This is a genomic window from Vibrio sp. SSH13-20, from assembly GCF_040104475.1.
Taxonomy (GTDB): domain Bacteria; phylum Pseudomonadota; class Gammaproteobacteria; order Enterobacterales; family Vibrionaceae; genus Vibrio; species Vibrio harveyi.
Genome location: NZ_JBECOU010000004.1, coordinates 518,123 through 574,515, shown reverse-complemented (window position 1 = coordinate 574,515; position 56,393 = coordinate 518,123). Strand labels below are relative to the sequence as shown.

Below are 56,393 nucleotides of genomic sequence, written 5' to 3'. Positions count from 1 at the left end.
AGAATGAACCAGGCATCGTCAGTAAATCACTCAGCAGAAAAGAGCAAAAAAGTGCGAGGAAGTGGGTGTTGGACGGTTTTGAGTAAAGTGAGAAGTAGATAACCTCCACGAGTCTGCTTCCAGTGTTAGACTAAAACCACTCTCTTTCGCTTTGTGAAATACGATGCCATCTCGCCCAAAAACCTTTTATGAACAAGAAATCGATCGCGTGTACAGCGAGATGCCGTTGAGCCCAAAACAGTACCTCCTGATCAGGCAGTCCAAGGCATTTATGGAAAAGCATCACTCAGAAAACATCGAGCTAAACGACTTAGCCAAAGCGGCTTTTATGTCACGCTTTCACTATGTGCGGATTTTCAAACAGATGTATGGTGTCACGCCGCGAAGCTATTTAAGGGATATGCGGATTAAAAAAACCAAAGTGCTGCTCAAGGAAGGTCACTCGATTACGGATACTTGTTTTCAGGTTGGCTATGAGAGCTTAACCACGTTTTCGAGTGTCTTTAGAAAGAGCACAGGTTACTCCCCCAAAGCGTTTCAAAAAATGTATAAAAGCAATCTAGAATAAGTTTTTGAGCCAAGCTTTCGCTATCTTTTACTTATTCCAAAACAGTAAAGGTGAATACCCGGGATCAGAATTTCCCTAACCAGCGTTCCTGTTAACGATCAAGATAGAGCTCTCGATTTCTATACCAATATCCTTGGTTTCATTAAAAAAGCAGAAGTACCAATTGGTGAGCACAAATGGCTAACAGTGGTCTCTCCACAAGAGCAATCTGGCGTGGAATTATTGTTAGAACCGATGGCATTTGGTCCAGCAAAAGTATACCAAGACGCGTTGAAAGAAGCCGGAATCCCATGGACGTCGTTTGCGGTCGATGACCTGAATAAAGAATATGCAAGATTAACTGAGCTTGGCGTGCAGTTCTCAATTGAGCCACGAGAAGCAGGCACGGTCATGATTGCGGTACTTGACGATACCTGTGGTAACTACATCCAATTGATGCAAGAGCTTTAAAAACGGCTCATGAGCGGATAGAAAGAACAGAGGTTATCAGGTAAGCAACAAAATCTGAGACCTCTTGTTTGTATAAAGCCCTACCGAAAAAGTGTGATTACACCAAGCAAAGATATGAAAGTGATCGTGTATTCGATATCCAACTCGATTAGCATGGATTTTTTAACATCCTGTCACATTTATAGAACCTATGTTTGGATTAAAACGAATCAAATCAGAAAATGAGCTGCTAAAGCAAGAATTAGCAGACCTCAAACAGAAGTACCAAACTGACGTTGCCGCTCTGGAAAATCAGCTCCAAGAGGCTCAGCAGCTTGTTCGCTCCGCTCAACAGGAACACCACAATAGTGATGAGTTGATGTCGAGCAGTTTGAAAGGTGGAGATATGCTCCAAACCATTCGAACAGAGATGGTGGAGAGTGCGCAATCTATGGCGCATGAAAACCAAGAACTGCAACAACTAGATGAAATGTTTAAGCAGACTCATCAAGCTCTTGCTCGTCTTGATAATCGAGCCGTGAAGATCAGTACGCAAGCCTCACAAAGCATTGAATCGGTTCAAATATTAGATAAAACTGCCACTTCTATTTCCCTTCTTGTATCGACTATTCAAGAGATTTCTGACCAAACGAATTTGTTGGCATTAAATGCAGCGATTGAAGCAGCACGAGCCGGTGAAGCAGGCCGCGGATTTGCCGTGGTAGCAGATGAGGTAAGAAACCTTGCCGGCAAAGCCAGCGAAGCCAGTGAGCAGATTGATTCTTTGGTGAACCAAGTACTAACGCAAGTGAACGCGATTAAAACCTCGATTGATGAAAACCAAACTTGTGCTGAGGAAGTGTCTGCCTCTTCTGCGCAGATTGGTTCTATTGTCAACGAAGTGGTCGTGAAATCGGAACACATGCAACAGGTGATCCATATTGCTTCCACACGCGCTTTCTTGGATACGGTCAAACTCGACCACGCCATTTGGAAGAACAATATCTACCGTCTCCTACAAAAAGGCGCGTTTGGTGAAACCGTTAATAGCCACTCTGAGTGTCGCTTGGGTCAGTGGTACTACCGTGGCGATGGCAAGGCTTACAGCCACTTAAGAAGCTATGCATTGCTTGAAGAACCACACAAAGGCGTGCATGACGGTGGACGTGAAGCAATGAGCCAAGCCAAATCTGGCAACATGGCAGGCATGGTGACTGCAATTAACGCCATGGAAGACGCCAGCGAACAAGTCGTAGTACAAATCGATCGCCTAATGGATGAAATCATCGCGAGTTAAAGGCACCTCAATTGCTCTTGGCTAGAACACAAAAGGGATGGTGAATACCATCCCTTTTTTGTTCTTCAATTTACCCAGTAACCTCAAGGTGTTTGAATACTGTTACTACATGGTCAGTATAATTTTGCCTTGCAGCGTGACTGTCTCATCTTCTATCAGCTCAAAAGCACGCTGGAACTGTCCTAACGGAAGGTAGCAATCCACATCGAGTTGTATTTGGTGTTCCATAAAGTGTTCTAGCATCTCGGCAAAGACTTGTTTGCGAACGGTCTTACCAACCGACTCTTCCCAATAGCGCAAAAAGAACGTACTGAAGTCGATATTGTTTTGCTTCATACAAGCGAAGAAAGCTGGCTCATAAGGGGTGAGTGAAAGCGTTCCATAATTGATGTATGTTCCCGAATTACGCACAATTTGGATGAGTTCTGTACCCAACTTGCCGCCAATGGCATCGAATGCAACATTGGGTTGAGGTAACTCTCGGGCATCAATTTGAGATTGCAGATCTTGCTTACTATCTAGCACTGCAATGGAGTCGTATGGATAACGCTCTGGCGCGGAGCTTATCGCAATCAAAGTAAATCCACGCGAGTGCGACAACTGAGCGAAGATCTTACCAATCGCAGAATTGCCTGCGTTGATGATCGCCACGTCATCTTTACTTAACTTGGCAACGTGAGTGGTGATCACCCAAGCCGTCAGGGCATTGATATACAACTGGCAAGCGTAGCCATTCTCAAGCTCTTCCGGCACTGCAAAGACATTCTCCTCAGGCGCATCGACATAGCTTTGCCAAGCCCCACTCTGTGCCACCAGCACCTTTTGCCCAATTTGAAATTCGGTTTGATGCGGATCGTTTATCTCAACCACTCGCCCAACCGCTTCAAACCCAGGCACTCGCGGCGGTACGTGGGTACGACGATACTGCCCTACTCCCTGAATCGACAATCGGTCACTTGGATTAATGTTTGTGGCTTCGATTTGCACGCGCACTTTGCCCAAAGCGAGTGGCTCTAGCTCAACATGCTCCAACACCAACGATTCACTTGGCGAGCCAAAGCTCAGTTGATTAACGCGAGTGTTTGTCTTGGTCGAGTTGGTCTTAGTTAAGCTCATCTTGATACCACTGAATTGCTAGAGAGAATATGGCGCGCCATAGCGAAACGGGTATATAACGTTTTCTCGGCGCGCACGTCAAATTGGATAAGAGCTTAAACGGGCTGACTCAGCATAAACACCACCACTAAAGCGAGGCTGCTGCCCATGCATCGGTTTACCCACACCACCTTTTGTGGTGACTGAATAAAGCGGTTTAATACGGTGCCAAAGTACGCCCAAGCAAACATCCCCAGCACACCGGTTCCTACCATTACGCTGATAATGATCACTACCTGAGTCAGGTAATCATTGTTTGGTGAGATAAATTGAGAGAACACCGTCAGCGACGCGACCCAACTTTTCGGATTAAGAATTTGCACCCAAACGCCAGATAAAAAGCCAGACTTTTTCGCATTCAAATCGTTGTCGAGTTCCATTGTGGCAATCGACCATGCGAGATACAGCAGGTAGACCGCACCAATCCACTTCAACGCTGTGTACAAATCTGGGTAAAGGGTAAACAAACTGACAAGCCCCACACTTGCACCAACCAACATGATGATCACCCCGACTGCATTGCCCAATACAAACGGCACGGTCGCAGAAAACCCATATCGGCTTGAAATACCTAACAGCGCGACGTTACCTGCTCCCGGCGTTAAAGAAATAGAAACGGCAAACAACAAAAATGCCGCTAGCAATTGAGCACTCATGCACTCTCTCCCAAAAAGTAATCAACGAATATGGGAAACAGTTTAACGATTTGGGTAGAAAGAAAATTGCTATCTGCGCTACGATAAAAGTCAATTTGAGCAGACTATTTCTAAAACAATTATGAAAAAGAAAGAATCCACCAACTTTGAATTAGATAGTACTGATTTCGCCATCCTTGACCATATTCAGAAAGATGGTCGCATGAGCAATTCTAAGCTTGCCGAGACCGTCAACCTGAGTGAAACACCCTGCTGGCGACGCTGGAAGAAAATGGAAGAGGAAGGTTACATTGAGGGTTACGCTGCAAAGCTAAACCGTAAAAAACTCGGTTTCCAAGTTTCTGGTTTTACTCTGGTTACCCTCGGCAGTCATGAGGTAGAAAACACCACGCCTTTTGAAGACTTTGTCGCAGAAACCGATTGGATCTTAATGTGTCACTGCATTGCAGGCAGCGCGGATTACATGGTGCAAGTGGTGGCGAGAGATTTAGACGAATACTTTGACCGCATCAGTGCTATTCGCCGCGTGAAAGGCATCAGCGCCATTCAATCTAACGTCTCCGTTAAGGAAATCAAGAGTACTTTCCAGTTGCCACTATAGTAGTGTGATGGTGGAGACTGATGTTGTGGGCAAGATTGGACTCGCTATCCCCGTCGCCCATTAACACGAAACTGCTGTGGGGTGACATCAAAATAGGCTTTAAACGCTTTGATGTAAGAAGAGTCATTTTGATACCCCACTTGATCGGCAATGCTTTGGATGGATAGTTCTTCATCTAGCAAAGAGAGTGAATAAATCAGCCGAATTTGTTGTCGCCAAAGTTGGAACGAGGTGTTGAACTCTTTGGAGAACAAGCGCGACAAAGTTCGCTCGGATGCGCCGACTGTCTCTCCCCACTGTTTGAGTGACCAATCCAATGCTGGCGTGTCGGTCAGCGCTTCGAATATCAGCTTTAAGCGCCTGTCTTCTGGCAGCAGTAACTGAAAGGTCTGCACGTTATCTTTCATGATTTGATCGTGCAGCACGCCTAGCAATCGTGAGACTTCCTCATCACTAACGAACCCTTCGCATTGGCGGCGTATTTCCTGTAACAACTCATTCAGAAACGGAGTAAGTGTGATGGTTCGAACTTGATGCTCGTATTCAATGCCAAACTCAGGGTTCAGGTAGATACCGACAAATGTCGTATGGCTTAGCGCGATGGATTCATGTTGAATACCCGCAGGTACAAACAGCGCAGAGGTATGGGGCACAAGGTGTTGATAATGATCGGTTTTGGTTTGTAATAACCCTTTGATAGGGAAGATGACTTGATGCCACGTGTGTTGGTGCAACGCATCAATGTAACCTTTGGGCATGTCGATGGTCTTAACCAAAGCTGGTGAGTGGGGATTGGCAACCATCATCTCATTGGAGGTCATAACACCGGAGTGAGAATCGATTTGGCGGGTTGGCATCATTAACTGTCCTTACATCCCTACTCTGACACAAGTTCACTAGGCTATCATGCTCGGCAAAGTGAATGAAGCCGTGAGGTGCGACGTATGCGATATCAAGTTGAAATATCCAAAGAAAACCAACTCTTATTCAAAGTCGATATTGATAACATCAACCAAGACAAGTGCAAAGCATCGCTTGAAACCGTGTTAACCAAGTTTCCTAAAGCGGAAGGTTATCAACGTCATGTGTTGGTTTCAGATAGCGAAACACGTTACTTAAAAAGTACAGAAAAGCGCATTGAAGTACTGGCAGCGATTCCGGTGTTCAAATCATTGGGTGAGCGATAACGTGATTTTGTCTCACGCCGTTTGGCAAATCAGTTTTAGCGATAAGGAAAGAATATGAAGAAGTTAGGCGTAGTTAACAGCATATTAGCAGGTAAAACCGTTGCCTTTGCACATGGTGCGAAAAGTGCGATTAACAAACAGGTTCTACCTCAGCGTCAGCACGCAACAGAACTGGGTTTTACCAACGACGAACAAGGCGATCCGCGCTTTCATGGTGGGATTCAAAAAGCCCTTCATATTTACCCAAGCGAGCACTATCCGGTTTGGCAGCAAGAGCTGGGCGATAAAGCGATTTTCCAATCAGCTGGGGCGTTCGGTGAGAACTTAAGCTCAAGTGGCGTAACAGAAGCGTCCATTTGCTTGAAAGATAAAATCCGCATCGGCTCAACCTTATTGGAAGTGTCACAAGGGCGTATGCCTTGTTGGAAACTCAACGTCCGCTTCGAGCAAAACGACATGGCGAGAAGACTCCAAGATACGCTTCGAACAGGCTGGTACTTCAGAGTGTTGCAAGAAGGCGATATCGGTGCAGGTGACGAGATTATTCTGTGCGAAAGACCTTACCCAGACTGGTCATTGGCTCGCATCATGGGCGCAGTATTTACTGGTTGCCTAGATAAAACAGAGCTAAGCCAGCTAGCGGAACTTCCATTGGTTGAATCTTGGAGCAAGCTTGTTGAACGCCGCTTAGAAACTGGTGAAGTCGAAGATTGGGAGATGCGTTTGGTTGGTCCGACTGCGGGTTAATTCCCGTTTTGACTCCCTGAGAGAACAAAGCGTATCCCTTCCGATATCCGCCCCACAACCAATTCAGTGGGGCTTTTGCTTTTTAGCCGTTCAAAACCGTAAATCTGTATTTAAGCTGGAACTTAGCTATTAACAAAGGTTAATGAATCCCGTACAAATACTCTTTATGTTGTACCCAAAATAATACAAGGGGAAGCATGATGCTCGAATGGAGAATTAAGAAATTCGCAGATCTGTCTGTTCAAGAGCTTTACGATTTTTTGCAGCAAAGAGTCAATATTTTCATCGTAGACATGAACACGCCATACAGCGATTTGGATGGTAAGGATAACCATCCCGACACCTACCACGTGATGGGGTATGATAACGAACGTCTGGTGGCTTATAGTCGTATTATGCCTCCGAAACTCGGATATCCCGTTGACGTTTTACCCTTGCTGAACTCTGATGCCAATGACGTGTGTATTGGTCGCGTTATCGTTGCAGAGGACTACAGAGGGAAAAACATCGGTAACCAATTGATGCAAGTGAGTTTCGGTGCCACAAGAAAGATCTACCCGACCGACAGCATTTTTATATCCGCACAAGCGCACTTGAAAGACTACTACGGCAAGTTCGGCTTCGATGTTGTCACCGATAGCTACTTGGAAGACGGATGCACTATGTTGGGTCTTAGACACATTCCGAAAGTTATCTGCTCAGCATAAAACCATTCATCATCCTATACGTTCACTTATAACGCTATTAGGCGTTTTATCTCAAAGCCAAAACCGTCATCACTTTGCTCTGTATCGTGTATTGAAACAAAGCAAAGGAGAAAGGCAATGAGCGGACAGTTAGTAAGATTGGTTTTAAGATGGATGCATATATTGTGTGCGCTGTTGGTAGGTGCAGCGCTTTATTCACCGCTGAAGGCAAATGAAATGTTCATGACGTTAACGTTATTTGTACTTGTTCCCGTCGTTGCTATCACAGGCGTTATGATGTGGAAGCAAGGGAAAGTCATGAAGTACCTTCACCGCAAACCCAGTTAAATCATCTCAACGGCGATAGAGATCATCTATACCAATATCTCAACCATGCCTTCACAGCGGGCATGGTTCTACTTCTTAGCGTTTTTTTTAGGCGAAACCATACATTTCTTAAAGTCATCATTACACTTCCATACGCTCTGCTGATAGAGGGTTACAATTTTATTTTGTACAGTGTTCAAAACCAAACAACTGGGACAGAACAATGAACAAAACAATTATTGCATTATTAACGTTGACGGCTGCAGGCACGGCAACAGCGGGTGATACTTACATTCGTAACGGTAACATCTACAACAACGAAGGTGGCTGGATGGTCGAAGCTGGCGTAGTACAAGCGAGCGATCTTTTCAAAGACCAAAAACACAACACTGCGCCAGTTCTAAACGGTGGCTACCATGGTGAAGACTTCAACGCTGATTTAGGCGGTATTAACTACCGTTTCCTAGGTGACAACGATGAACTACTGAACATGAGTGCTTACGTGGTAGGTAGCGGTGTACCTCGTGATAGCGATGTAGCGAAAAGCCTAAAAGGTACGAAACGACGTGATATCGCGATCGATCTAGGTTTGAACGCAGATTTCAGACTTGATCCAAACAACGTGATCTCAACTTACCTACAACATGATGTATCAGGTGCTTACAAAGGCTTCCAAGGCGGTGCTACTTACTTCCATATCATGAATATCGGTAATGTTGATTTCGTACCATTTGCGAGCGTGTCTTACCAAAGCAAAGATTACGTTGATTACTACTTCGGTGTAACAGACAAAGAAGCACGTGCAAACCGCAAAGCATACAAAGGCGATGCAACCGTAAACTACGGTTTAGGTTACAAACTGGTAGTGCCAATCACTGAGCACTGGCAAATCAGCCAAGTATCACAATACACTCGTCTAGGTAGTGGCATCAGCGATTCTTCTATCGTAGACAGTGCAAACCAATGGGCAGTAGGCGCGACAGTTTCTTACAACTTCTAAGCACTACCCCTATTTAGACACACACTCCATTTAATTAAAAAGCCATCATTACGATGGCTTTTTTTTATTTGGTTTTGCTCATTTAGCTTTAGGCGCTTGACGTTTCGGCTTACCTTGAAACTGCTTAATGCTCTTTTTGGCATTGGTTCGGCGATTGGCTTTTTTATCACGTGGGGCGCGCTTGCTTTCGCCTGTTGATGGCTTATCCGTTACAGGGAAACCTTCAAGGTCTTGCGTTGGCAATTCACGTTGCGTCAAGTTACGGATCGCTGTAAGCGCTTCGGTTTCTCCATGGCAGACCAGCGACATTGCGACACCTTGCTCGCCAGCACGCGCTGTGCGCCCAACTCGGTGAACGTATGTTTCCGCATGCATTGGCAATTCAAAGTTAATTACTACTGGTAGTTGCTCGATGTGAATACCGCGAGCTAATAGATCGGTAGCGATCAACACCTGTGTTTGCCCGGACTTAAACTGCGCCAACGCTTCTTCTCGCTCTGCTTGGCTCTTATTACCGTGCAGCGCATTGGTTGTAATTCCAGCTTTGTTCAATTTCTTCGCCAAACCATCAGCGTTCTCTTTCGCGCCAATAAATACCAATACCTGCGCCCATGCATTTTGCTTGATCAGTTCAACCAACGCTTTGGTTTTGCTGCCTTTGTTGACGAGATACAGCGTTTCGGCAATAGCTTGATTGGTGCTGTTTTCTTGATGCGCTGCTACCTGTTTTGGTGCGTGCATGAGTTGCTTGGCTTTGCCCTTCAACTCATCAGAAAACGTTGCTGAGAACATCGCGGTTTGACGCTGGTTTGAAATCTGCCCTGCAATATTTTGCACGTCTGGCCAAAAGCCCATATCCAGCAAACGATCCGCTTCATCCAACACTAGATAATGGATATTACTCAGGACCAAACCGTTGTTCACCAGATCAACTAAACGACCGGTTGTCGCCACAAGAATGTGGGGATTTGACGCAAGTGCTTGTAGTTGCTGCTCTTTATCAACGCCACCACACAAACACACTGCGTTAAGACCAATAGATTGACCAACTTGGTTAATCGCCTCGCTCACTTGTGTCGCCAGTTCACGTGTAGGTACTAGAATCAGCGCTTTTTGCTCTGGATTTACACTTAGCTTTTCCAACAAAGGCAAACCATACGCAAGGGTTTTACCACTGCCTGTATTTGCCAATGCCAACACATCTTTACCACTGAGTAGCTCAGGAATAGCCAAAGCCTGAATATCAGTTGGCTTCTTAAAGTCTTTTGGCAGTGCGTGAATCAGCTCAGAACTCAAAGAGAGAGTAGAAAATGGCATTAGCTTAACCTTGTGCTTTTGATTGAAGAGGCAGTAAAAGATGCGGTAAATCGCAGGCGCGGACTTTACCACAATCTAGGAGACGAACAATCCAATTTTAGAAGAGGAAGTCTGCGAACGTCGTTGGTTTTTAATACCTCAAACCAAAACAGTGATTAGATTGCCGCTTGGTAGGTACCACGAATAGGGTAATCATTTTCTGGGTTACGGATAAACGCCAACCCTGAGAGCAAGACTTCTAGGTCAGGTCGAGCGAATGGACCGTTGGAAATATCGACTAACTGAACTTGTCCTTTACTGTTCACCACAAACAAACCTGGCTCTGCAAAGAGATGGTCTGTCTCTTTTTCTGAGCGAGGCTCCGAGATATACAAACCTAGCGTTTGCATCTGCTCTACTGTCAAACCATAAGCCACTGGGAACGTGACGGTCAGTTGCTCCTTATGCTGCTCTAGCTGTGCTTGGCTATCTGCGGACACCGCTACGATATCCATCCCGAGTTGTAAGAATCGCGCTTTTAGTGTCTCTAGTTGGTTGAGATAGCGAGTACACAAAGGGCAATGTTTACCACGGTAAACCACCACTAAACGCCAATCGACATTCTCTGAAGGCTTACCTAGCACGATTGTATCGCCATTTAACGTTGGTAGAGTGATAGAGGGAAACAAATCACCTGCGGTAAATTTCGTCGTTGTCATTATTCAGTCCTATTTACTTCACATTGTTCACGGTAAAGCGGGCGCGACACAGGTTGGAGTGGAGGGCATTGCTGCCCTCACATGTCGCGCCCTAATCAAGAGACCGGAGTTATCATCGAATGTATTCGTTACATTTGTCAGAATTAATACGTTCAATAACCACAACTTTTAAAAATGTGAACGCAGAGCCAAAACTCTGCGCTTTTACATTGTAAATCGAGCGGATATTTTAGCTTTATGCCACTTCAGCACTATACATTTGAGCCATGTGAAGGCATTGCGGTTCTGGTGAGAAATCAACGATACCTCCTCGCCCAGCTTCAACATTACAGTACTCAACTAACAAGGCTTTGAGCTTAACTCGACCGCGCTGAATTCGGCTTTTCGTCGCAGAAAGCGAAAGCCCCAACTGATCCGCTACCATTTGTTGAGGCAAACCATCGAGTTCAGACAAAATCATGGCTTGGCGATATTTCTCTGGTAGGCACTCAAACATTGGGCGCAAACAATGCCCCATGGTTTGTAGATTCTCCAGCTCTATCGGCATTTCCTCTTCAATCTGATTGTCTATCAGCTCTTCATAACTTTGCTGCGTACGATAGTGATCCATGATCGCGTTGTGCGTGATGCGATATAACCAACTTTTAATTTTGCTTCGCGCTTCTAACTGGTCGATCTTTTGACTCGCCTTGATGTACACCTCTTGCAAAATGTCATCGGCTAAATCTGGATCACTGGTCTGTTTGACAATGTAGTTTTTGAGCTGCTCTTTGTGCGTCAACCACTCTGCTAACATACGACGGTCTCTATACATAAAAATATAATTCGATATTAATCGAAATATAAACCGTATGGCAAGTATGACATAGACCGCTAAGACTCAGACTCAACCGCGCCATCTGCTAGCGCTTTGATACCTTTAGTGATGGTTTGTGTCATCGTTTTATTCTCCTACCACTTCACTTATTTACGTTTATCGACAGCGGCTTTAAGCAACTCAAACGAGGTTTGAATTTGCTCTAAAGAACAAGCGAAGTTCATGCGGTAGTAGTTTTCATTGGGTTCACCAAACCAAGTACCTGGCGTTAGCGCCATTTTGGCTTCTTCTGTCAGCAAGGCTTTTAACTGAGAAGGTTCCAATTCTAAACCAGAAAAATCCAACCAAATTTGGTTGGTTCCTTGTGGCGGGAACGCTTTCACCAGTGGCAAGTTGTGCTCAATAAACTCAATAATCCAGTTACGATTGTTTTGCGTGTAGGCATAAAAACCTTCAAACCACTCTTTACCTTGTTGGTAAGCCGCAATCGTCGCGTAAGTGGTAAACGCATTGCCATGATCGATAGACAGTGAAGCCGACGTCGCTTTGATTTTCTCGAAAAGTGCTTGGTTATCGCTGTAAATATAACCGTTAGAGATGCTGTTCAAACCAAAATTTTTCGCCGGCGAGCCAATGATCGTCAGGCTGTTTTCATAACCTAATGAAGTCATACTGGTAAAGGTGGAACCTTCAAACACAATGTCGGCATGCACTTCATCGCTGATGATCATCACCTTGTATTTCTCAGCTAACGCCACCATGCGCTCTAGTTCTGCTTTCGTCCAAACACGCCCCACTGGGTTATGAGGGTTGCACAGCAAAATCATTTGCACTTCACCACTTTTCAACTGATTTTCAAGCAGCTCAAAGTCCATCACGTAGTAGTCGTTTTCAATTTTCATTGTGTTGCCCACAACAGTACGACCCGCAGATTCAATTAAACGTCGGAATTGATGATAAACCGGTGTCTCGATCAGAACGCCCTCACCTTCTTTGGTGAACTCGCGAATCAGTAGCGCAATCGCACTCAGTACGCCCGGCACTTGAACAAAGTTATCAATGCTAAGCTCAAGACCATGCAAATCCTTATTCCAATCAGCAATGGACTGAAAAACCATCTTGCTATCAAACTCGTATGAGAAGGTTTCACGGCTGACAAGTTGCTGCATCGCTTGCGAAATAGGTGATGCAATAGGAAAGTCCATATCGGCAATCCAATACGGTACGACTTGGTCTGTTCCGTACACTTGGTTGAGCATTTGGCTATCGTGCTTGATGAATTTATCTTTAATGTCTGAACGCGTTGGTTGCGGCTTGAACATGGAATTCTCCGGTCAAAATAGTTGTGTCTAATAAGACGACATCGCAAAGAAAAAGACGCAGATTATTTGCAACTCTTCATTATAAAAGTGACTTTCGATCACTTTTTACGCTAAGAATCATAGTGTTAAAGAGCAAAAATTCACAATAAATAACTGTGGTTAATCAAAATCCCATGAGAAGCCAACACTAACATCGCCATCGTCGTTCGACTGCATGCGGGTTTTAATGTTGCTGTTTGGAAAATGCGTGATGTAGCACTCGACGTTTTTCTTTTTGTTCGCATCGGCAAGAGATGTGAATTGCTCTTCTGTCCCTCGCGTACATTTATCATCGGTAAAAGCGTCATGTTTTGGCGTTGTATCCAGCGCGTATGGAGAACTCTCCCATGTATTGCTCTCTTCGAGATTGTAGTCTTTGGCCAAATCATCCAAAAAAATACCCTCAGCTAAGCTAGGAGCAGATACCGTTAGCAACATCGTTGTTAAAAAAATCGCCTTATTCATTCCCCGTACCTTTATTCATCAATTTTATAAATCCACTTGGCAACATTAAATACTCGCATTAAGAAAAGCAATAAAAAATTATCGTAAAACGATAAGTTTTTATTGCGATATTATTTTTAACTGATTAGGATGAGCGAAAATTAAATCTGATATGAGGTTTGTCATGTCTCAACATTCCATAAGCAACTTTAGTCGTAAGCTACTTATCCTATTTTGGTTTTCTATGATCTTCACAGTTGTGCTCAATACCGTCTTTTGGTTTGGGGCAACTATGTTTGATGCGGAGTGGTTTCACGCCACCTTTCCTATTGAAGTGGCGCTCCCTCTTTCCGTTACGCGTTCTATAATTGGCTACTTCCCAAGCATGATCTCAACACTACTGACAGTGGCCTTACTGTGGCAGCTCATCGTCCTTTTCCGTTTGTATGAGAAAGGGCAGATTTTTGAACGCCAAAATACGGAGTGTTTTAAGAAACTCAGCTACTTACTGATCGCAACACCGTTTATTGAAGTCACGATGGACGTGCTTCTTAGCTTGGCTTTGTCGTACAATGACGGGAATTGGAATGTGTCAGCGGAAGTAGACGACAGCGACATTACTATGATGGTCATCGGTTTTATTGTCCGAGTCATCGCTGTAGTGATGGATAGAGCAGTCGAGCTACAAGAAGAAAGTGAGCTGACAATTTAAGTGAATGGTATATGGCGATTGTAATCAACTTGGATGTAATGCTGGCAAAACGGAAGATGCGCTCTAATGAACTAGCGAAGCTCATTGGTATTACTGAACAAAACTTATCGGTACTCAAAAATGGTCGTGCTAAGGCGGTTAAGTTAGCCACTTTGGAAGCCATATGTACGCATTTAAATTGCCAACCAGGTGATATTTTAGAGTTTGTGCCGGATGACGACGATTAACACCCTTCATCCCTAATCAGCTTAAATAAAAACCGAAGCATTACGCTTCGGTTTTTTGCTTTTATTAATATGGTTTGATGACACTCTCTGGTGTGCTTAATAAATTCAATTACTTAGTGTAGAAAGCGCGTTTTAGTGCCATCTCTAGACCACGCACTTCCGCAAGACCTTTCAAGCGACCGATGGCTGAGTAGCCTGGGTTGGTCTTCTTCTTCAAATCATCCAGCATTTGGTGACCATGGTCAGGACGCATAGGAATTAAACGGTGATCGCCCACTTCTGCGCGGCGTTGTTCTTCATCCAAAATTGCCATCACCACATTGTACATATCCACATCGCCATCAAGGTGCGCCGCTTCGTGGAATGTCATCGGGTTGCTTTCTTCACGTTTGGTTGAACGCAAGTGAGTGAAGTAAACACGGTCACCGTGCTTTTTAATCATTTTCACTAGGTCGTTGTCACCACGAACACCGTAAGAGCCGGTACACATGGTTAAACCATTCATTTTGCTTGGTACTTTTTCAGTCAACCAATCAATATCTTCGATGGTTGACACAATGCGTGGCAGGCCAAGAATTGGGCGCGGTGGATCGTCTGGGTGTACCGCCAATTTCAAACCATGCGCTTCACACACTGGCATGAGTTCTGCCAAGAAGTGCGCCATGTGCTCACGGAGTTTGTCTTTGCTGATGCCCGAGTAACGGTCCAATTGTGCTTGGAACTCTTCTAGCGTGTAACCTTCTTCTGCGCCCGGCAAACCAGCAATGATGTTGCTTGTCAGCTGTTGAATTTGATCCGCCGTCATGTTGTTGAAGTATTCAAGGGCTTGCGCTTGCTCAGCTTCGGTATAATCCGCTTCTGCGCCCGGACGCTTAAGAATATGCAGCTCAAATGCCGCAAAAGCGATTTGGTCAAAACGTAGCGCTTTAGAGCCATCCGGCATTTCAAATTCGAGGTCTGTACGTGTCCAGTCGAGTACTGGCATAAAGTTGTAGCAGACCGTATCTACGCCGCACTCAGCAAGATTACGCAGCGTTTGTTTATAGTTGTCGATCCATTGTTGGAAGTTGCCCGTCTGAGTTTTGATTTCTTCGTGAACAGGAACACTTTCAACCACCGACCACGTTAAGCCTTTCTCTTCGATGATGGCTTTACGTTTTAAAATCTCTTCTTTAGACCACACTTCACCATTTGGAATGTGATGCAAGGCATTCACAATGCCTGTTGCGCCTGCTTGACGAATATCGTCTAGCGACACAGGGTCATTCGGACCGTACCAACGCCAAGTTTGTTCCATGACACTCACCTTTTTTAAGACGCACTCAGCCCGCTCGAATTTATCAAGCTAAGTGCACAACGACTTCTTAATATGCAGCCACGATAATGCAGCTGCGCTGACTAGAGCCGACCGAAGCCGGCAATGTGGTTAACCGTTTTCAGCGCCCTGCAGAACAACAGGGTTGGAACTGAATAAGTAACCATCAAAATTCGGGTCATCGATGTCAGACAGCTCCAACAGGCGCTGTTTAACGTTTTCAAGGTGTTGCCACATGGCATTTTTTGCAGCGATTGGATCTTTACGCTGCAATGCGGCAAGGATTTTGGCGTGATCGTCTAACCACTCTTCACGGTAGTCTTGACCAGCAATGTGAGAATGAAGTTTATTCCACATTGGGCTGCTCTCACGTCGCTCCCAAGATTGCTTCAGCATGTCCACCAGCACAGAGTTTTGAGTTGCCTCTGCAATGCACATATGAAACTTCTCATCACCGTTACAATCTGCGGTACCGCTGGCGAGTTCTTCTCGTTCTAACTCAAGGGCTGCACGCATTTTCACGATGTCGCCTGGCGTTACTTGCATCGCTGCAAATTCCGCAATGTTACTTTCAAGTAACTGGCGAGCTTGGAGCATTTCAAACGGACCGGCATCATCGCTGATCACGTTCTCACGGGAGTTCGGTTGAGATGGAATATTGATAACATACACCCCAGAACCTTTCTTCACTTCGACAAGGTTTTCCAGCTCCAGCATGATGATCGCTTCACGCACTACTGTGCGGCTAACGTCGAGACGTTCTGCGATATCGCGCTCAGGCGGCAGCCTATCTCCGACCACGTAACGGCCATTGATAAGTTCTTGTCTAAGGACTAAACCGATCTCTTGATACGGTCTTTTCGGTTCAAAAGGCATCATGATGATATTATCACTATATTCCATCTAACTTCTCACGCCATCATAACGACCAATAACAATTGGTCAACCTCTATGTACCAGAATGTGGTAACACCTTGTTTTCGATTGTTTATTACTAATTACTTTGTGAATTACTTAACTGCTTTGATCTTCTCAACCAGTTCATTTAATTCAGGATTTGTCTTTTCTAAGTCCGCGTACATTGGTTGAACCGCTTCAACGAATGCCGCTTTATTTGGTTCAACAAAAGTTACGCCCATCTTTTCAGCTTTTGTACGCTCTTTTGCTTCTGACTCAGCCCACAATTTCTTCATGTATTCAGAAGAGTCTGCTGCTGCTTTCATCAGTGCTTTTTGCTGCTCAGGTGTTAGCTTGTCGTACGTTTTAGTCGAAATAACCAATACGTCTGGCACCATTGTGTGCTCGTCTAGGCTGAAGTATTTCGATACCTCACTGTGACGGCTCAAGCTAAATGATGGGATGTTGTTTTCCGCAGCATCCACCACGCCTTGTTGTAATGCTGTGTATAGCTCACCGTATGCCAATGGTGTTGGGTTACCACCTAACGCTTTTACCATCGCAATCGCAGATGGGCTCGGCTGTACACGCACTTTCAGACCTTTTAGATCTTCAGGCGTATTGATTGGCTTGTTGGTGTAAAAGCTACGAGCACCAGCATCGTAGTAAGTCACACCAATAAAGCCGCTGTCTGCTGAAGAATTCAGGATTTCACGACCTACTTCACCGTCGGTCACTTTGTAGTAGTGGTCTTTATCGCGGAACAAGTAAGGCATGTTGAATGCCGCATAAGCTGGGGAGAAAGCTTCCAATTCTGCCGCGTTACTCTTCACCATATCCAGAGCACCGTTTTGCATTAGCTCCATCGATTCACGCTGAGTGCCTAGCTGCGCATCAGGGTAGATACGGATACGAACTTCACCGTCTGTCATTTCACGAACTTCTTTTGCCATAAAGTCCATTGCTTTATGTACTGCATGGTCACGAGGGTGGTTGTGACTTAGCTTCAAAGTGGTCGCAGCATAAGCAGAAGCAGTGGCGCCGAAGGTCATTGCAGCACCTACTACAGCGCTTAAAAGAGTCTTACGCGTCATCATTGTTCTATTCTCCTTGGATTGGTTGTCCAATATGTAGGGTAGTTTTAATTTTTCACGGTATTTCTTGTTTCGAGGTCATTATTGGCGATCGAAAAACCTATCGTCAAAACAAAAAAGCAAATTGATTGACCAAAATCACAATAAGAACCCTTAAATTGGTCAACCAATCCATTTGTGAACCTGCTCACGTGACAACCAAATCGGCTAACTTATAATCCAACCAGAAAGATTAGCGTATGTTACTGCCCTACACAGAAACACATTCTTACATTGGTAAACCAATTGTTATGAGATACGCGTATTTACTGAAAGGAAACTAAAATGAATAAATTGGTCAAATACATAAATAGAGGGTTGGCCGCCTTTACCATCTCTCTGTCGACCTTCCTCGTTTTTTGCGTGGTCTGGCAAGTGCTATCTCGTTACGTTATTGGTAGACCAAGCACCGTTACTGACGAACTTGCTCGCTATCTCTTTATGTGGGTTGCGTTAATTGGCGCGGCATACACCACTGGTCTTAAACGCCACCTTGCTATCGACTTGCTAACAATGAAGCTGCAAGGCAAGCGCAAACTCATCAATGAAATCGTCATCCAAATTGCCATTGCCCTGTTCTCTTACGTGGTGTTGGTTCACGGCGGTACACAACTCGCACTGAAAACACTGGCAACTGGCCAGTTAACACCAGCGCTCGGCTTGGAAATGGGCTACATCTACTTCTGCCTACCAATCAGTGGCGCACTGATGATCTTCTACTCTGCGGTATTTGCTTTCGACCGTGTAAAACAATTGACGTCTGGTGAAGCCCTACTCACCGACACACAACTTGATCAATAGAGGGTTCCACAATGGAATGGCAATTAATTCTTACCCTATTCGGTAGCTTCGCAGTCCTGCTTGCGATTGGTGTACCGGTCTCTTTTGCTATCGGCTTGTCGTCGTTAGCGACCATTTTAATGAGCTTACCGTTAGAGCCTGCTATCGCCGTTGTGGCGCAGCGTATGGCGGCAGGTCTCGATAACTTCGCCCTATTGGCAATCCCGTTCTTTATCTTGGCGGGCAACATCATGAACCAAGGCGGTATCGCACTTCGCCTGATTAACTTTGCTAAAGTTTTAGGTGGTCGTCTTCCTGGTTCTCTAGCACACGTAAACGTGATGGCGAACATGATGTTTGGCTCTATTTCTGGCTCAGCGGTTGCGTCTGCTGCAGCGGTTGGCGGCACCATGTCTCCACTGCAAAAGAAAGACGGTTACGATGAAAACTTCTCTGCCGCAGTAAACATTACGTCTTGTCCTTCTGGTTTGTTGATCCCACCAAGTAACACACTGATCGTGTTCTCATTAGTGTCTGGTGGTACGTCTATCGCAGCATTGTTCCTAGCGGGTTACATTCCTGGCATCTTGATGGGTCTGAGCATCATGGTAGTGGCAGGCATTATTGCGAAACGTCGTGGTTACCCAATCGCAGCACGTCCTTCTCTTGCAATGGTTTGGGATACGTTCTTAAAAGCAGCGCCATCTCTGGCACTGATTGTGATCATCATGGGTGGCATTATCGGCGGTATCTTCACCGCAACAGAAGCCTCAGCTATCGCGGTGGTGTACACCTTCGCCCTTGCAGTACTGATTTACCGTGAAGTGAAATGGCGAGACCTTCCTAAGATCATCCTAGAATCTGCAGTCACCACCTCTATCGTATTGCTGTTGGTTGGCGCATCTATGGGTATGTCTTGGGCAATGGCAAACGCTGATATTCCTTACATGATCGCAGACGCTCTACTGGCTATTTCAGATAACCCACTGATGATTCTGCTGATCATCAACATCATTCTGCTGATTGTTGGTATCTTCATGGATATGACACCAGCGGTACTGATCTTTACGCCAATTTTCCTACCAATCGCGCTGGATATGGGCATCGACCCAGTGCACTTCGGCATCATGATGACGTTCAACTTGGCGATCGGTATCTGTACCCCACCAGTAGGTAGCGCGTTGTTCATCGGTTGTTCTGTGGCGAACGTTGCCATCGACAAAGTGATTAAGCCTCTACTTCCATTCTACGTTGCACTGATTGCGGCACTAATGGCAGTGACCTTTATTCCTGAACTAAGCCTGTTCTTGCCTAACCTTGTTCTTGGCTACTAAGCGCTTAGTGACAAGCTCTAGAGTTACGATCTCTAGATTCGAATGATTAAAATAAACCATCCCGCAGGTTCACCTGCGGGAAAAGGGATACCAAAATGAAGACTATTTCGAATTCCACTCTGAATGACCACGTTCTGCTTCCGGACTACGACCGCTCAACGCTTAAAAGCCGTATTGTTCACCTTGGTTTTGGTGCATTCCACCGAGCGCACCAAGCTCTATTCACCAATGAAATGCTAAGCAAAACAGGCTCGGATTGGGGCATTTGCGAAATCAACCTATTTGGTGGTGAAGAGTTAATTCAATCGCTGCGCGCACAAGACCACCTCTATACAGTGGCAGAAAAAGGCGCAGGATCGACAGAGGTAAAAGTGATTGGATCAGTGACCGAATCACTCCACCCAAGCCTCGACAGCATTCAAGCGGTGTTAGAAAAAATGACAGAGCCACAAGTGGCGATCGTTTCAATGACGATTACCGAGAAAGGCTACTGCGCCGACCCAGCGACGGGCACGCTTGATAAAAACAATCCGCTAGTCATTGCTGACCTTGCCAACCCAACTGAGCCAAAATCAGCATTGGGTTACATCGTGCAAGCACTGAAGATGCGCCGTGAACGCGGTCTGACGCCATTTACCGTGATGTCTTGCGATAACGTGCAAGAGAACGGTCACGTAGCAAAAGCTGCGGTACTTGAGTTCGCCCAACTGCTCGACCCAGAATTGTGTGACTGGATTGAAACCAACGTTACCTTCCCTTGCACCATGGTTGACCGCATTGTGCCAGCAGCAACCGAAGAGACACTGACTGAAATCGCTGAGCTACTTGGCTGTGAAGATCCATGTGGCATCGCTTGTGAACCATTCCGCCAATGGGTTATCGAGGATAACTTCGTGGCAGGTCGCCCGGATTGGAACGTGGCTGGCGCAGAATTTGTTGCCGACGTTGTGCCTTACGAAGAAATGAAACTGCGCATGCTAAATGGTAGCCACTCGTTCTTAGCCTACCTAGGCTACCTTGGTGGTTACGCGCATATCTCTGACACCATGACAGATGAAGGCTACCGCAAAGCGGCATTCGATATGATGATGCAAGCGCAAGCCCCTTCGCTGACCATGCCAGAAGGCACCGATTTAGAAGGCTACGCCAAGCTGCTTATCGAGCGCTTCACTAACCCGAGCTTGAAACACAAAACATGGCAAATCGCGATGGATGGCAGCCAGAAGATCCCGCAACGCATGGGTGGCAGCTTGCGATTCCATCTTGCTCAAGGTTCTAACTTCTCATGGTTGGCAACAGCAATTGCAGGTTGGATGCGCTACGTATCTGGCGTGGACGAGCAAGGCAACGATATTGATGTTCGCGATCCAATGGCAGAGACACTACGTCAGATTTGCGACCAACACGGCTTGAACGTTTCTGTTGTGCCTGCATTGCTCGCGGTTGAAGCCATCTTCCCTGCAGAGCTTGGTCAAAACCCACAAGTGATTGATGCGGTGAGCAGTGCTTACCAATCGCTAATCGATAACGGTGCTCGTGCCACTGTCGCTGCGTTGTAATAGGAGTTAACGATGAAGAATTTCTTGTGTGAAGACTTTTTACTCTCAAACGAAACTGCACGTCGCTTGTACCATGAGCATGCGTTCCACCAGCCAATTTATGATTACCACTGCCACCTAAACCCAGCGGAAGTGGCGCAAAATCGTCAGTTCGATAACTTGGGTCAAATCTGGCTTGAAGGCGATCACTACAAATGGCGTGGCATGCGCTCGGCAGGCATTGAAGAGCGTTTGATTACGGGTGATGCTAGCGATTACGACAAATACATGGCGTGGGCGAAGACGGTTCCTCAAACCTTGGGTAACCCGCTTTACCACTGGACACACCTAGAACTACGTCGCCCATTCGGCATTACCAATACGCTGTTTAGCCCAGACACAGCAGACCAAATTTGGCATCAATGTAATGAGCTGCTTGCGACACCTGAGTTCACAGCTCGCGGCATCATGCAGCAAATGAACGTCGTAATGGCGGGCACGACCGATGACCCTATCGATTCACTAGAACACCACAAAGCGATCGCAGAAGACGACACCTTTAACGTTAAAGTACTGCCAAGTTGGCGTCCGGATAAAGCGTTCAAGATTGAATTGGACGTGTTTGCGGATTACATGCACAAACTGGGCGAAGTAGCAGACATTGAAATTCGCCGCTTTGATGATTTATTGAGTGCGCTTGATAAACGTTTGGCACACTTCGATGCTCATGGCTGTCGTGCGGCAGACCACGGCATTGAGATCGTCCGTTACGCGCCAATTCCAAGCGAAGCTGATTTAGATGCGTTGCTGACCCGTCGTTTGAGTGGCGAAGTACTGTCAGAGCTTGAATGTGCGCAATTCTCTACCGCAGTTCAAGTTTGGCTCGGCAAACGCTACGCACAATTGGGCTGGGTCATGCAGCTTCATATTGGCGCACAACGCAACAACAGCACACGCATGTTCCAACTACTAGGTGCTGATGCTGGCTTTGACTCGATTGGCGATCGCCCATTTGCTTTTGAACTAGCACATCTATTGGATGAAATGGACCAAACCAATGAGCTGCCTCGCACCATCCTTTACTGTTTGAACCCTCGTGATAACGAAATGATGGCGACCATGATTGGCAACTTCCAAGGTGGCGGCATCGCGGGCAAAGTGCAGTTTGGCTCGGGTTGGTGGTTCAACGATCAGAAAGATGGCATGCAACGCCAAATGGAACAGCTTTCTCAACTTGGTTTGCTCAGCCAATTCGTCGGCATGTTAACGGACTCGCGCAGCTTCTTGTCTTACACTCGTCACGAATACTTCCGCCGCATCTTGTGTGACATGGTCGGTCGTTGGGCAGAGAACGGCGAAGTTCCAAATGACCTATCGTTGCTTGGTCCTATGGTCGAAGACATCTGTTTTGGTAACGCAAAACGCTACTTTGAAGAGAGGGCGTAACCAATGAAGCACATCGCCATTATTGGTGAATGTATGATTGAGCTGAATGGCAAACCGTTCGGCTCAATGCATCAAACATTTGGTGGGGATACGCTCAACGCTGCGGTTTATTTGAGCCGCGGCTGCGAAGCCAATAGCAAACCTGATGAAGTTAAAGTCTCTTACGTTACGGCGCTTGGCAATGACCCGATCAGTACAGGCATGCTGACTCGCTGGGAAGACGAAGGCGTCTCAACAGATTTAGTGCTGCGCGATGAGATTCGCACGCCGGGTTTGTACTTGATTCAGCTTGATGATCAAGGAGAGCGTACGTTCCTATATTGGCGCAACCAATCAGCAGCACGTTACTTACTTCAACATCCTAACTTTGGCCTGGTTAAGCAAGCATTAACTCAAGTGGATGCGGTGTTTCTCAGCGGTATCTCTTTAGCCATCTTGCCAGAAGAAGACCGAATTTCACTGCTCAACTTATTGGTCGAACTTAAAGCCCAAGGTGTTGAAATCGCTTTTGATAGTAACTTCCGCCCAGCACTATGGCCTCAAGACAATAATCAAACCGTCAAAAACGTTTACCAAGCCATGTATCAACTGACGGACGTTGCCTTGGTGACTTTTGATGATGAGCAATTGATCTGGGGTGACGAAACACCAGAGCAAACCATTGAACGCCTTACCTCTCTTGGCGTGGGCAAATGCATCGTCAAGCTCGGCGCAGATGGCTGCTTAGTTCAAGACTCAACAAATCAGGGTTCGAGCGCGGCTCTTGCTCCACAAGCCGTGCCAACCCAACCTGTCGCTCAAGTGGTGGACACCACATCGGCGGGCGACTCATTCAATGGTGGCTTTTTATCAGCATACCTTGCTGGCGCCGATCTCGCGACCTCATGTCAAAGAGGTAACGCACTGGCAGGTGCTGTGATTCAACATCACGGTGCCATCATTCCCAAAGCATTCACACAACCGGCGCTTGGCGTCGTTTAAGGAACACTCATGTCTAGTATTAAAGAACAATTGAAAGCTCTTAAAGTCATCCCTGTTATCGCCATAGATAAAGCAGAAGACATTATCCCACTGGGTAAAGTACTGGCAGAGAACGGACTACCAGCAGCTGAAATCACCTTCCGTTCAGCAGCAGCTGCAGAAGCGATTCGCCTACTGCGTGAAACCCAGCCAGACATGCTGATTGGCGCAGGTACGGTGCTAAACCGCGAGCAAGCAATTGCAGCAAAAGAAGCAGGCGCAACCTTTATCGTATCGCCTGGCTTTAACCCAAATACCGTTAAAGCGTGCCAAGAAATCGGGATTGATATCGTACCGGGTGTGAACAACCCAAGCACAGTTGAAGCCGCGCTGGAAATGGGATTAACCACCTTGAAGTTCTTCCCTGCAGAAGCGTCTGGCGGCATCAACATGGTGAAATCACTGCTTGCGCCATACACCGACATCGAACTAATGCCTACTGGTGGCATTAACCCTGCGAACATCAAAGATTACTTAGCTATCCCGCGCGTATTGGCATGTGGTGGTACGTGGATGGTAGACAAGAAACTGATCGAAGCGGGCAACTGGGAAGAGCTTGCACGCCTAACTCGCGAAGCAGTAGCACTTGTGAATGAGTAATGATGCGTAATTCATCTCAGGCTCTTGGGTAACCCCTTAGCGATTCAGATAAAGTGCCCAGCCCTCCCTTTGTGGAGGGCTGATTCATTCAAAGCATGGCTCAATTGATTGGGTTATCGCGATAAGTAGATTCCTGATCTCGCCTAGGCTCGTCGGAATGACGATATGACAAATATCTCCCTATTCGTCATCCTGAAAAGCGAGGCACGAGCGTGATTCAGGATCTACTCACAGAGTGAATCAAACTCTATAAGGGCGGCAACTTTGAAGGATGCTCATTCGCTTACTCACTTAACGAGATGACTTTGCAACACTCTAGGGAAATAAATGGAAAACTGGTTAGCACAAGGCATTGGTGGCATCGCGTTTATGGTTGGCGTGATGGCATTCTGGCAAAAAGACGACATGCGCTTTCGCTATCAGATGATGGCGTTTTGTTTCATCATGGGTATTCACTTTACCCTAATGGGCGCAACCGTCGCTGCCATTGGCGTGATCATTAATGGCATTCGCAGTTTCGCCTCAATCAAAACCCAATCACGTAGAGTAATGTGGTTCTTCATTGCACTTATGTGGCTGATGACCCTACCAAACATCACCCACTTTTTTGAGCTACTCACGGTAATCGGATCGTCCGTCGCCACTTGGGCGCTCTTTTCCAAACAAGGCATCACTCTACGCAGCCTAATTTTGTTTAATTCCTTCTGCTGGGTCAGCCACAATATTTGGCTTGGTTCTATCGGAGGTTCATTGGTCGAGAGTACATTTATCATCACCAACTTACTGACCATATATCGCTTGTATCAATCGAGTAAAAATAATAACCAGACACAAACGTTAAATCAGGGCTAATGTATTTAGCCCTTTTTCTCACCTGGTAATAATTTTAGAGTAAACGATAACACCCATAGCGTTACATAGAATTTGGAAGCGACATAACATAAACGTAAAGTGCTGATTTTAAACAATTTAAATTCCAGCAAATAAACTAAAAAATCAAGATCACATTTAATTTGGTCAACCTATTTTTAATTGTATATTGAGTTAAGTCACCTAAATAAAAAATATGGTGATCCAAATCTTCAGTTTAATTTATTTTGGTTAACCAAAATTACGCTAATTACTAATATTGGTCTGGAACAAACAACTATACCAACATTAGGACAGCGACATGAAACGTCTTACCCAACTCACTCCTATCGCAGTGGCGCTTGTTCTCGCAGGGTGTAATTCATCCGACGATGACAACAGCTATATTCAACCAGAAATCTTCTCTCGCGTACACGACGTACTCAGCGTTGATGGTTATCAATTTAGAGATTCTAATGGCAACGGAACGTTAGAGCCGTTTGAAGATTGGCGTCTCACACCAGAAGAGCGCGCCGCTGATCTTGTTAGCCGAATGACGCTTGAAGAGAAAGCCGGCATGATGCTTATCGACACACTAAATTCCGGTGAAGGCGGTGTAGTGACAAGCAAAGGTCAAGACATGATCGCCGATGCTCAGATGACCCGCTTTATCTTCCGTAACAACGTGGTGGAGACCCCAGAAAACGCACCAAACTGTGATAGCGGACGCTCTGGCTGCCAGATTTCACCTAAAGAAGCGGCGACTTTCATGAATAGCGTTCAAGAGCTGAGAGAGAAAACCCGCATGGGTATCCCTGCTCTATTTAAGTCCAATGCACGCAACCACATCGACCCATCCGCAAAAGCGGGTATCAACGTCTCTTCTGGTGCATTCTCGGCTTGGCCAAAAGAAGCTGGACTTGCAGCCACTCGCGATATGGCACTGATTGAAGAGTTTGCGGGCATCATGAATGAAGAATGGTCATCGATTGGTTTGCGCAGTATGTACGGCTACATGATGGACTTGGCGACAGAGCCTCGTTGGTACCGTGTGCATGAGACCTTTACAGAAGACGCAGATCTTGCGGCAGATATCATGCGCTCTTTGATCAACGGTCTACAAGGTGGTGGAGCCATTGACCAAGACAGTATCGCCCTTACGATCAAACACTTCCCTGGGGGAGGTCCTCAAGAAAACGGAGGTGATCCTCACTACGACTTTGGGCAAAACCAAGTCTATCCAAAAGACAACTTTGATTATCACTTGATCCCGTTTATTGCCGCGATTGATGCTGGTGCCTCTTCCATCATGCCTTATTACGGGATACCAGTAGATCAAAAGTGGATGCCAAATGATGTGGGCATGTCCTTCTCTAAAGGCATTGTGACCGATCTGCTGCGTGGTGAGCTGGGCTATACCGGCAACGTCAACTCCGATACAGGTATCATCGGCGACCGAGCATGGGGTGTGGAAGATAAAACCATCGACGAACAAGTTGCGATGGTAATCGAAGCGGGCGTCGACGTTCTCTCTGGCTTTAATGATAAAGACGTCATCGTCAATCTGGTCAACAAAGGACTGATTGACGAAGAGCGCGTCGATCTTTCAGTGACTCGCCTTGTCAAAGAGCAGTTCCAACTTGGATTATTTGAAAACACGTATGTGGACGTCGATAAAGCCCAAGAAATCTTAGGCAACGCCGAACATCAAGAACGTGCAGACTACGCTCAGAAGAAATCCGTGGTTCTGCTGCAAAACACAGACAAGACATTGCCACTCGCCAAACCAAACGCCGACAAAGCAGTTTCACTCTATGTGATGGGTATGGATGAAACCATCGCTGGCGACGAGCGCTATGGCTTTGATGTGACGTCTGGTGATTATGAAGATGGTGAAGCTCGCCCATCAGTACCTGCAGGCACTGATTACGCCGTTATTCGCGTGCGTGTTTCCAATGAAGGTGCGGATCCTGAGCTTATCTTTGGCGGTGCAAACCCAGATGAACTCGACCTGTTGGCATTCAGCCAAATGGCAACTGCAGCATCTTGGAAAATTGAGCCAAGTCTGACCGATATACAAGCCATCATGAGTGAAATTGGCGCAGAGAATACCGTGCTTTCAATTAACTTCCGTCAACCGTTTGTACTGGATGATGCAAGTAACATGAAAAAATCGGGCGCAATCTTAGCCACCTTCGGTGTATCAGACCGCAACTTAATGGAAGTCCTTTCAGGTAATTTCGCTCCTCAAGGCAAGCTTCCATTTGCACTGGCAAACAGCGCGCAAGCGATTTTGAACCAGCACTCTGACTACCCGGGTTATGACAAAGCAGATACCTTGTACGAATTCGGTCACGGGCTAAGTTACGAATAACCTTTTACCCACCTAACTAGGCGGTGTCTCGGCGCTGCCTTTGTTGGATCTACCTGAGGAATAAACCATGGAACACATACTGCAGTTAGACTGGGTTGACCAAAGCATTCCCCATAAAGTTTGGGTGGAGCAATACTACGATGGATGCCGCATTTGCCTCAAAGTCGTCAAGGATGTTGAGCCAGAAATGCTCTCACTGATTGTGCCTAACATTGATGTGAAAAGCGTTCGTCAGGCATGGCAAGGTAAAGCTATTAACGTTACACCAGCTTATGACGATGGCGTCCTTTTCACTCAAACTCGCTCACTGTTCAACCTCCCTCATGGTTGCGTGATTTGGGCCGTCACTCATATCAAGATGCAAAATGGTTTGAAGATGTCCGCAGACAAGCTCTGTTTTGTACCGAAACATTCAAAGCAAGATTCTCGCTTTCAACAAGAGCATCACGCTGAGGCATGTTAAACCAAAGAGGTCAGCTCTACAGCTGACCTTACGTTTATCAAAACCTTGTTTGGCTCTAATCAAAGATCGACTTACCCAAAGGAACAGGGTTTTGCTGCCCAAAATTGGTTCCGTTTTGTAATCCACGACAAAACGAGCAATGGATGGTGCTGTATTTGATGTCGTTATCTTGGAGCAATTTGAGAGCTTCAAATAAGGTTGGTGGAGTGCCGCAGCTACGGTTACGAATGGTCAATACATCCATTTGAACGGTGCCTTTGTGCTGCATCAGAAATTGTTCAACAACCTCATCATTCAGCTTTAACACGTCACGATAATACGATTCGAGGTCATGCATGCCTTGCGCAATGTAAGCGTAAGTTTCCGCCTCGTCCGCACTTTGATACTTGGTCAGGTCATAATCTTTATCCAGATCAGTGCTGGTAATAATTTGCCTTGGCTTCACATAACCCGAAGCGAGCCTGCGAATATCCATGCTGCCGCCTTGCGTGTATCCATGTTCACAGTAGAACTGGAGATTCTCATTGGCGGCTAATTTGATTGGGCTCTTACTAGAGGTGCGTCCATGGGCACTAATGATCAAATGTTCCGAGGTTGGCTTTCCCTTCTCTTTTGACCATAAGTAAAGGTGATTACCAATACCGTGTTTCTTAAATGTCGCGTTTTTAGGTACCTTCATTGGCATATTATTATCTCCATATTCACTAGTTCAACCAACGGATTGAAGCTTAAGTATAAGCAGCGAAAATAACCCAACTGGTTGGTTCAGAACGAGGATAATTATGTTTGTGATATGGCTTCTAAAAGTCACTGCAAAAATAGAGCGGCATACAGCCAAGCATCAAGTATATAAGCATAGTTCAAATTGCCTTTTCTCTTTTGAAATCAGAATCCTGGTCAAAAAATGAAAATTTACCTTACGCAGCACTCTGTCAGAGTGCTGTCAGGACAGCGAATACTCTCTCATCCGCACACAAAACCTTCACATCACGGTCATAATCTAGGGTCTAAAATTACTCTTGTACTCGTGTCTACGGACGAAATTTTCAATCGTTAGTTGTGGGAGGTTGCTATGGAAAAGTACTGTCCAATATGTCAAACAGAGCTCATTGGTCGAAGCCAATATTCTGTGTGTCCGAGAAACAGTATCGGTGAATGCGCTTATGATGGTTATGAGGAACACCACGCCCATTGCTGTCATGATCAACGAAATAGTGCACATGATGCCGAGGCAGTCACACTGGAATAAGTACCTCAAGAATACCCGTTAAAGAGTGCCACTCAACATCGAGTGGCATTTTTGATTGTTTTCAACATCGAAAGGACAGCAAAGGTTAGATCAATTCAAGCAAATGGAGCCCATAGAAAAACGCCGATAAAACTAAAGAAGTGGCAATCACTTTATGCTTTCCCGCTTTCCAACGGGTTCCTCTAGTCGCGACGCAAAGACCAGATGCATAGACATAACGGCAAGCTAAACAGGCACAAACCAAAGAAACTGCCAATAACCAAGAAATTGAGCCATGCAATATCTTAGCGATCGACAACACGATCAAAGCCGACACAAACAAAGTGCGCAGCCAAGATAAAACCGTTCTTTCAACTTGCAGGCCGGCATCGCTTTTTAATTGGGTCTCATCCAACAAAGGCATCGTGATAGATACTGCTCAGCAAGAAGGTAATCACCACCACCATTAAGATCGGTATTACTTTAATGGCATGAGAATAAGACAGGTTATTATTTAACCGCATGGCGATTTCATTCCCTCGCCAATTTGCGTAAGCGAAAATTGAGCAAAGAATAGAAATCGTCAATAAAGATAAGCAAATTAGTGGCTTATACAGGGTATCGTTAAGGCTTGTGGCTAGTTGGTCTACAGCAATAGCTGCGGTAAAAAAGCCAAGTGCGGTGCGTACCCAAGCCAAAAAGGTTCGCTCATTGGCAAGTGTAAAACGATAGTCGGGGTCTTCCCCCTGTTTTTTCCAAGACATACTCAAAGCATCAGAGAGAGTGAGTACCTCCTCACTCTCTCACTCATTTAGTTATTTATTGTGGTTTCAGCATTTGCATATCGCCACCAGCCGATGGCAGGTAACGGGCGTTATGCAGACGATATGACGACCAGTAGCCAGACCAACGAGGGTCAGATTGCAACAACTGAGCCGCTTGCAACACAATCGCTTCTTTATGGACTTGATACTCATCCAAGTCGAACAAGTTGGACTGATCATCTTTATCTAAATGATGTAATTCTTCAAAACCCGTGGTTGCGTTATAACCGTAGAAATAAGGTTTACCTTCTAGCATTACCTGAAAACCAAAGCCGTAATTACACCCGACATGTACACCCGTTTGGTAAACCTGCGTTAATGGACGGCGAGCCTTACCTTGCATCACGTTCAGCAAGTTATCTCCTTCCATTTGTGATGGAATTTCAATACCTGCAAATCCGAGGATGGTTGGCGCCACATCAATCGCAGAAACAGTCTCATCGGATTGTTTCAACATGGTTTGCTGAGATTTAGGTGGCTTAATCACCAATGGAATACGGAAGATATCTGGCTGAAAATACGAGCCTTTATCCGCCATCGCCATACGACCATTCATATCACCATGATCAGCAGAGAACACAATTGCAGTTTCATCCCATAGCCCTTCTTCTTTGAGGAAGCGTGTTAAGTGACCGATAGCGTGATCCACCACCTCTACTTGCAATAAATGACAAGCAATATAGTCCTTCGCCACTTCAGCATCATACATGCCCCAATATTGCTGGTAGAGTGCATAAATTGGGTTGCCCTCTTCTTGCATGGTAAAGCTGTCAGGCAAGGTAATGGCGGCTTTGATTTGCTCGTAACGCGCCTCTAAACCACTTGGCACAGAATAAGGCTGATGAGGGTCGAAGAATTCTAATTGAGTGAAAATTGGCTTAGCTGGCGCTTGGATTTTCGATGCTTTTATTTGCTCCACAGCCAACTTCGCCAAGAACACTGAGTAATGCGCATCTAACGGGAAATCGCAGCCATCTTGCTGTTCAATCCAACCGCCAAATGAATTTGCAGGAGACAACTTATCAATCTGTAAACCACGGAGTTCTTTGCGGTATCTTGGTAACTGTACGCCCATATTCGCGAGGTATGCTAGGTAGCGATCATCGTCTTCTACTGGTGGTCCCCAACGATCCCAAGCATGCACGTTTTCACCAAAGGTGCGAACGAATTTCTCTACACCAACGTGACATTTACCTGAGTGTTTGAGGGAGTAGCCGACACGTTTTAGGTAATCTTGGAAAATGATGTCATCGAGTTCGAGATCCACCTTCATTCCTACCGGCGTACGTTCACCGTTTGAAAGATAGGGAGGGTGCATGCCAGTAAAAATAGCGGCCCTTGCCGGGCCGCATAAAGGGCTGGGAGTAAATGCCGAACTAAATGAAGTACCTTCCGTGGCAATGGACTCGATGTTTGGCGTATTGATCACGCCAGAAAGCGGACGTTGGGGGTGATAACAATCCGCAGAAATCATATCGACAGTAATGAACACGATATTGGGCTGTTGTTGGTCGTTTCTATAGAAAGCGCCCTTTCTTTCTTTTGGGTTTAAGAAATCAGAAATCATCTAGGCCTCAAAAATATGCAAAGGTGATAGAGCTCTATTATTCAAGCCTTATCACGGACTACTGATTCCTAAAGTTAGTCGTGATTGGTACTATAAACCATAGTAAAAATCCCTGTTGAATGTAAAAAGCGAAACAATGAAAAATCAGCCGCTCCTTATCGAACAATCTGCAGATTCATGTGGCATTACGCTGCGCTCAATGTGGGATGTACATGCCGACATGAACTACCACATCAAATGGCCAAGAGACCGTATGTTGCCTATGCTTCCGAATGCTATTGTGGCGGTATACACCATCCAAGGCAGTGGATGCATCAAGATGAAGAGCGGAAAAATTCTCACGGTTTCTGCACCAAGTGTGACCTTCATCGACAGTAGAAACATCGATAGTTACTGGACAAATGGAATCGTTTGGAATCTAAACTGGTTCGAGTTTTTGATGCAGGGCGTAACCCCGATTCCTTTTGAAGAGCCTATCGCATTAAAGAACGACGATTACCCAAGCATTCTTTCGGAAGTGAAAGCGCTTATTGCCTCTAAGTCACCGATAAAACTCAATGCCGCAGTCGCAGGCTTTGGGTTTGTTTTCTATAAATGGCTCACCTTAATTGACCAATCGAAATCTATGACCAGTCAAGAAAAAACGGTCCATGAAATCGTGGCAAAAATGAGTGAAAATATCGGTGAAAATATTGCAATAAAGCAGTTTGCGCAGGAAGCAGGCTATACAGAACAGTACTTAAGAAAACTCTTCCTAAAATACCTCAACGTGACCCCAAAGCAGTACTACCTGAAGCTGAAACTCGACGCGAGCATGATGATGCTCAAACGCTCCGGAACCAATGTAAAACGCGTCGCTTTCGAACTCGGCTTCAACGACAGTTTCCATTTCAGTCGCGCGTTTAAAAAACAGTTTGGTGTTTGCCCATCAAAAGCAAACGAAGTCTGATGGGCAAAGGTTTTGTGGAGTATTAAGCTCTTAACCGTGGATGACTAGGGGCTATTCGAAAGGTCAACAGACACTAATGGTTTAGTGGCCAGTTTGAGAAATAAATATGATCCGCTTGCCAATCAACGTCTTTGTTGTCTTGGAACAGCTTCGCAGCAACCGTAAAAGCAAACTCAAAGCTCACCCCTAACCCTTTCGCACTGATGAAAGGAGCGTCGACAACCACAGGCTGATCAACATATACGCCATCAGAAAAGTTCTTCTCTAGACCACCACCCGTTGTGTAATGGTGCTGCCCTAGAAGCTTGTTTGCTGCCAGTACTTTGGCACCGGATGAACACAGTGCACAGATCCACTTATCTTCTGCGATATGTATTTTTAGAAACTCAATCACTTTGCTGCTGCACGTCAAATTGTCCGTGCCCATTGGACCGCCCGGCATCATCACCGCATCGTACAGCTCTGCACTTTTTTCTGACAGCAAGTAGTCTGCAGAAATCAACGTTTTGAAATAGGAGCTCAGTGGTTTGCGATCGTGTATCGATAATACGTCCACTTCAATTTTGAGTCGGCGCATAATATCAATAAAGACCACCGCTTCTGCCTCTTCAAAACCATCCGCTAATAAAACGGCAACACGTTTAGTCTCCGCCATTACTGCTTCTCCTGTTGATTAACCACCTTTACGGCTTCTCTCGTTAAGCGTCCTATTTCTTCCCAGTCTTGGTTTTCAATTAATGATTGGGGCACCATCCATGTACCACCACATGCCACCGTATTCGGTAACGCTAGGTACTGATTGATATTGCCTTCGTTCACCCCGCCAGTTGGCATGAACTGCACATCTTTATAAGGACCAGAAAGGGCTTTGAGCATGGCAACACCACCTGCAGCCTCTGCAGGGAAAAACTTCATTAAACGAACGCCTTGCTGTCGTGCTTGCTCCAACTCGCTCGGAGTACAAACGCCTGGAATAAATGGAATGCCTTTGACAGCACACGCTTGCAAAGTATCTGGGTTAAAGCCCGGCGCTACAATAAATGATGCCCCAGCTAGAGTCGCTTGCTCGACTTGCTCTGCATCCAAAACCGTACCAGCCCCAATATACATATCAGGCTGAGCAACGCTCAGTAGTGCGATAGCCTCCGCCGCAGCTGGGGTTCTAAACGTGATTTCAATGACGTTCAAGCCATTGTCAGATAAGGCTTTGCCTAACGAGAGCACATCTTCAGCGCGCTCAATCGCGACTACAGGAATTACTTTATAAGACGCAAGTTTTGCACCTAAATTATTCATACAATTTGTCTCTTAATAGATCAGTTATTGGTGACGGTACAATGGCACCTTTATATTGAATGACTTTGCTAGCCAATAAGTTGCCAATTTGACATGACGTGCCGAGCTCTAAACCTTCGCCTATTCCCCAAATAAAGCCAGCATTGAACGAGTCACCAGCTGAGGTGGTATCAATCACTTTTTCCACTGGGCTAGCAGGATGATGGGTCACAGAATTGTTCCAGTTTGCTAAAGATCCGACACTGCAACCGTCCGCTCCTTGCTTGATAACGACGACCGCTTTGCTTTGCTGATTGAGTCGTTGAATGGTGGTCTCAAGGCTTTTATCGCCCCACAGAGCCTGTTCATCATCGCTGGTTAGCAATAAGTAATCGCTGATGTTGACGATGGCTTGATACCAATGTTGAGCATCGAGCCTACTACTCCATAAACTCGGACGATAATTGCTATCGAAAATAACTCGAGCCCCTCGGTGACGAGCATCTGTCAAAATCGAGATAAGTTTGGCTCGGTCCTCGTCATCTAAAATGGCAAGAGAGATGCCCGATAGATAAAGAAAATCAAAGGACATAAGCGCTTGTTCAATCTTTGAAAATTGCTCATGCTTGAGTAATTGAGACGCCGCCGATTGATGTCGCCAATAAGCGAAACTGCGCTCTCCAGCATCATCTAATTGGATCATGTAAAGCCCGGTTGGATGTGCTGGGTCAATCAATACATATTGAGTATCAATCCCTTCTACTTGCCATTTTTCTGCCATGTATTGAGAAATCGAATCTTCACCTAGCGCCGTGATATAGGCTGGCTTTAAATCAGGATTTAGGCGACTGAGATAAACCGCAGTATTTAATGTGTCACCACCATAGCTCTGAGTCATTTGCCCAAAAGGCTGCCCACTGAGCTCGATCATACATTCGCCGATCAAGGCTATTTTTTTCATCGAAAACACCGAAAGTAACGTAACAATTCCGAAAGAAGCTCGGGAATAAAATCAGAAAGAAAATGCCTGCGAATGCAGGCATTTTGGGAGTATCGGTATTAGCGAGCGAGCCAGCCACCATCGACAGCTAATGTATAACCGTTCACGTAATCAGACGCTGGTGATGCTAGGAAAATCACAGGACCCGCCAAGTCTTCAGGCAAACCCCAACGTTGTGCAGGGATACGCTCTAAGATCGCTTGGTTTCGATCTGCATCGGCGCGCAATGCAGCGGTGTTATTAGTCGCCATGTAGCCTGGGGCAATCGCGTTCACATTAATGTTGTGTGCTGCCCACTCGTTCGCCATTAAGCGGGTAATCCCCATAACGCCACTTTTCGATGCTGTATAAGAAGGCACTCGAATACCGCCTTGGAAAGAGAGCATAGACGCCACGTTGATGATCTTCCCGCCGGTGCCTTGTGCGATAAATTGTTTCGCAACCGCTTGAGACAAGAAGAACACCGACTTAACGTTAATGTCCATTACGTCGTCCCAATCTTGCTCAGAGAATTCCAACGCGTCATTGCGACGAATAATGCCTGCATTGTTAACCAAGATATCGACACGACCAAATTCTGTCACAGCACGATCTACAATCGAGCTAATGTCATCCGTTTTCATCAAGTTCGCTCGGATATCGATGAATCGGCGACCTGTTGCTTGGATTTTTTCGATGGTTTCTGTCGGCTCAACAATATTCACACCAACAATGTCACACCCCGCTTGGGCTAGCCCTAAAGCCATGCCTTGCCCTAAGCCTGTATCACAACCTGTCACAATCGCGACTTTATCTGTCAGTTTAAATTCCATGTTTTGCTCCTAGCGAAGATCGGTGGTTTTAATGTGGTCCATGTCGTCGAACGTTTGGTTCTCACCAACCATTCCCCAAATAAAGCTGTAGTTTTTGGTCCCCACTCCAGAGTGGATAGACCAACTCGGAGAGATAATCGCTTGCTCGTTGTGAACCAAAATATGACGAGTCTCTGTTGGTTCACCCATCATATGGAACACGGCTTGCTCCGGCTGGATATCACAATACAAGTACACTTCCATACGACGTTCATGTGTGTGACAAGGCATGGTGTTCCATAGGCTGCCAGCTTCCAGTTTGGTTAGCCCCATCACTAACTGACAGGTCTCAACAACATCTGGCACAATGTATTTGTAAATAGTTCGTTCGTTACAGCTTTCACTATCTCCTAGCGTTACTGGCATCGCATCTGCTTGAGTGATTTTACGTGTAGGGTACGCAACATGAGCAGGTGCACTGTTGTAGTAAAATTTCGCAGGCTGACTTTCGCTTTCACTGCCAAATGACACCGATTTTGCACCTTTACCAATGTATAACGCTTGTTGGTTTTCTAGCTCGTAAACCTCACCATCAACGTCAACGTAGCCCAAGCCACCAATGTTGATGATGCCCATTTCACGGCGCTCTAGTAAGTAATCCACACCGAAATCTTTACCAATACCATCGAAAGAAACTTTCTCTTGCTGCGGCATCACACCACCAAACAGAATGCGGTCGATATGACTGTACGTCATGGTGTAGCTGTCAACCTCGAAGATGCTCTCAACAAGGAACTCCTCTCGTAACTGTTGAGTGTCTAGCGTTTTTGCGTGTGCTTTATGAATGCCTTGACGTGTGTTCATATTTCTTTCACCTATCATTGTGTAACACTTGCGATTTTTTGTTTATTTCCAAGGCTTTGAGAGTAAATCAAGCCTCCGACGGTCATGATGAACAGACCACAGATTAAGAAGTAATAAGCATGCTCGTTCGGAACTAAGAAGAATGCAGTGATGACGCCACCAAAGATCAGCGTTAAGCGACCCAAAATTCGACACTGCATCACATCAGACTCTTCCATGCCTGCTGGCGAGACAATTGGTGTCTTTTGATTCGTAAAGAACTGTTCGATCGCACTCTTTCTTTCCCCTTCAGGCGCTTTGTAGAACAAGCCTGTGCATAGGAAGAAGCCAACCGTGATAATGGCGTGCATAAACTGGGTAATAACCACACCCAAGTCCCCAAGCTCACGTCCTGTTAGCGCTACGCCAATCGTTTCTGATACCCATTGAGCGTTAAAGACATTGTTACTGATTAAGCTAACCACGAAACCGAAACAAACGGTCGCCCAACCTGCCCAATCAGGAACACGTTTGATGAACATGCCAAGAGTTTGAGGGATCATCATCGGAATATTCACAAGACCCGCAAAGATGATCATCATGGAGAACAAACTGATGCCACGTAATTCGTTAAGGAACAGCGCGAAGCCAATGACAATCAACCCCATCACACCAGTCGAAATCTTACTTGCGCGCAACTCTTGCTCTTCCGTCGCTTCTTTATTCAACATTGGCTTGTAGATAGATTTCACAAACGATGCAGCAACAAAGTTAATGCGTGAATCCAGTGTCGACATTGTTGCGGCGAACATTGCCGAAACCACTAACCCCACCATACCCGCAGGAAGAAGAACCTGAACTGCAGATAGATAAGCCGCTTGATTCGCTTTTGCACCGAGTTGTGGGTACATCCCCGCAAGGTCAAGACCTGCACTTGCAGACCACATTGGAGGGATAAACCACATCACGCTACCAAATGCGAACAACAGTGCGGTAAGGTAAGCCGCTTTTCGAGCTTGAGCCGAGTCCTTCACGCACAAGAAACGAACTGACTGACCAATGTTGTTCATGTCGATGACACGTTGAATAAAAATTGCGCCAATCCACAGTAAGAAGATTTCTTGGTAGTGGATGCCATTACCCGTCCAAAGCGCAGCCCCCTGCCAGTGATCAGTAATATCGGTAACGCTGTCTACGTTGTTCATCACCGCAATAAAGGTCACAACACTGATGGCAACAATCAATAACGCCTGTAAGAAGTCACTTGAAACAACAGCCCAAGCCCCACCTGTAATGGTCATGAAAACAACGGCTGCACCTGTGATCACAATAGCCAATTGAATGTTGATACCAATCACCGCAGAGATAAAAATTGAAACTGCATACAGCGTAATTGCACCACCCATCAGACCGGTGATCATGTAGATAAACGTGTAGAAACGCTCTGTCTTCGCACCGTAACGCTGACGAATCGCTTCCATCGGTGTAATTACATTAAGCTGTCGAAAACGAGGGGCGAAAATACGCGCACAGATCAGATAGCCGATAATGTTAAAAACAAAAATCCAAACGACTGCAAAACCATCAATGTAAGCTTTACCTGCCGCGCCAGTGAAGGTCCAAGCACTGAACGTAGTCATAAAGGCACTAGAGCCCGCCATCCACCAGACCATCTTGCCGCCTCCACGGAAATAATCGCTGGTATTGGCAACTTGCTTACGGAAAATAAACCCAAGCAAGACCATGAAAATAAAATAAAAAACAATCGCGCTAATATCGTATCCAGAAATCATTATCAGTTTCCTTACCAGAAGTAGCGTTGATGACCGCAGATACGCATCAATGCTTCGAGATAGTAGTAATCACCGTACGGCAGCATGTTGTTTGCCATGTCTTTTGCGACAAACGATGCGCCTTGAGAAAGTAAGCCATGAGCAGAAGGGTCTGCCGTTAGATCGCATTGTTCGATCAATCCTTGAACTAAATGCATGCCCCATTGCTCGAAGAAATCACGCTCTTGCTCGTCCTCACAAAGGCTCGCAATCAACAAGAAGCCTGCTGCTGTAATAGCCCCCGCTGAACTGTCTTTGTATGGGTGCTCAGACTCTGGTAAACGGTAATCCCATACAGGAACCGCATCATCTTGCAGGTAAGGCGTGACAAACAGCGCTAGCTTTTTCGCAAGCGCCAAAAACTCAGGATTCTTGGTATAAAGGTAGGTTTGAGCAAAACCATGAATAGCCCACGACTGACCTCGAGCCCAGCAAGAGTCATCTGCATATCCTTGAAAGGTTTCACCTTTGATTGGCGTTTGAGTCAGCGGATCAAAGTTAAAGGTATGAAAAGTAGAGAAATCATCACGAACAATATGCTTAGCCATTGTTTTTGAGTGATTAATTGCTGCATCTTTTAATACATCACTATTGGTTTGATTTGCTGCCCAAAAAAGCAGCGCCGTATTTTGTAGCGAGTCGATAATTGTTTTTCCCTGAGTTTTTTCAGGACCAAGAATGTGAGTTTCATTCCATGCAACAATATATTGACCAAGTCGACGGTAGCGTTGATATAAACTATGAGCAGCTTCTATACCCATTGATTTATATTCTTCATCTTCGGTTAACATATAACCAGCAACGCAACTTAATGAATATTGAAAGCCTAAATCATGATCATGCCAATTTGGGTTGATAAGTAATTCTTTAAAATAAGGTTTACGCATATTTGCGCTATTTTTGAACGTCTCATCACCTGTCAGCTGGTAGCAAAGCCACAACTGACCAGTCCAAAATGAAGAAACCCAATCTGAAGGACCACAGTATCGCCATGTACCATCTTCATTGCCGATCTTAGGGTTATTAATGCCAATACGAGGGATATTATTTTTAATTGAAGAAACAGCCTTTGTTAATTGCTCTTCAAAATTAGTGCTTTTATACCTTTTTGAGGGATATGCATGTTCTATCATTGCGACTCGTTCCAGGTTGATTATTTTATTTCACGTATTTTTTATCTGGAGCCAGTTTATGAAGATATGAGAGCTTCATTCAATGTGTAAAAACATGCAAAAATGAAAAAAAAGAAACTACTTCGGTAATTTTCCTTATTTAGGTAACAATTTGTGAATAATGTCACAGAGCCAATAATTGAGGGCGATCACGCTTATAATATATGAATCAATAGAGTTTCATTTTTTGCATCCCTCAGCAATTTTCTTCATTCAAATAAAAAAAATAATCACTTAATTTCTGTTGTGACTTTCGTCTTTGAAAAATAAATAGAACAAGGAAATTAATGTGAACCACTCTACGATCAAAACCTCTCTTCTCATGACATCAATTGCCTTATGCAGCCAAGGTGTTGCTGCGCAAGATATCGATTTTTCTGGATATTTTCGTGCAGGTGCAGGTTCTAGCTCAAGCAATGGTGCGATGGTGTCTTACAACAAACAGAAACTTGGTCGCCTCGGCAACGAAGATGACATTTATCTGGGCTTAGGCTTGGGGACTCAGCTTGCGAAAACCGATCAATACGATGTCTATTTCCAATCTCGTTTTGTTTACCAGTCAGATGGTTCAAACGATTGGGAAGCCATGGATGACAGCGATACTGACTTCATGTTCAAAGAAGTAAACGTAGCGGTGAAAGGACTGATACCTTCTCTACCCGAATCTACTGTATGGGCAGGTAAACGCTACAACCAACGTCACGATAACCACATCATTGATACCTACTACTGGAATGTGTCTGGTACTGGTGGCGGTATTGATTACATTCCTGTTGGTGACGGTCTGTTGTCTGTCTCTGCCATCCGCTCAGATCGTAAAAGCCAAAACTTTGATGATCCAGGCACGAAGAACAACAAGCTCAACGTCAACATTTTCGACATTCGCTATAAAGGCATCAAACTATGGGAAAACGCTGAGCTGGAAGTCGGTCTTGACTACGGTATGCCAAATGAGTCGGACGAATTTACGTTGCAAACCGAAGATGGTGTGATGGCTACTGGCTTGGTTACCTACGGCGGTAAATGGGGTAAGAACAATACGGTTTTCCAATACGGTACCAACGGCTTCTCCAAAGCGCTGTTTAACGACCATGCAGGTAAAAACTACTTCGCAGAAGTGCAAAAAGATGCGTCCGCTTACCGAGTAATGAACTATGGCTTGTTGAAACTGACCGACGACGTTGTACTTGCTCACTCTCTGTTCTGGACCTCTTCAATTGACGATATCGAGATCAACCAGACCACAACACAAACGACTTTTTCAGCGGTTATTCGCCCTGAATACAGCTGGGACGACAACAATAAAACCGTACTCGAGCTAGGCTACTTCGATGCGACGACTGCCGATGACACCCCTCAATCAGCTAGCAAGGTAACACTTGCTCAAACTTGGTCGCCATCTAAGAGCTTCTGGGCTCGCCCTGAACTGCGCGTATTCGCGACTTACTTCCAAGACTATGAAGACGATCATGCATTCGGTGATAACAATGACACCGAATTCCAAGTCGGTATTCAAGTTGAAGGCTGGTTCAAATAAGACAAAGCCTGCTCCTTCGGGAGCAGGTCTTTTTCTGTGAAACAACAATAAGTCTAGAAATAAAGGAAACGCGGAATGCAGTCATCTTACCCTTTTCACATCATGGCAAAGCCGACAGGATCTACCTGCAATATTCAGTGTGACTATTGCTATTTTCTCGGTCGTGAAGAAACGCTGAAAGAAGTGACTGCGAACTCAATGCCGCTCGAAACATTAGAACTCTACATTAAGCAATACATTGAAGCTCAACCCACCGAACAAGTGGTCTTCAGTTGGCAAGGTGGTGAACCAACACTGCTCGGTCTCGACTACTTTGAAACCATCATCAAGCTGCAAAAAAAACACAACCCACTTGGTAAAACCATTCATAACGATTTGCAAACCAACGGAATGTTGCTCAACAAGCCGTGGTGTAAGTTTCTTAAAACTCATCGTTTCTTCGTCGGGTTAAGCATCGACGGAACCCAAGAGGTTCATGATCATTATCGCCACACACGCTCAGGTAGAGGCACACATAAAAAGGTGCTCAATGCGGCGGCTTTGCTTCATAAATACCACATCCCTTTTGCGACCCTCACTTGTGTGACTCAACAAAGCACACACTCTGCACTAGAGATTTATCGCTTCCTGCGTGATGAAGTGAAAACCAAACAAATGCAATTTATCCCGATCGTGGATAAAGCCGAGCTAGAAATGCGCTCTTCATGCCTTGTCACCACTCAAGAACCTTATTCTGTTTCCCCACAAGGTTGGGGGGAATTCATGACAACCGTCTTTGATGAATGGCTGAAAAACGATATTGGTCAGGTTTACATTCCAACCATTGAGGACTGCCTCGCCGTTCTACTGAATCATCCCTCTTCATCCTGTGTGACAAGCCAATATTGTGGTCGTGCTCTTGCGATAATGCAGGAAGGCTCCGTCTACAGTTGCGATCACTACATCGAAGATAGCCACCGCTTAGGTAATGTCAAAAATACACACTTGGCGCAAATGGCATGCGACCCAAAACAACAATCTTTTGGTCTCGATAAGACCCACTCACTTTCTCAACAATGCCAGCAATGCCCATACCTTAAGTTCTGTTTTGGCGGTTGCCCTAAAGACAGGGTGCGTTCAAACAAAGAATCTTCTCCGCAAAATTACCTCTGCTCAGGATTGCGCGCTTTCTACCAGCACGCCATTCCAGCATTAAAACAACGCATAAAAAACGTGTACCCCCAATAACAAGGAAATGATTCCATGAGATACAAAATAGGAACTCTCTCTGTCGCTTTGCTGCTTGTCGCTTGTAATAGCGAGTCGAGTGTCGAAAACACCAGCCAATACTGGACGGATTTTGTTGCCAGCCGAGATTCAGCATCAGGTCTGTTGGATACCTCAACAACACTACCTGAAGAGCGCATTCTTCAAGACTACTCCTTTGCTGGTTATAAATTCAGCGATACGCCATTACCGGCACCCGCCCCAACAGAAACGGATGCTCTATACCAAGTGTTTAATGTCCAAGATTTTGGGGCAATACCGAATGATTCAATCAGCGATAAAGCTGCGATAAAAGCCACTATTGAAGCGATGAAACAAAGCCGTACGACGAATCCCTCTGAGTCAAAAATCGCTGTGCTTTATTTTCCTGAAGGCACTTACATCATCAATAATGCCGCAGATGATGCCCTCATCGATCCAGATAACGTGGATGATATTAAGAACAAGCAGCCGATTTTCGTCGATCTGGATAATGTTGTGGTGAAAGGCGATGGCATTGGTAAAACCGTGCTCAAAATGGACACCTATTTGCAGCCAGAAAATCCATCCAAAAAATGGACGACGCCACACATGTTTCAACTCGGAGCAAGAAGCGACACCGAAACCACAGCCGCAACTATTGAGCTTTCACAAACGCTTGAAGGCGGCTCAAGCTTTTCTGTTCAGGTAGACAGTAGTGCAGGTTTTTCTGTCGGCGACAGTATTCAAATTTCTGCTTTGATTCAACGCGAGCCAGCAATCAACGATGCAATCTCACCGTACCTCATCGAGTACAAAGCCTCAGCACCAGACACGCCAGTTTGGGCAAATCTGGTTAAAGGGCTCGATAAACGCGAGAAACATACCATTGCAGCTATTGATGGCAATGTTCTGACATTCTCTACCCCAGTTGCACATACGCTCGAGCAAGCCGACACCTGGCAAGTGAAAAAAGTCACCTCTTATGAAAACGTCGGGATTGAGAACATGACGATTTCTGGCAACTGGCACGAAGAATTTGTCCATCATGAAAGTGCCTTGCACGACAGTGGTTATAGCTTGTTAGCACTTAATCGAGTTCATGACAGCTGGGTAAGAAACATTGAACTACGCGATTTCAACCAAGGAGGCGTGCTATGGAATACCTACAATGTGACGGTTGATGACGTCACGCTGTCCGGAACGCCGGGACACCTTGCTTTCACTATCATGTACGGCAACTACAACTTAATTGAGAACATTACCGACAACTCTCACGCTTGGCATGCGCCTGGCGTATCGAAATACTCGATTGCCAATGTGTACAAAAACAGCCAATACGCCGCTGACTCCTCTATTGATTTGCATGGTGAGCAGTCCATGCACAACCTATTCGATAACATGAAGGGCGGATGGATTTATGGTCGCTGGGGCGCGAGTTCTGGCAACCAACCAAACCATCTAAAAGGGCTCACTTTCTGGAATCCTGTCAACACTGGCGTAAGCGCAAATGAATTTATGTTTATGAAGGATGATGGCATCTACGGTCGTGTAATTATGCCTTACATCATCGGGATGACGGGCTCAGAATTCTCTGTCGCACCACAAGCCAAGTACATCAATACCATGATCGAAAACGGCACTGCGAACTACTCCGAAGTACCCGATGAAAGCCTTAAGCAAGCACATTTGGAGTCAATCGGTACGGCGGTTGAACCAGCATCACTGTTCGATGCACAGTTGAATTTACGCCATGCTAAGTAACCGATGAATTCGAGGTAAAGCCGAAAGGCGATGTCACTTAATAATATCGACAGGAGGCTCAAGTCGAGCCTCCTATAACAACCAGAAGCTGTCCTTATGAAAACCTCCGCAACACTCAATATCCTGCACTTCTTAGAGAAGCTCGACCCTTTTGATAAGCTCCCCACAGAGATCGTTGAGCAGCTCGCCGAACTCGTAGTGGTGCGTTACCTCGCGAAGGGAGAAACTATAGACGAAGAAACTCTAAGTCAGTCGGCGCACTTGTACTTCATTCGCTCAGGTGCAATTGAGCAAAAAGACTCGACAGGAGGTTTGTTGGCTCGATTGGGAGAAAATGACCAGTTTGGGTTTACCTTCTTTCAAGATTCTTCCCTTCAATCACAACGTTATCAGGTCTACGCACTAGACAGCACCTTGCTTTACTCCATCCCCTACGAAGCTGTGCGTAAGGTGATGAGCAGCGCAAGCGCAACGACAGATTGCTTTGATCCACAAGCACCAAAACGTCTAAACAGTGCTGTCAATCACTCGCAACACAAGGAAAACAAAAGTTTATTCTTCAGAACTGTAAAAGACATCGCGAGTGAAAACATTACGTCTGTGGACTATCTAACCCCGATCCAAGACGTAGCAGAACGAATGTGTTCTCGTCCTAAAAGCTCTTGTGCCGTCGTAGAAAAAAGCGGTGAATTGGTGGGAGTTATTACCGATCGAGACATGACTATGAAAGTGGTGGCGAAAGGGCTCCCACTCACGACGCCAGTTCACCAAATCATGACCTCTCCTGTAACCGTGATCGATGAAGATGAGCGGATCATTGAAGCCATTTCACTCATGCTAGAGCACAATATCCGGAGCCTGCCTGTCATATCAAAAGGGCAAGTCTGCGGACTGCTTACGACCACCCACTTAGTACACAACCACCGTACCCAATCGTTGTTTTTGATTGAGAAGATTCGCTACGCTGATTCTATCGAAGCTCTTGCCAAGCTGCGCGACGAGAAAGAATCGATTTTTCAGGCGCTGGTTGAAAACGGCACCTCCTCAAATCTACAAGGCAAAATCATGTCGATGATCATGGATGCGTTTACTCGCAGAATCATTGAACTAACGGAAAAGGTACTTGGTCCTGCGCCCTGTAAGTATGCTTGGATGGTGGCAGGTTCTCATGCGCGTAATGAAGTGCATCTCTTATCTGACCAAGACAATGCCATCGTCGTTGAAGATGACAAATTCCAAGAGCACCAACTGTACTTTGCCCACCTTGCGATGCGAGTTTGCAACGCTCTAGCGGCTTGTGGCTACCCACTTTGCGATGGTAAATATATGGCGGCATCTCCTCGGTGGTGTCAGCCTCTGCAACGTTGGAAGCACTATTACAATAAATGGGTTTCTAGCCCGGAGTACAATCAATTATTGAATATCAGTGTGTTCCTAGAGACCCGCGCCATCTATGGCTCTTATGAGTTAGTCGAGGAGTTACAAGATCACCTCAACGATTGTATTCAACACAATTCGAGCTTCTTGCCATGCTTGACGCGAGATGCCATTAACATTTCACCACCACTGAGCATCTTTAATAACTTGGTGGTAGAGAAAGGTGGGGAGCACAGCAATACCTTAAACATCAAAAAGTACGCTTTGAATCTCATCGTAGATTTAGCGCGAATTTTCAGCCTCTCGGTAGGATGCAAGCTTGCTGGCACAGAGGAGCGATTTCGTTATGCTATGACTCATAAAGCCATTTCTGAAGATGCCTGCGAGAGCATTATTGAAGCGCTGCGATTCATCAGCCAAGTTCGCTTCCGCCATCAATTGCATGCTATACAAAACGGGCATATACCCGATAACCACATCGCACCCGATCAATTCAGCAGTTTTGAAAGAAAGCACCTCAAAGAAGCGTTTAAAATCATCGGTAATTTGCAAGACGTCGCAAAGCTCAGGTTTGTAAAGGGAAACCAATAAGCCATGTTGACGAGTCTAAAACACAAGTTCCACTTGGAGAACATCGAGACACTTCGACAACATATCGAAGAGCAAGGTGAATGGGTTGGCGGTTGGGGAACCTATCTCAGCACTCCATTACCCTCTGTCACGTCACCACTTCAACAGCTTAAATATGTCGCTATTGACTTCGAGACAAGTGGACTCGATTTTAAACACGACCAGATTTTGTCTATTGGTTTAGTGCCATTCAGTTTTCAACAGATCGAACTGTCGACCGTTGACGAGCTTTTTATTTCACACGGGCAATACATCACCGCTAAAAGTGCCAGCGTGAACCAATTAACCCCCAAGCACCTCAGCCAAGGGCTCACTATCGATGCAGCGATGAATAAACTCTTTGAAGCCTTGGCAGGAAAAGTGGTGTTAGCTCATGGAGCATTCATTGAGCAAGGCTTCCTGTCGCGCTACCTCAGCAAAAAGTTTGGCATCGTTAAACTTCCCTTTTACTTTATCGATACGATGGAGCTCGAACGACGATTCTTATCATCAAACCTTGTTCATAGCCCTTCCAGCTTTCAGCTTGATGACCTCAGGGAGAACCTTGGATTCCCTGCTTACTACAACCACAGCGCAGCAAGTGATGCGTTAGCATGTGCCGAGCTTTTTATTGCCAGAGTGCATAAAACGACTTCACTCGCCAATGCCGCTCTACACAAGGTAATGTCGTAAATCCGCTGGAGCCCATCAATAAAAAAGCACCACATCTTTCAACATGGTGCTTTTTGGGGGGAAATTCAGAGTCGGTTTATAGCACAGCTTTGCGACTTGGTAGGAACACTTCGCCTAACATACAACGTACAGAGCCACCGCCAATCGATTCGATGGTAGAAACGTCGAATGGCAGCAATTTACCGTGTGTCGCTAGTTGATTTCTTTGTGCTGGAGAGAACGCATCGTAAGCCGATTGAGACATAGCAATCACCTTATCGCCGCGTACCGTTTCCAGTTGAAGGATGTTGCCGCAAAACTGGTTCATCTGTTCAAGAGAAATCGAGATCACCTGCTTGTCTTTCGCCAATGACTTGAGCACAAAGCGACGCTCAAACTCTGGGATCACTTCATCACAAATCACACAGAACTGCTCACCCACTGCCATCATCACGTTAGTGTGGTAAATCGGAGCACCAGAAGGCAAACGGGTTTGGAAAGAAATCACGCGATCATAACCAATGCGCTTGGCGTAATCTTCTAAAACCAGACGATCGCAACGTTGTGAGAGCGCGGCATAAACGGTTTTGTTGAAGTGATCGAACACCATTACGCCCGTACTTTCTAGGTAGGCTTCTTCATCTAGATATTCGGTCAGTGAGTCTTGTTGATGCACTTCTCGACCTGCGTGCGCTAATGCAGCGACCAACGCATCCGGACGAACTTCATGCTGACGGTTTTCACATGCCATCGGGAAGGTATACAAAGTGCCCTCTGGAGTGGTGCTAAACCAGTTATTAGGGAAAACCGCATCTGGCGTGGCTGTGTCGGATTGAGGGTAATCAAACTCAACGACTTGCACGCCTTCTTTACGCAAGGTTTCAACCATCGCGGAAAATTCAGCCATGGTGTTACGTGAGACCTCTTCTTGAGTCAGAGAAACTTGGTGTTGAAACTCGTTGTCTTGCGCAGTTTCTTCGTTAAAACGAAACTCTTTAGGTGGCACCATCACAACGCAATTTGCGGTATGACGCAGAGCACTTTGCGTGCTTTCTTCTTTTCCATGTGCATTCTGAGGCACTGATTCGTGTAATAGCATCCAATACATTCCTTTTCACTAGAATGATGAGATTGTAAATTTATTGTTAACCGCAGTTTTGCTGTTTTTAATAATAAATCCATCAACCAAAAGTAAATATTTTGGTATAAGACCGGATTAACCCGACTTTTTATTGTCACTTTGCCGATTTACTGTTTTGTGACGCGTGAATGCTCATCTCAAGAATAATGCACTAGCGAATTCTTTATAACCAACTAGTTACATTTAAAAGGCAATCGGTTAGACTATTTTTTCGCCTCTCACACATACGCAAATACGTCTGCTTTTCTGGCTAGCAGACCACAATATGTCTTATCTCCACGTTCAGGATTTCTGCCTCGTCCAAGGCAGGAAGAATTGACGGATTCACCCTCTGACGTGGCAATGCTTTAACTTTAGGATGAGTTATGTTTAAACGATTTGAAGGCTTTACCGAGCCGTTCCCCAAATCACAGCCTGACCAACCCCCAACTGGGATTTACGCCTTCTTGCGCCATTACACGCGCGGCTTTGAGAAACCGCTGATCATCATGTCGATCATGTCGACGATTGTGGCGATCGTAGAAGTGTCTCTGTTTGGTGCCATGGGTCAGTTGGTTGATTGGCTATCCACCAGCAATCCAGAAACCTTTTTGCAAGACAACAAAGCAGACCTTATTTTCTACGGCTCTTTATTGCTGATTGTCATGCCGATTTTGGTCGTGGTTTACTCACTGCTGATTCACCAAACCCTGCTGGGTAACTACCCAATGTCGGTACGTTGGCTTGCGCACCGTTACTTGCTAAATCAAAGCCTGAACTTCTATCAGGATGATTTTGCAGGGCGTGTCGCCACCAAGGTGATGCAAACCTCTTTGGCGGTGCGAGAAACCGTCATGAAGACGATGGACGTGTTTGTTTATGTCTTGGTTTACTTCACCAGTATTATCGTGATGCTGGCGGCGGCTGACTGGCGCTTGATGATCCCAATGTTGGTTTGGCTAATGGCGTACATCGCTATTCAGATCCACTTTGTTCCGAAATTAAAGGCCGTGGCTACTGAGCAAGCCGATGCTCGCTCCACCATGACAGGGCGCATTGTCGACAGCTATACCAACATTCAAACCGTGAAGCTGTTCTCACACAGTAAACGAGAGACCGAGTACGCCGAAGAAGGCATGAAAGGCTTCTTGCATACCGTCTATCGCCAAATGCGCTTAGTGACCGGCTTCGATGTAGCAGTAGAGATCTCCAACTATCTATTGGTGTTCTCGGTGGCTGCGCTATCGATTTACTTGTGGTTGGATAGCGCGATTAGCGTTGGTGCCATTGCAATTGCTATCAGCTTAGCCCTGCGTATCAATGGTATGTCGATGTGGATCATGTGGGAAGTCGGTGCCCTATTCGAAAACTTGGGTACTGTCGTAGATGGCATGAAGACGCTGTCTAAACCGATCGACATCAAAGACAAAGCCGATGCGAAAGATCTGCAAGTTTCTCAAGGCGGCATCCACTTCGATAACGTGAGTTTCCATTATGGTGAGAAAAAGGGCGTGATAAACAACCTCGACCTTAATATCAAACCGGGTGAGAAAGTGGGCTTAGTTGGACGATCTGGCGCAGGTAAATCCACCTTAGTGAACTTGCTATTGCGCTTCCACGATGTAGAGGAAGGTTGCATCAAGATTGATGGGCAGGAAATCTCGAGCGTCACGCAAGACTCGCTACGCTCGAATATTGGTATGGTGACGCAAGATACGTCTTTGCTACACCGCTCAATCCGCGACAATATCTTGTATGGCAACCCAGATGCGACTGAAGAAGACCTGATTAAAGCGACTAAGCAAGCGCACGCACACGAGTTTATCGAAACCCTAACCGACCCGTTCGGCAACGTGGGTTACGACGCACAAGTGGGTGAGCGCGGTGTGAAACTGTCTGGTGGTCAACGCCAGCGTATTGCGATTTCACGTGTACTGCTAAAAGACGCACCTTTGCTGGTACTGGATGAAGCGACTTCAGCACTGGATTCAGAAGTTGAAGCCGCCATTCAAGAAAGCTTGAACGAGCTGATGCAAGGCAAAACCGTTATCGCCATCGCGCACCGTTTATCGACCATTGCGCAAATGGATCGCTTGATTGTGCTTGATAAAGGCAACATCGTCGAACAAGGCACACACAAAGAGCTTATTGCCAACAACGGCATTTACGCTCAGCTTTGGGCGCACCAAACAGGTGGCTTCCTTGGGGAAGAGCTCGAGGGTTAACGTTCTTAAATTGCAGTAAATCACCAAACTAAAACGGCGCAATAAGCGCCGTTTTTTCATTCGATTTTGCTATGTCGAGCCGCTTTCCCAAGAAGACACCCCACACAAATAGTGATGGCGATCACTTATTTTCTCAGATATAAAACAATTTTGTGGGTGAAAGTCACACTTTTTCTGGTAGTATGGCGTCCCGTTGCGTAATCGTTAGTAGTGGACACAACGCAGAGTAGCAAGCTGGATTCATTTGTAATTTCACTTTTTGAGAAACAGCTATACTCAATTGATGGCTTAGTTATTAATCTAATAATAAGGTAATTAGCTTATGTGTAAATGTGGTTCAATGCAGATCGTACAAGTAAAACCAAGTTGGGCAGACAAATTGTTCGGCTACTCAGAGCGCTGGAAATGCCAACTTTGTTGTAAGGTCTTCCGCTTCTAAAAACACAATAAAAGTACACTTAGAATTTCTAAGAAAAAGCAGTGACCCGGCAGTGAATGTCGGGTTTTGTTTTTTTAGCGCTAACCTATTTCATCCCCCCTAAAAGCAGACCCAATCAAGCTCAACCTAGCATCTCTCTACCAGTTAGGTATAGAATCATGCCCACTTATTACTTCATCAATTCATACATAATCGGTCACTATGAACAAAAGTTTGCTGACTAATATCCTCGCGATCGCCATGATGGGCGCGGGATACCACATTCAAAATGATTACCTTTGGTACGCGGGTCTATTCGCTTTTTCTGGCGCGATCACCAACTGGTTAGCGATTCACATGCTTTTTGAAAAAGTACCCGGCTTGTACGGTTCAGGTGTCATTCCAGCTCGTTTCGAAGAGTTTAAATTGGCAATCAAAAACTTGATGATGGAGCAATTTTTTACCGAAGCGAACATCGATCGTTTCCTAAACAAGGAAATGGCTGGCGGCGTAAACATCAACCTAGAACCAGTGATCGAGAAAGTCGACTTAAACCCTGCCTTTGATTCTCTAGTGGAAGTCATTGAAGGTTCTCAATTTGGCGGCATGCTCGCAATGTTTGGTGGCGCAGAAGCGCTACAACCAATGCGTCAGCCATTTGTTGAGAAGATGCAAGAGTCCATCATCGAACTGAGCAAGAGCGACAGCATCAAAGAAGTACTCAAAGAGCAGTTAGAGTCACCAGCAATGATGGATGAAATCAAACAGAATATTGAAAGCATCATCGATCAGCGCCTAAGTGAATTGACGCCAGCGCTGGTAAAAGAGATCGTACAGAAGATGATTAAAGAACACCTTGGCTGGCTCGTCGTTTGGGGCGGGGTATTTGGTGGTCTGATCGGCGTACTGACAACCTTCGTCAGTGCCTAAGAGCCATCTAATCACTAATGCTGATTAACTCGCATTAAGAACTCAAAAGGAGTCCAATTGGCTCCTTTTTTGTATCTGTGTTTCGCACACTTTGTGCAATTTAACCAAGCAGCTCGGGATTCACCCCAAAGCCCGTCTTGTGTTCTTCAATAACCACTTCACTACGAGTTTGTATCACACCAGGCAACGTCCCAAGCTTACTCGACATAAACTCTTGGTAAGCCTTCATGTTCTTCACTCGCACTTTGATCATGGTATCGAAGTCACCTGACAGCGAATAGCACTCTTCTATTTCAGGCATTAACTCTACCGCTTTAGCAAACTTTTCAAAAATCGAAAAGCTGGTTTGATCTAAGCGAATATGAATGAAGACCTGCACATCCAACCCAAGCTTCTCCGCATTGAGCTCGGCATGATAACCATTTATGTAGCCTTCTTTCTCTAACCGTTTGACGCGCTCAGAGCATGGTGATGTGGTTAAGTTAACCTGCTTTGCCAGTTCTACGACCGGAATTCGCCCACGAGAATGCAGCACTCTCAAAATTTGCAAATCAATTCTGTCTAATTGGTAACTCATTAACCACATCCTTGTAACAACTCAGGAGTCATCAGAGTAATAGTAACTATTCAGTTTGCAAATAGTGATATCAACAACGTGTGAAACATGCATACATTTAACGTTTGCCCAGCACAAAAATTCATCAAATAGTCAAAAAATAAAAACATTCATCTGCATAATTTATAAATCAACACACCAATATTGGCGACTTTATTAATCAGATAATTTTGTTAACAAAATAATGGAATGATGAACTTTGAAGAGAAAAACATGAGCTGCAGAGAAAAGAAATGAGCCAAATGATAAGGCAATAATAGGTAAAAATATTAAGGAGAAAGCAATGTTAACCCTACAACTCGCGTACAAACCATTTGGCGTTGGAGAATGGACGTACACGACCGTCTCACACGAAGTCGCAAAGTCTCTGGCGTCTGAATATGCGTCTTACGGCTGGCCAGTTATGATCGACGGATTGCCATTCGCAACAGAAAAAGATCTTGCTGCGTAAGCGTCAATTACATAATTGCTGATGTCTGTCGCGCTGGATGCTGAACCACTTCACCAATAGCGCGATGGTTACAACAACGGCAGTAGTACTGCGGCTCCATCTCGTAGTAATGCTCACCCGATACAAACTTTGCCATCAACTGAGTAAAACTGACGACTTTGCCAGTTAGCGTGGCGATATGCTCTGGTTCACAACGCTTCATGATCACTTTATGCTGCGTTGATCTTCTACAAACTGAGCAATAAATATCCGGCATTTCTCTTCTCCCTGATTTTCTGTGCTACTGACAATTGACATATTTTGTTCAAAATAATTCCACAATTAAAAAGCCCCTTTAGTTTTTTGTGCCCCACATCCAAAAAATTCCGCACACGTGCCTGAAAACTGAGACCTTGGTCAGACCTCAACTTTTGTATCAAATTATGAACAATAACGCCTATGTATGTAATACTACGAGATACTACGCATAAGTAATTGTCACTGTGTATTTTTTACATTCGGCATTAAAGAGCGTCTTGATTCCGACAGGTGAGAGAGAACGGATACCTCTCTTCCGACTCGTGTAATTTACAGTGTGAATTGTGCACAAAAAAAATCGCACTACCCATCGCGCAGTTCAATGCGGATTTGATGCGAATAACTAAACCTGAAAGCGTTCCGCAAACTAAAGAAAGCACTGAGTATACGGTGGGACTTGCCTCTTAGATTTGTTGTTCAGCGAAACTAAGCGGCTCTCATCGTGACATTATGATGTGCAAAAGATAACTAGATAGAACATGGAGTCATTGGCATGGAAAGCCTCGCAAAATCTCTCAATCAACAAGGGTTCCGCTGTCATGCGCTAGATCGAAAGGTCAAAGTAGAACTTGGTAGCTTTGGGCAATACGTTTACGTTATTAAGGACTACCAAACTGGTCACTATTTGGTTCAGCGCCATTTAACCGTCCAAATGGCGACGTTTATCCTTATGTTGAGTACAGGTCTGTATGGCTTAGTGACCAAAGGAAGTGGTATCAGCGCGGTCCTTGCGGCTATCTCAGTTGGTGGGCTAATAAACCTGATTTTAATTGAAGTGAAATCTCAGCCGCTTACACAAGCTCTGCGTAAACTGTCAAACATAAGCAGCGAGGAAATTCGAAGTGATCATTCATGAGACCTCACAAAACCTACCAAAGAACAATCCGTTCTTATTCAGCATTTGGTTTCTATCACTCACCTACTTTGCTTATATAGGCGGTTACCTATGGTTAATAGGGGCAGGATTGGCTGTATTTATTCTATTGCTGTACGTATTACATCTATCTAAGCGTAAGTGGTTTACGCCAAAATCGATCAGCATTGAGCCCGCTTCTAACAGTTTGAAGTACCATCAAGATTCTACAGTGTACTTTCGTATTCCATTGAATGAAATCAGCAAGGTTCAAATTGAGAAAGAACCTTTCAGTAATAACTGCTTGATGCTCTACACCGCCACAGATTCCTATCAGGTTCCAAATTCCAACAACTTCGATAAACTACAATTAGCGCAATTAATGAAACAGATCGAAGAGAAAATTGATGATAGAGATAGTCAAAGCGCAAACGAATGACATTATACCCAAGTGACTTCAAGATGCAGGATTCAGAGCGTTGTCATTGATTCGAGTTCAAGGAAAACAACACAGCGTAATAGCAAGCTCTTTCCAAGTTGTTTGACGCAGAAAGCGGGGCAATGACACGCTCCCGAAGGGCGAGCTGTCTTGGGTATATACAAGTGGCGGATTTGGTTTCTAAAGTTACACAACGCCACATCCTTGAGCACTTTACCGAAGAAGGAAAACGGCGCTTTCTCGCAAGAATCGGACAAGATGTGACACAAGCAATAACGCATCCAGACTTTTTAGCCTTAGCGGCGTTCCGCGACAGTAAAGTGGTTGGCTTTGCCGCTTTAAAAGATGATAACTATCTCACCCACTTATTCGTCGCAACCAAAGCTCAAGGTCATGGTTTGGGTAAACAACTTCTCGATACGATACTGGACTCAACCCATGATAAGCCAAGAAGTTATGTGCGTCTTCGTTCAGCCCCCAACGCAGTTTCGTTTTATCACAAGCACGGTTTTGAACCTACCGATGATCTCTGCGAGAAAGAAGGAATTCGTTATGTGCCAATGCGATTAGCGCTCGTTTCCTCTCTTGAAATACAAAAAAGCCAGCAGTGATGCTGGCTTTTCTCTCTCTTAGTCTTGAGCGACTTTCACGCGAATCTTGCTTTTAGCTACGCTGGTCAAGTTCAGCGCTTCCAGTGCAGAAATCGCTTCTGCTTCATCTGGCATGATCACAAAGCCGAAGCCTTTTGATAAGCCGGTTTCTTGATCAAGAACCAATGTACAAAGCTCTACCTTCCCGTGTGCAGAAAACAGTGCACGCATGTCTTGCTCAGTCGTTTGACGAGCCAAGTTTCTTACTAAAAGTTTCATAGTGAACCTAGTGGTTTTAATAACCCTACGATTCTCTCAGGTTCTTCAAAACAAACCAAGTGAATAATATTGTATACCCAAATGACTTCATGATGCAGGATTCAGAGCGTTGTCATTGACTCGAGGTCAAGGAAAACAACGCAGCGTAATAGCCAGCTCTTTCCAAGTTGTTTGACGCAGCAATCGAGTCAATGACACGCTCCCAAAGGGCGAACTGCCTTGGCTTGTATACTTTGTTGCCGATTCTTGATTTAGACCCACTAGACCTTTAAATCGCCGCCGCGTATACAAACCAAGTCATTCTCGCTGAACCTAGCATCTCGAGGTTATTTGGGTATACGAACAACTAGATCATTCTAAGTACATCTGCTTAAATGATTTTTCTTTCATTTTTCACCCAAAGGAGAGCCGATATGGAAACGAAACGTCTTAAGCTAATCCCTGCTTGTTTAGAACGTGCAGAAGAAGCACACCAAGCAGTACTGCGTAGCCAGAAGACACTCGAAGTGTATCTTCCTTGGGTGCCACATGTGCTCACACTAGAAGCAATGATTGAGGGGACAGAAAAAGCCATCGCCAACTTTGAAAGTTTTGAAGGGGAGTTGCGTTACTTCATTATTGAAAAAGAAAGCGACCGTTTAATTGGTGCAGTAGGCTTAATGATTCGTGATCAAGAAGTGCCGTCGTTTGAAATCGGTTACTGGCTGGATGATGCCGCGGTGGGCAACGGCTACATTTCCGAAGCGGTGCTTGAGCTAGAGCGCTACGCGTTTGAAGACCTCGGTGCAAGACGCATTGCGATTATGGCAGATTCAACCAACCTAAAAAGCCGTGCTGTCGCAGAGCGTTGTGGTTATGACTTTGAAGGTGAGTTGAGACACGACCGCCTCTCTACCTCAGGGGAATTGAGTAACACTGTGGTTTACTCAAAGATCCGTTTCTAAGCAGTTTATGATTAAGTAAGCTGTTATAAAAAATAAGCCTCACGAAGAGGCTTATTTTTATTTAACCGGTTTTTAATGTCCTGCTTAAGCGCTAATTATAGAGCGCGAATGCGCACAATTTCGTCTTGCTCAATACCCAAAGATTCAAGGAATTTTTGGTGCTCAGCAGGCTCCATCTCTTCAAATTTCTGGTGCCATGTCACCATGTCGCTTTCAGAGAAGCCCGCCGCTTGCATGATTTGTACCCAACGTTCTTTAGTCACAATATTATCCTCTATCAGTTGTGGTTCTTGTAATAGCACCACGATCGCTTTTTGCTGCGCTCGCAGATTTTGAATCTCGCGTTCGAGTTCATTGAAATGGTCTTTCAAGATCTCCGCTTGAGATTTGCCTTTCTGTGCCAACAAAGTGCGTATGCTGGAAATCGGTAACCCATAAGAACGATAAGACGAGATGGTTTTTAAACGCTGCATCTCTTTTTCTCCATACCAGCGATAACCGTTTTCTGAACGATGTGCAGGCGCTAGCAAGCCTTCACGTTCATAGTAAAGAATCGTAGTACGAGAGAGTCCACACTCTCTGGCCAGTT

General features: G+C 45.4%; 60 protein-coding genes (1 of these 60 cut by a window edge). 33 read left to right on the top strand and 27 right to left on the bottom strand.

Going from position 1 to position 56,393, the window contains the following annotated elements; all coding sequences use genetic code 11:
- Window positions 1–163: 163 nt before the first annotated feature.
- The 3 genes from ABMY42_RS14680 to ABMY42_RS14670 all read left to right on the top strand — a co-directional run bounded on the left by ABMY42_RS14680 (window position 164) and on the right by ABMY42_RS14670 (window position 2,294).
- On the top strand, window positions 164–568 hold the full coding sequence (locus ABMY42_RS14680; protein WP_349266476.1) for an AraC family transcriptional regulator: 405 nt from the start codon (window positions 164–166) through the stop codon (window positions 566–568).
- Window positions 569–631: 63 nt separating this feature from the next.
- On the top strand, window positions 632–1,018 hold the full coding sequence (locus tag ABMY42_RS14675) for a VOC family protein (RefSeq protein ID WP_193222998.1): 387 nt from the start codon (window positions 632–634) through the stop codon (window positions 1,016–1,018).
- 190 nt (window positions 1,019–1,208) lie between these two features.
- A complete protein-coding gene (locus ABMY42_RS14670; protein ID WP_009695860.1) occupies window positions 1,209–2,294 on the top strand; it encodes a methyl-accepting chemotaxis protein in 1,086 nt (361 codons plus the stop codon).
- A gap of 105 nt (window positions 2,295–2,399) precedes the next feature.
- On the opposite strand, the gene ABMY42_RS14665 is transcribed toward ABMY42_RS14670, so the two are convergent.
- Together ABMY42_RS14665 and ABMY42_RS14660 are read right to left on the bottom strand one after the other, a co-directional pair.
- Window positions 2,400–3,410, bottom strand: a complete 1,011-nt coding sequence (locus ABMY42_RS14665; RefSeq protein WP_349266475.1) for a zinc-dependent alcohol dehydrogenase family protein — start codon at window positions 3,408–3,410, stop codon at window positions 2,400–2,402.
- Between the two features lie 95 nt (window positions 3,411–3,505).
- On the bottom strand, window positions 3,506–4,105 hold the full coding sequence (locus tag ABMY42_RS14660; RefSeq protein WP_069687945.1) for a LysE family translocator: 600 nt from the start codon (window positions 4,103–4,105) through the stop codon (window positions 3,506–3,508).
- Window positions 4,106–4,226: 121 nt separating this feature from the next.
- Here ABMY42_RS14660 and ABMY42_RS14655 point away from each other — a divergent pair, with 121 nt between their 5' ends.
- On the top strand, window positions 4,227–4,706 hold the full coding sequence (locus tag ABMY42_RS14655; RefSeq protein WP_069687944.1) for an Lrp/AsnC family transcriptional regulator: 480 nt from the start codon (window positions 4,227–4,229) through the stop codon (window positions 4,704–4,706).
- 44 nt (window positions 4,707–4,750) lie between these two features.
- Here the strand turns inward: ABMY42_RS14655 and ABMY42_RS14650 are convergent, their stop codons facing one another.
- Window positions 4,751–5,566 (bottom strand): helix-turn-helix transcriptional regulator, encoded by an 816-nt coding sequence (locus ABMY42_RS14650; protein ID WP_349266474.1) that lies wholly within the window; start codon window positions 5,564–5,566, stop codon window positions 4,751–4,753.
- A gap of 84 nt (window positions 5,567–5,650) precedes the next feature.
- Here ABMY42_RS14650 and ABMY42_RS14645 point away from each other — a divergent pair, with 84 nt between their 5' ends.
- The 5 genes from ABMY42_RS14645 (at window position 5,651) to ompV (ending at window position 8,653) form a co-directional block, all read left to right on the top strand.
- A complete protein-coding gene (locus tag ABMY42_RS14645; protein ID WP_349266473.1) occupies window positions 5,651–5,893 on the top strand; it encodes a hypothetical protein in 243 nt (80 codons plus the stop codon).
- A gap of 54 nt (window positions 5,894–5,947) precedes the next feature.
- Window positions 5,948–6,640 (top strand): MOSC domain-containing protein, encoded by a 693-nt coding sequence (locus tag ABMY42_RS14640; RefSeq protein ID WP_349266472.1) that lies wholly within the window; start codon window positions 5,948–5,950, stop codon window positions 6,638–6,640.
- A gap of 200 nt (window positions 6,641–6,840) precedes the next feature.
- On the top strand, window positions 6,841–7,347 hold the full coding sequence (locus ABMY42_RS14635; RefSeq protein WP_349266506.1) for a GNAT family N-acetyltransferase: 507 nt from the start codon (window positions 6,841–6,843) through the stop codon (window positions 7,345–7,347).
- A gap of 117 nt (window positions 7,348–7,464) precedes the next feature.
- The gene (locus tag ABMY42_RS14630; RefSeq protein WP_005449994.1) at window positions 7,465–7,674 is read left to right on the top strand and encodes a hypothetical protein; all 210 of its coding nucleotides are present in this window, start codon (window positions 7,465–7,467) and stop codon (window positions 7,672–7,674) included.
- A gap of 202 nt (window positions 7,675–7,876) precedes the next feature.
- Entirely contained in the window at window positions 7,877–8,653 is a 777-nt protein-coding gene (gene ompV / locus ABMY42_RS14625; RefSeq protein WP_009695852.1) for an outer membrane protein OmpV, read from the top strand.
- A gap of 78 nt (window positions 8,654–8,731) precedes the next feature.
- On the opposite strand, the gene ABMY42_RS14620 is transcribed toward ompV, so the two are convergent.
- The 5 genes from ABMY42_RS14620 to ABMY42_RS14600 form a co-directional block, all read right to left on the bottom strand.
- Window positions 8,732–9,970 (bottom strand): DEAD/DEAH box helicase, encoded by a 1,239-nt coding sequence (locus ABMY42_RS14620; RefSeq protein WP_009695851.1) that lies wholly within the window; start codon window positions 9,968–9,970, stop codon window positions 8,732–8,734.
- Between the two features lie 155 nt (window positions 9,971–10,125).
- Entirely contained in the window at window positions 10,126–10,668 is a 543-nt protein-coding gene (locus ABMY42_RS14615) for a peroxiredoxin-like family protein (protein WP_005449990.1), read from the bottom strand.
- Between the two features lie 235 nt (window positions 10,669–10,903).
- Window positions 10,904–11,464, bottom strand: coding sequence for an RNA polymerase sigma factor SigZ (gene sigZ / locus ABMY42_RS14610; protein WP_349266471.1), 561 nt, complete (start codon window positions 11,462–11,464; stop codon window positions 10,904–10,906).
- 167 nt (window positions 11,465–11,631) lie between these two features.
- Window positions 11,632–12,807: an aminotransferase class I/II-fold pyridoxal phosphate-dependent enzyme gene (locus ABMY42_RS14605; RefSeq protein ID WP_349266470.1), complete on the bottom strand. Its 1,176-nt coding sequence runs from the start codon at window positions 12,805–12,807 to the stop codon at window positions 11,632–11,634.
- Window positions 12,808–12,966: 159 nt separating this feature from the next.
- Window positions 12,967–13,311 (bottom strand): hypothetical protein, encoded by a 345-nt coding sequence (locus tag ABMY42_RS14600; RefSeq protein ID WP_340699760.1) that lies wholly within the window; start codon window positions 13,309–13,311, stop codon window positions 12,967–12,969.
- Window positions 13,312–13,474: 163 nt separating this feature from the next.
- On the opposite strand from ABMY42_RS14600, the gene ABMY42_RS14595 reads away from it, so the two are divergent.
- The gene (locus tag ABMY42_RS14595) at window positions 13,475–14,002 is read left to right on the top strand and encodes a DUF2975 domain-containing protein (protein WP_005449975.1); all 528 of its coding nucleotides are present in this window, start codon (window positions 13,475–13,477) and stop codon (window positions 14,000–14,002) included.
- Between the two features lie 11 nt (window positions 14,003–14,013).
- The gene (locus tag ABMY42_RS14590; protein WP_005429033.1) at window positions 14,014–14,229 is read left to right on the top strand and encodes a helix-turn-helix transcriptional regulator; all 216 of its coding nucleotides are present in this window, start codon (window positions 14,014–14,016) and stop codon (window positions 14,227–14,229) included.
- Window positions 14,230–14,338: 109 nt separating this feature from the next.
- Here ABMY42_RS14590 and uxuA read toward each other — a convergent pair whose 3' ends face one another.
- The 3 genes from uxuA to ABMY42_RS14575 all read right to left on the bottom strand — a co-directional run bounded on the left by uxuA (window position 14,339) and on the right by ABMY42_RS14575 (window position 17,538).
- Window positions 14,339–15,526 (bottom strand): mannonate dehydratase, encoded by a 1,188-nt coding sequence (uxuA, locus tag ABMY42_RS14585; RefSeq protein WP_005449973.1) that lies wholly within the window; start codon window positions 15,524–15,526, stop codon window positions 14,339–14,341.
- 129 nt (window positions 15,527–15,655) lie between these two features.
- Window positions 15,656–16,447: an FCD domain-containing protein gene (locus ABMY42_RS14580; RefSeq protein ID WP_005449971.1), complete on the bottom strand. Its 792-nt coding sequence runs from the start codon at window positions 16,445–16,447 to the stop codon at window positions 15,656–15,658.
- A 107-nt stretch (window positions 16,448–16,554) separates the two neighbouring features.
- On the bottom strand, window positions 16,555–17,538 hold the full coding sequence (locus ABMY42_RS14575) for a TRAP transporter substrate-binding protein (RefSeq protein ID WP_005449968.1): 984 nt from the start codon (window positions 17,536–17,538) through the stop codon (window positions 16,555–16,557).
- A gap of 321 nt (window positions 17,539–17,859) precedes the next feature.
- Between ABMY42_RS14575 and ABMY42_RS14570 the strand changes: the two genes are divergently transcribed.
- The 9 genes from ABMY42_RS14570 to ABMY42_RS14530 all read left to right on the top strand — a co-directional run bounded on the left by ABMY42_RS14570 (window position 17,860) and on the right by ABMY42_RS14530 (window position 27,978).
- A complete protein-coding gene (locus ABMY42_RS14570) occupies window positions 17,860–18,375 on the top strand; it encodes a TRAP transporter small permease (protein ID WP_349266469.1) in 516 nt (171 codons plus the stop codon).
- 11 nt (window positions 18,376–18,386) lie between these two features.
- Complete coding sequence (locus ABMY42_RS14565) at window positions 18,387–19,688, top strand: TRAP transporter large permease (RefSeq protein ID WP_005449959.1); 1,302 nt, start codon at window positions 18,387–18,389, stop codon at window positions 19,686–19,688.
- 95 nt (window positions 19,689–19,783) lie between these two features.
- Window positions 19,784–21,247, top strand: coding sequence for a fructuronate reductase (locus ABMY42_RS14560; protein WP_074051886.1), 1,464 nt, complete (start codon window positions 19,784–19,786; stop codon window positions 21,245–21,247).
- A gap of 12 nt (window positions 21,248–21,259) precedes the next feature.
- Window positions 21,260–22,672: a glucuronate isomerase gene (gene uxaC / locus ABMY42_RS14555; protein ID WP_005429022.1), complete on the top strand. Its 1,413-nt coding sequence runs from the start codon at window positions 21,260–21,262 to the stop codon at window positions 22,670–22,672.
- A 3-nt stretch (window positions 22,673–22,675) separates the two neighbouring features.
- Entirely contained in the window at window positions 22,676–23,653 is a 978-nt protein-coding gene (locus tag ABMY42_RS14550) for a sugar kinase (protein ID WP_349266468.1), read from the top strand.
- A 9-nt stretch (window positions 23,654–23,662) separates the two neighbouring features.
- Window positions 23,663–24,292, top strand: a complete 630-nt coding sequence (locus ABMY42_RS14545) for a bifunctional 4-hydroxy-2-oxoglutarate aldolase/2-dehydro-3-deoxy-phosphogluconate aldolase (RefSeq protein ID WP_005429019.1) — start codon at window positions 23,663–23,665, stop codon at window positions 24,290–24,292.
- Window positions 24,293–24,619: 327 nt separating this feature from the next.
- Window positions 24,620–25,144 (top strand): YgjV family protein, encoded by a 525-nt coding sequence (locus ABMY42_RS14540; protein ID WP_069687937.1) that lies wholly within the window; start codon window positions 24,620–24,622, stop codon window positions 25,142–25,144.
- 319 nt (window positions 25,145–25,463) lie between these two features.
- A complete protein-coding gene (locus ABMY42_RS14535) occupies window positions 25,464–27,515 on the top strand; it encodes a glycoside hydrolase family 3 N-terminal domain-containing protein (RefSeq protein ID WP_349266467.1) in 2,052 nt (683 codons plus the stop codon).
- Between the two features lie 67 nt (window positions 27,516–27,582).
- On the top strand, window positions 27,583–27,978 hold the full coding sequence (locus tag ABMY42_RS14530) for a hypothetical protein (protein WP_005429015.1): 396 nt from the start codon (window positions 27,583–27,585) through the stop codon (window positions 27,976–27,978).
- 55 nt (window positions 27,979–28,033) lie between these two features.
- Here the strand turns inward: ABMY42_RS14530 and ABMY42_RS14525 are convergent, their stop codons facing one another.
- The 4 genes from ABMY42_RS14525 to ABMY42_RS14510 all read right to left on the bottom strand — a co-directional run bounded on the left by ABMY42_RS14525 (window position 28,034) and on the right by ABMY42_RS14510 (window position 31,597).
- Window positions 28,034–28,663: a putative adhesin gene (locus ABMY42_RS14525; protein WP_005449940.1), complete on the bottom strand. Its 630-nt coding sequence runs from the start codon at window positions 28,661–28,663 to the stop codon at window positions 28,034–28,036.
- A gap of 649 nt (window positions 28,664–29,312) precedes the next feature.
- A complete protein-coding gene (locus tag ABMY42_RS14520; RefSeq protein ID WP_349266466.1) occupies window positions 29,313–29,630 on the bottom strand; it encodes a DUF202 domain-containing protein in 318 nt (105 codons plus the stop codon).
- Window positions 29,614–29,970, bottom strand: a complete 357-nt coding sequence (locus ABMY42_RS14515; protein ID WP_349266465.1) for a DUF202 domain-containing protein — start codon at window positions 29,968–29,970, stop codon at window positions 29,614–29,616. Before ABMY42_RS14515 ends, ABMY42_RS14520 begins: the two co-directional genes overlap by 17 nt.
- Window positions 29,971–30,025: 55 nt before the next feature.
- Window positions 30,026–31,597: a sulfatase-like hydrolase/transferase gene (locus ABMY42_RS14510; RefSeq protein ID WP_349266464.1), complete on the bottom strand. Its 1,572-nt coding sequence runs from the start codon at window positions 31,595–31,597 to the stop codon at window positions 30,026–30,028.
- A gap of 136 nt (window positions 31,598–31,733) precedes the next feature.
- On the opposite strand from ABMY42_RS14510, the gene ABMY42_RS14505 reads away from it, so the two are divergent.
- Window positions 31,734–32,546, top strand: coding sequence for an AraC family transcriptional regulator (locus ABMY42_RS14505; protein WP_005449931.1), 813 nt, complete (start codon window positions 31,734–31,736; stop codon window positions 32,544–32,546).
- A 73-nt stretch (window positions 32,547–32,619) separates the two neighbouring features.
- Here the strand turns inward: ABMY42_RS14505 and ABMY42_RS14500 are convergent, their stop codons facing one another.
- The 7 genes from ABMY42_RS14500 to ABMY42_RS14470 form a co-directional block, all read right to left on the bottom strand.
- A complete protein-coding gene (locus tag ABMY42_RS14500; RefSeq protein WP_005449929.1) occupies window positions 32,620–33,201 on the bottom strand; it encodes a DJ-1/PfpI family protein in 582 nt (193 codons plus the stop codon).
- Window positions 33,201–33,842 carry a bifunctional 4-hydroxy-2-oxoglutarate aldolase/2-dehydro-3-deoxy-phosphogluconate aldolase gene (locus tag ABMY42_RS14495; protein WP_171373840.1) on the bottom strand — a complete coding sequence of 214 codons (642 nt, stop codon included), beginning with the start codon at window positions 33,840–33,842 and terminating at the stop codon, window positions 33,201–33,203. Before ABMY42_RS14495 ends, ABMY42_RS14500 begins: the two co-directional genes overlap by 1 nt.
- The gene (locus ABMY42_RS14490) at window positions 33,835–34,782 is read right to left on the bottom strand and encodes a sugar kinase (RefSeq protein ID WP_050940120.1); all 948 of its coding nucleotides are present in this window, start codon (window positions 34,780–34,782) and stop codon (window positions 33,835–33,837) included. The genes ABMY42_RS14495 and ABMY42_RS14490 overlap by 8 nt, the downstream gene beginning before the upstream one ends.
- A 98-nt stretch (window positions 34,783–34,880) precedes the next feature.
- Window positions 34,881–35,633: a 2-dehydro-3-deoxy-D-gluconate 5-dehydrogenase KduD gene (gene kduD, locus ABMY42_RS14485; protein WP_005449923.1), complete on the bottom strand. Its 753-nt coding sequence runs from the start codon at window positions 35,631–35,633 to the stop codon at window positions 34,881–34,883.
- 9 nt (window positions 35,634–35,642) lie between these two features.
- On the bottom strand, window positions 35,643–36,476 hold the full coding sequence (gene kduI, locus ABMY42_RS14480) for a 5-dehydro-4-deoxy-D-glucuronate isomerase (RefSeq protein WP_050908746.1): 834 nt from the start codon (window positions 36,474–36,476) through the stop codon (window positions 35,643–35,645).
- 14 nt (window positions 36,477–36,490) lie between these two features.
- The gene (locus ABMY42_RS14475; protein WP_050908747.1) at window positions 36,491–38,248 is read right to left on the bottom strand and encodes a sodium/substrate symport; all 1,758 of its coding nucleotides are present in this window, start codon (window positions 38,246–38,248) and stop codon (window positions 36,491–36,493) included.
- Window positions 38,249–38,259: 11 nt separating this feature from the next.
- Entirely contained in the window at window positions 38,260–39,420 is a 1,161-nt protein-coding gene (locus ABMY42_RS14470) for a glycoside hydrolase family 88 protein (RefSeq protein WP_005449918.1), read from the bottom strand.
- A 328-nt stretch (window positions 39,421–39,748) separates the two neighbouring features.
- Here ABMY42_RS14470 and ABMY42_RS14465 point away from each other — a divergent pair, with 328 nt between their 5' ends.
- From ABMY42_RS14465 to ABMY42_RS14445, 5 genes are all read left to right on the top strand, one after another.
- Window positions 39,749–40,996 carry a carbohydrate porin gene (locus ABMY42_RS14465; RefSeq protein ID WP_009696492.1) on the top strand — a complete coding sequence of 416 codons (1,248 nt, stop codon included), beginning with the start codon at window positions 39,749–39,751 and terminating at the stop codon, window positions 40,994–40,996.
- 75 nt (window positions 40,997–41,071) lie between these two features.
- Window positions 41,072–42,223 (top strand): anaerobic sulfatase maturase, encoded by a 1,152-nt coding sequence (locus tag ABMY42_RS14460; protein ID WP_038897640.1) that lies wholly within the window; start codon window positions 41,072–41,074, stop codon window positions 42,221–42,223.
- A 15-nt stretch (window positions 42,224–42,238) separates the two neighbouring features.
- Window positions 42,239–43,984, top strand: coding sequence for a DUF4955 domain-containing protein (locus ABMY42_RS14455; protein ID WP_349266463.1), 1,746 nt, complete (start codon window positions 42,239–42,241; stop codon window positions 43,982–43,984).
- A 96-nt stretch (window positions 43,985–44,080) separates the two neighbouring features.
- Window positions 44,081–45,952: a DUF294 nucleotidyltransferase-like domain-containing protein gene (locus tag ABMY42_RS14450; RefSeq protein ID WP_009696495.1), complete on the top strand. Its 1,872-nt coding sequence runs from the start codon at window positions 44,081–44,083 to the stop codon at window positions 45,950–45,952.
- Window positions 45,953–45,955: 3 nt separating this feature from the next.
- A complete protein-coding gene (locus tag ABMY42_RS14445) occupies window positions 45,956–46,663 on the top strand; it encodes an exonuclease domain-containing protein (RefSeq protein WP_349266462.1) in 708 nt (235 codons plus the stop codon).
- A 76-nt stretch (window positions 46,664–46,739) separates the two neighbouring features.
- Here the strand turns inward: ABMY42_RS14445 and ABMY42_RS14440 are convergent, their stop codons facing one another.
- On the bottom strand, window positions 46,740–47,741 hold the full coding sequence (locus tag ABMY42_RS14440) for an arginine deiminase-related protein (RefSeq protein ID WP_050908660.1): 1,002 nt from the start codon (window positions 47,739–47,741) through the stop codon (window positions 46,740–46,742).
- Between the two features lie 407 nt (window positions 47,742–48,148).
- On the opposite strand from ABMY42_RS14440, the gene ABMY42_RS14435 reads away from it, so the two are divergent.
- Together ABMY42_RS14435 and ABMY42_RS14430 are read left to right on the top strand one after the other, a co-directional pair.
- A complete protein-coding gene (locus ABMY42_RS14435; RefSeq protein WP_274877388.1) occupies window positions 48,149–49,987 on the top strand; it encodes an ABC transporter ATP-binding protein in 1,839 nt (612 codons plus the stop codon).
- Window positions 49,988–50,627: 640 nt separating this feature from the next.
- Complete coding sequence (locus ABMY42_RS14430; protein ID WP_038897634.1) at window positions 50,628–51,335, top strand: hypothetical protein; 708 nt, start codon at window positions 50,628–50,630, stop codon at window positions 51,333–51,335.
- A 100-nt stretch (window positions 51,336–51,435) separates the two neighbouring features.
- On the opposite strand, the gene ABMY42_RS14425 is transcribed toward ABMY42_RS14430, so the two are convergent.
- Entirely contained in the window at window positions 51,436–51,912 is a 477-nt protein-coding gene (locus ABMY42_RS14425) for an Lrp/AsnC ligand binding domain-containing protein (RefSeq protein ID WP_005449899.1), read from the bottom strand.
- 322 nt (window positions 51,913–52,234) lie between these two features.
- On the opposite strand from ABMY42_RS14425, the gene ABMY42_RS14420 reads away from it, so the two are divergent.
- On the top strand, window positions 52,235–52,402 hold the full coding sequence (locus tag ABMY42_RS14420; RefSeq protein ID WP_005449897.1) for a hypothetical protein: 168 nt from the start codon (window positions 52,235–52,237) through the stop codon (window positions 52,400–52,402).
- A gap of 7 nt (window positions 52,403–52,409) precedes the next feature.
- Here the strand turns inward: ABMY42_RS14420 and ABMY42_RS14415 are convergent, their stop codons facing one another.
- A complete protein-coding gene (locus ABMY42_RS14415) occupies window positions 52,410–52,658 on the bottom strand; it encodes a hypothetical protein (RefSeq protein WP_005449896.1) in 249 nt (82 codons plus the stop codon).
- Window positions 52,659–53,192: 534 nt separating this feature from the next.
- Here ABMY42_RS14415 and ABMY42_RS14410 point away from each other — a divergent pair.
- The 3 genes from ABMY42_RS14410 (at window position 53,193) to ABMY42_RS14400 (ending at window position 54,602) form a co-directional block, all read left to right on the top strand.
- Window positions 53,193–53,555 carry a hypothetical protein gene (locus ABMY42_RS14410; RefSeq protein WP_009696502.1) on the top strand — a complete coding sequence of 121 codons (363 nt, stop codon included), beginning with the start codon at window positions 53,193–53,195 and terminating at the stop codon, window positions 53,553–53,555.
- The gene (locus ABMY42_RS14405) at window positions 53,542–53,991 is read left to right on the top strand and encodes a hypothetical protein (protein ID WP_009696503.1); all 450 of its coding nucleotides are present in this window, start codon (window positions 53,542–53,544) and stop codon (window positions 53,989–53,991) included. The genes ABMY42_RS14410 and ABMY42_RS14405 overlap by 14 nt, the downstream gene beginning before the upstream one ends.
- 164 nt (window positions 53,992–54,155) lie before the next feature.
- Window positions 54,156–54,602 (top strand): GNAT family N-acetyltransferase, encoded by a 447-nt coding sequence (locus tag ABMY42_RS14400; RefSeq protein WP_009702245.1) that lies wholly within the window; start codon window positions 54,156–54,158, stop codon window positions 54,600–54,602.
- Between the two features lie 18 nt (window positions 54,603–54,620).
- On the opposite strand, the gene ABMY42_RS14395 is transcribed toward ABMY42_RS14400, so the two are convergent.
- Window positions 54,621–54,860, bottom strand: a complete 240-nt coding sequence (locus ABMY42_RS14395; RefSeq protein WP_005449890.1) for a hypothetical protein — start codon at window positions 54,858–54,860, stop codon at window positions 54,621–54,623.
- A gap of 413 nt (window positions 54,861–55,273) precedes the next feature.
- Here ABMY42_RS14395 and ABMY42_RS14390 point away from each other — a divergent pair, with 413 nt between their 5' ends.
- Window positions 55,274–55,804, top strand: a complete 531-nt coding sequence (locus ABMY42_RS14390; protein ID WP_005449889.1) for a GNAT family N-acetyltransferase — start codon at window positions 55,274–55,276, stop codon at window positions 55,802–55,804.
- A 95-nt stretch (window positions 55,805–55,899) separates the two neighbouring features.
- On the opposite strand, the gene ABMY42_RS14385 is transcribed toward ABMY42_RS14390, so the two are convergent.
- Window positions 55,900–56,393, bottom strand: the 3' portion of a protein-coding gene (locus tag ABMY42_RS14385; protein WP_005449888.1) for a MerR family transcriptional regulator. The gene runs 16 nt beyond the window's last position; only the last 494 of its 510 coding nucleotides appear in the window; its start codon lies off the right edge, out of view; the stop codon is at window positions 55,900–55,902.

Excerpts from the sequence above, each read along its gene's own strand:
- ABMY42_RS14680 (WP_349266476.1), top strand. The coding sequence starts at position 164 with ATGCCATCTCGCCCAAAAACCTTTTATGAACAAGAAATCGATCGCGTG.
- ABMY42_RS14670 (WP_009695860.1), top strand. The coding sequence starts at position 1,209 with ATGTTTGGATTAAAACGAATCAAATCAGAAAATGAGCTGCTAAAGCAA.
- ABMY42_RS14665 (WP_349266475.1), bottom strand. The coding sequence starts at position 3,410 with ATGAGCTTAACTAAGACCAACTCGACCAAGACAAACACTCGCGTTAAT.
- ABMY42_RS14660 (WP_069687945.1), bottom strand. The coding sequence starts at position 4,105 with ATGAGTGCTCAATTGCTAGCGGCATTTTTGTTGTTTGCCGTTTCTATT.
- ABMY42_RS14655 (WP_069687944.1), top strand. The coding sequence starts at position 4,227 with ATGAAAAAGAAAGAATCCACCAACTTTGAATTAGATAGTACTGATTTC.
- ABMY42_RS14650 (WP_349266474.1), bottom strand. The coding sequence starts at position 5,566 with ATGATGCCAACCCGCCAAATCGATTCTCACTCCGGTGTTATGACCTCC.
- ABMY42_RS14645 (WP_349266473.1), top strand. The coding sequence starts at position 5,651 with ATGCGATATCAAGTTGAAATATCCAAAGAAAACCAACTCTTATTCAAA.
- ABMY42_RS14640 (WP_349266472.1), top strand. The coding sequence starts at position 5,948 with ATGAAGAAGTTAGGCGTAGTTAACAGCATATTAGCAGGTAAAACCGTT.
- ABMY42_RS14635 (WP_349266506.1), top strand. The coding sequence starts at position 6,841 with ATGCTCGAATGGAGAATTAAGAAATTCGCAGATCTGTCTGTTCAAGAG.
- ABMY42_RS14630 (WP_005449994.1), top strand. The coding sequence starts at position 7,465 with ATGAGCGGACAGTTAGTAAGATTGGTTTTAAGATGGATGCATATATTG.
- ompV (WP_009695852.1), top strand. The coding sequence starts at position 7,877 with ATGAACAAAACAATTATTGCATTATTAACGTTGACGGCTGCAGGCACG.
- ABMY42_RS14620 (WP_009695851.1), bottom strand. The coding sequence starts at position 9,970 with ATGCCATTTTCTACTCTCTCTTTGAGTTCTGAGCTGATTCACGCACTG.
- ABMY42_RS14615 (WP_005449990.1), bottom strand. The coding sequence starts at position 10,668 with ATGACAACGACGAAATTTACCGCAGGTGATTTGTTTCCCTCTATCACT.
- sigZ (WP_349266471.1), bottom strand. The coding sequence starts at position 11,464 with ATGTTAGCAGAGTGGTTGACGCACAAAGAGCAGCTCAAAAACTACATT.
- ABMY42_RS14605 (WP_349266470.1), bottom strand. The coding sequence starts at position 12,807 with ATGTTCAAGCCGCAACCAACGCGTTCAGACATTAAAGATAAATTCATC.
- ABMY42_RS14600 (WP_340699760.1), bottom strand. The coding sequence starts at position 13,311 with ATGAATAAGGCGATTTTTTTAACAACGATGTTGCTAACGGTATCTGCT.
- ABMY42_RS14595 (WP_005449975.1), top strand. The coding sequence starts at position 13,475 with ATGTCTCAACATTCCATAAGCAACTTTAGTCGTAAGCTACTTATCCTA.
- ABMY42_RS14590 (WP_005429033.1), top strand. The coding sequence starts at position 14,014 with ATGGCGATTGTAATCAACTTGGATGTAATGCTGGCAAAACGGAAGATG.
- uxuA (WP_005449973.1), bottom strand. The coding sequence starts at position 15,526 with ATGGAACAAACTTGGCGTTGGTACGGTCCGAATGACCCTGTGTCGCTA.
- ABMY42_RS14580 (WP_005449971.1), bottom strand. The coding sequence starts at position 16,447 with ATGGAATATAGTGATAATATCATCATGATGCCTTTTGAACCGAAAAGA.
- ABMY42_RS14575 (WP_005449968.1), bottom strand. The coding sequence starts at position 17,538 with ATGATGACGCGTAAGACTCTTTTAAGCGCTGTAGTAGGTGCTGCAATG.
- ABMY42_RS14570 (WP_349266469.1), top strand. The coding sequence starts at position 17,860 with ATGAATAAATTGGTCAAATACATAAATAGAGGGTTGGCCGCCTTTACC.
- ABMY42_RS14565 (WP_005449959.1), top strand. The coding sequence starts at position 18,387 with ATGGAATGGCAATTAATTCTTACCCTATTCGGTAGCTTCGCAGTCCTG.
- ABMY42_RS14560 (WP_074051886.1), top strand. The coding sequence starts at position 19,784 with ATGAAGACTATTTCGAATTCCACTCTGAATGACCACGTTCTGCTTCCG.
- uxaC (WP_005429022.1), top strand. The coding sequence starts at position 21,260 with ATGAAGAATTTCTTGTGTGAAGACTTTTTACTCTCAAACGAAACTGCA.
- ABMY42_RS14550 (WP_349266468.1), top strand. The coding sequence starts at position 22,676 with ATGAAGCACATCGCCATTATTGGTGAATGTATGATTGAGCTGAATGGC.
- ABMY42_RS14545 (WP_005429019.1), top strand. The coding sequence starts at position 23,663 with ATGTCTAGTATTAAAGAACAATTGAAAGCTCTTAAAGTCATCCCTGTT.
- ABMY42_RS14540 (WP_069687937.1), top strand. The coding sequence starts at position 24,620 with ATGGAAAACTGGTTAGCACAAGGCATTGGTGGCATCGCGTTTATGGTT.
- ABMY42_RS14535 (WP_349266467.1), top strand. The coding sequence starts at position 25,464 with ATGAAACGTCTTACCCAACTCACTCCTATCGCAGTGGCGCTTGTTCTC.
- ABMY42_RS14530 (WP_005429015.1), top strand. The coding sequence starts at position 27,583 with ATGGAACACATACTGCAGTTAGACTGGGTTGACCAAAGCATTCCCCAT.
- ABMY42_RS14525 (WP_005449940.1), bottom strand. The coding sequence starts at position 28,663 with ATGCCAATGAAGGTACCTAAAAACGCGACATTTAAGAAACACGGTATT.
- ABMY42_RS14520 (WP_349266466.1), bottom strand. The coding sequence starts at position 29,630 with ATGCCTTTGTTGGATGAGACCCAATTAAAAAGCGATGCCGGCCTGCAA.
- ABMY42_RS14515 (WP_349266465.1), bottom strand. The coding sequence starts at position 29,970 with ATGTCTTGGAAAAAACAGGGGGAAGACCCCGACTATCGTTTTACACTT.
- ABMY42_RS14510 (WP_349266464.1), bottom strand. The coding sequence starts at position 31,597 with ATGATTTCTGATTTCTTAAACCCAAAAGAAAGAAAGGGCGCTTTCTAT.
- ABMY42_RS14505 (WP_005449931.1), top strand. The coding sequence starts at position 31,734 with ATGAAAAATCAGCCGCTCCTTATCGAACAATCTGCAGATTCATGTGGC.
- ABMY42_RS14500 (WP_005449929.1), bottom strand. The coding sequence starts at position 33,201 with ATGGCGGAGACTAAACGTGTTGCCGTTTTATTAGCGGATGGTTTTGAA.
- ABMY42_RS14495 (WP_171373840.1), bottom strand. The coding sequence starts at position 33,842 with ATGAATAATTTAGGTGCAAAACTTGCGTCTTATAAAGTAATTCCTGTA.
- ABMY42_RS14490 (WP_050940120.1), bottom strand. The coding sequence starts at position 34,782 with ATGAAAAAAATAGCCTTGATCGGCGAATGTATGATCGAGCTCAGTGGG.
- kduD (WP_005449923.1), bottom strand. The coding sequence starts at position 35,633 with ATGGAATTTAAACTGACAGATAAAGTCGCGATTGTGACAGGTTGTGAT.
- kduI (WP_050908746.1), bottom strand. The coding sequence starts at position 36,476 with ATGAACACACGTCAAGGCATTCATAAAGCACACGCAAAAACGCTAGAC.
- ABMY42_RS14475 (WP_050908747.1), bottom strand. The coding sequence starts at position 38,248 with ATGATTTCTGGATACGATATTAGCGCGATTGTTTTTTATTTTATTTTC.
- ABMY42_RS14470 (WP_005449918.1), bottom strand. The coding sequence starts at position 39,420 with ATGATAGAACATGCATATCCCTCAAAAAGGTATAAAAGCACTAATTTT.
- ABMY42_RS14460 (WP_038897640.1), top strand. The coding sequence starts at position 41,072 with ATGCAGTCATCTTACCCTTTTCACATCATGGCAAAGCCGACAGGATCT.
- ABMY42_RS14455 (WP_349266463.1), top strand. The coding sequence starts at position 42,239 with ATGAGATACAAAATAGGAACTCTCTCTGTCGCTTTGCTGCTTGTCGCT.
- ABMY42_RS14450 (WP_009696495.1), top strand. The coding sequence starts at position 44,081 with ATGAAAACCTCCGCAACACTCAATATCCTGCACTTCTTAGAGAAGCTC.
- ABMY42_RS14445 (WP_349266462.1), top strand. The coding sequence starts at position 45,956 with ATGTTGACGAGTCTAAAACACAAGTTCCACTTGGAGAACATCGAGACA.
- ABMY42_RS14440 (WP_050908660.1), bottom strand. The coding sequence starts at position 47,741 with ATGCTATTACACGAATCAGTGCCTCAGAATGCACATGGAAAAGAAGAA.
- ABMY42_RS14435 (WP_274877388.1), top strand. The coding sequence starts at position 48,149 with ATGTTTAAACGATTTGAAGGCTTTACCGAGCCGTTCCCCAAATCACAG.
- ABMY42_RS14430 (WP_038897634.1), top strand. The coding sequence starts at position 50,628 with ATGAACAAAAGTTTGCTGACTAATATCCTCGCGATCGCCATGATGGGC.
- ABMY42_RS14425 (WP_005449899.1), bottom strand. The coding sequence starts at position 51,912 with ATGAGTTACCAATTAGACAGAATTGATTTGCAAATTTTGAGAGTGCTG.
- ABMY42_RS14420 (WP_005449897.1), top strand. The coding sequence starts at position 52,235 with ATGTTAACCCTACAACTCGCGTACAAACCATTTGGCGTTGGAGAATGG.
- ABMY42_RS14415 (WP_005449896.1), bottom strand. The coding sequence starts at position 52,658 with ATGCCGGATATTTATTGCTCAGTTTGTAGAAGATCAACGCAGCATAAA.
- ABMY42_RS14410 (WP_009696502.1), top strand. The coding sequence starts at position 53,193 with ATGGAAAGCCTCGCAAAATCTCTCAATCAACAAGGGTTCCGCTGTCAT.
- ABMY42_RS14395 (WP_005449890.1), bottom strand. The coding sequence starts at position 54,860 with ATGAAACTTTTAGTAAGAAACTTGGCTCGTCAAACGACTGAGCAAGAC.
- ABMY42_RS14390 (WP_005449889.1), top strand. The coding sequence starts at position 55,274 with ATGGAAACGAAACGTCTTAAGCTAATCCCTGCTTGTTTAGAACGTGCA.